We start from the raw sequence: 57,671 nt of genomic DNA, 5'->3' as shown, positions 1-57,671 counted from the left end.
GTAGTATCCTACACCACCTGTGCGCATAGATAACGCGGCTTTGCGAACATTGCTTAACGAAATGCCTTCAATATGAAAATCCATGGCCTGGCCTTTAGTGTGGTAGCTGTGTTTTGCCACACCCCGGCTACGCGCGCGAAGCTCATTATTGGTATCAACAGAACGATAACCGGAAATAAGCTGGACAGGCTTGTTGGTACCAAGTAATCCCTGCAAACGATAGAGTTGATCGAACAAACCGGGATCGATGGACTTAATCTTATTCGCGCGATAATCACGGAAAAAATGATTAAGTCTTGCTAATTCATCCTGAATATAGCCTCTGCCATCGAAAAACTCCGCCTTGAGTGATTCACCGGTATGCAGGTTGTTCAGCGTCAAAATACGCGGTCGGGGGGTCGAGAGGGTGGCAAATGCCGGCGCAGGCAGAATGGCAGCAGCACCGAGCGCCGCTCCACCTAACGCCAGCAGTTTGCGGCGATTAGCGTCAAATTTGTCCATGATAATCAGGTCTACAGGTAAATGAATCGTAATATACTTTTCCCGCAACGCGCCCGTTAGCCGCCAGCACGCACTCGCTCCCCTACGGCTAATAAATATCAGCTATGGAGAACGGGCTGCTTACTGCCACAGCGCCTTTGCAGGATTATATGTATATGCACTTCTGGCGCACGAAAGGCACCTTACCGGGCATTATTGCCAACGTCAAGGTAGCCTAACCCCAGTAAACTCGGGCCTTGCAGCGTGCAAGGCCCGTTTTCACACAGAGGTAGGACAACCAAATCCGTTGAACTACTTCATTTATCTGATTAATTGTTCAGCTTTAGGTAGAATTTGTGCGCTGGATCGCGCGGTGAGATCGTAATTGTAAATATCTGTTCGATATTGTGTACGCCCATCAGCGCCAACGAACGCGGTCAAATAATAGAGATTAACCGGGATATTCTGGCGAATATTAACGTAGCGGGTATTCCCCTGTTTTAGCGCATCTGAAATACGCGCATCATTCCAGCCAGCATCCTGAAGCAGCATATTGGCCAGTTCTGAGGCTTTATTCACGCGCACGCACCCGGAGCTCAGCGCGCGTCCATCCCGCTGGAACAGATTGTGATTGGGCGTATCGTGCAAATATATCGCATCTGAACTTGGCATATTGAATTTATAGCGCCCCAGCGAATTGCGCGCGCCGGGAGCCTGCTGGAAGCGGAACGGCAGATTCGATGCGGTTATCGTTTCCCAGTCCACCTGATACGGGTCGATAGTCTCTTTGCTATTCCAGCCGCGCATCATCGTATAGCCGTGCTGCTCAAGATAGCCTGGGTTATTGCGCACCTTCGGCAGAATATCGTTGCGCGCCAGCGTCGGCGGAACGTTCCACGGCGGGTTGACCACAACGTTGTTCAGCGCACTGCTCATCATAGGGGTTTTGCGATCCGGACGGCCAACGATAACCCGCGATGCCAGCACCTGGCTACCGTCCTGGTAATAGACCAGCGAAAAGGCGGGAATATTCACCATAATTCCGGTCGCCAGATTACCCGGCAGCAGGCGCAAACGCTGGATATTCAATGCCAGCACGCCGGCGCGCTGCGCAGGAGAAACGTTGAGCCAGTCGCGGGTCGCCTGACCAATCACGCCGTCTGCGCCCAGTCCCTGCCACGCCTGGAAGCGCTTAACGCCCTCCACTAACTGGCGATCGTAAACGCCACGGCCGCTGCTTTTGGCCTTTTTCCCGGCGGACGGACTCACCACCTCATCACCGGGCAACGCAATTTTTGCCGCGTCATCCAGCATACCGGTGCGCTGTAAAATTTCGCGCAGCGCGCCGGCATCGTTGCTCCATTCCCCCGGGCGCAGCGACGTCTTACCGGTGAGCTGCGGCCAGGGACGGGAATCGGCAACCTGAGCTAATAGCGCCTGATGCATTGCGGCATACTGCGGATGCTGCGGAGCCAGACCCGCAATAAACTGCGGCAGCGAACCGTTATCCAGCGCCACCTGCCACTGGTTAATCACCGACAGAGGCGGCGTCGACATGGCATACGGTTTCGTGCCATACAGCCAGCGGTTGCCCTGAGTCGGAATACCGCTAATAAAATGCAGATAGCCCATCATGGCGTCAGACAGAACGACATCCCGCGCCAGACCGTTCACTGCCGGGTCGGTCAACAGCTCAACCCAGGTGGTGAACTGCGGCTGAAAACCGGCGATAGCGACCTCAGCCAGCTGCTGTTGAAACGCCTGCACCGCCTCGCGGTTATCCCACATCGGTTTCATATCCCTGGCCGCATACAGCGATACCAGCGGATTCATAAATACGGGTTGATAACCGGACGGCAGTATCGCCTGAATCCCGGCGCGGCTCTTCGCTGCCGCATCGGCAGAAAGCGCCTGCTCGCCGGCCATTTGGGCGACCGCCGCGGATTGGTTTGCGCTTTGGCTTAGCGCGGAAGAGAGCTCGCTGATGGTGGCAGAGCTATCCGATGGTACCACTTCAGGCTCTTCAGCCTGGACATTGAACAGTGGAGCAAATGCAAATGCCAGGCTCAGGCTGAGCGCAGACAATTGACGACCATACCGTTTCTTTAGCAACATCCCTTGCCCCCTGTTAACACATTGCTGCCCGCTAAAATGGGGCTTACTTTCAGTATATGAAGACGAAAACGCTTTTGCCTTCCCAAATGTAAAGAAGTTAAAAGATTATACAATCCTAAAGTACAGGAACGGATAACAAAAAGGGCGACATCGCGTCGCCCTTTGGCTGGTTATTGTACCATCCTATGAAGCATTTGCCGTTCCCGGCAGCGTTTCGGGCAGCTGCGGTGCGAAGCCACGCAGCCCGACGACGTGCACGTGCTCGTGATTATTCACGACCTTACGCACCAGCTTATAGGTGGTACCTTTTTCCGGGCTGATATTTTCCGGCGCCGCAATAATCAGCTGCATCTCCAGACGATCGCAGAGCTCGAACAGCGTCGCGATAGAGCGAGCATCCAGACGCGCCGCTTCATCAAGGAACAGCAGACGACACGGCGAAATGTCCTTACCGCGCAGGCGCATGGATTCATCTTCCCAGCTCTGTACTACCATCACCAGAATCGACATCCCGGTACCGATAGCCTCACCGGTCGATAGCGCACCGGATTCCGCGCGCAGCCAGCCGTCGGAACCACGGTTAACTTCCACTTCCATCTCCAGATAGTTGCGGTAGTCCAGCAGCTCTTCACCGATGGTCTGCGGCGTACGCTGCCCCATATCAATCTGCGGATTGAGGCGCTGATACAGCTTCGCCAGCGCTTCCGAGAAGGTCAGACGATTGCTGTTAAACAGGTCCTGATGCTGTTCATGCTGTTCTGACAGCACGTCCAGCAGCATCGAGTGGGTTTCCCGCACGTTGACGTTCAGACGCACGCTGTTGACCTGGCCGAAGGAGACGCTCTGCAGCCCCTGGTTGAGCATACGAATACGGTTTTGCTCGCGCTGGATAGTCTTGCGGATAATATTGGCCACGCTGCGGGAGCTGATGGCCAGCTTCTGCTCGCGGTTGGTCAGCTCTTCCGTCAGACGGCTGAGTTCGATCTCCATCTGCTCAATCGCTTCCACCGGATCGTCGGTGCGGATGATATCCTGGCGAATACGCTCGCGCAGATGCTGATAAACGGCGACAAAGAACTGGATTTTACGCTCCGGACGTTTCGGATCTTCAGAAATACGCAGTACATCGCGCAGGTGTTCGTTATCCGAGACCGCCAGACGCAGCGCGCCGAGCGCCTTATCCGACATCGAGCGCAGTTCATCTGCCGAAAGGTAGGCCAGCTCGCGACGATGCAGGCGACGCTCCACGCCGTTGTCTTTCACCAGGCGCATGACCGCACACCAGCCGGCTTTAGCGCTGACCACCTGTTCGCGCATTTCGCAATAATCGCGCTCCAGCTTGCGCAGCCTGCGGGTCAGGTTATCCATTTCCGCTTCGCAGAAGGTCAATGCTTTTTCGAGCTGGTTCCGCCGCGCGCGGTTGTTGCTGAGCTGAGCATGAAGCTCATCGCGGCGCAGACGAGCGCGCTCTTCGGCGCCGGCGTCGGCGCGCACGCCAATGTCCTGAAGCTCTTTATGCAGGTCGTTGAGCAGCTCTTTCTTGGTGTCGTAGGAGCTTTTCAGCGATGCCAGCACCTGGTTGTACTGGTTGAGCTGCGCGGCGTGGGTACGCAGCGCTTCGCGAGTACGGGCGCGCTCCGCCTCAGCCTGCTCCAGACGCTGGCGCAGCTTCTCGTTCAGATCGCTATTACCGCTCAGCATCTCTGCGGAATCGGAGTAGCTAAAGTGGGCGCGACGCTGCACCACTTCGGTCAGCGCAAATGCCTGCTGACGCGCGTCGCGCTGAGTCTGCTGCGAATAGGCGTAATCTTCTTTCAGCTGTTCAAACTGCTCCGGGTCGCTTTGAAGCACGGAAACGATCGGCTCCAGTTTTGCCAGCTGATTCCCATGCTGCTGGACGAAGCGCGCGGCTTCCTGCGCTTCGTCCAGGCGTTCCTGGATCTCATCCACGCGATCGGCCAGCGAGTCATCGGCCAGCAAATTCAGACGCGGCAGCAGGCGGTTGAGTGCGGATACGCCCTCTTTTGCCTGCTCATACTGCACCCGGTTCTGCTGGTTATCGCTCTCATGGGCGGTCAGCGCCCGCTCCAGTTCGCCGCGACGCGTATTCAGTTTACGGATTTCTTCTTCCGGGTCGTCCTCAAAGGCTACCGCAAGATGGTTACCGATAAAGCGGCTGAACGCCTGATGGAGGCGCTGGGTTTTCTGCACATCAAACGACAGGGTCGCAAAGCGCTCGGACAGGCTTTCGCGCTCGGCGTGCAGCGTTTCAACGCGGCTTTCACGCGCGGCGCGGCCAAACAGCGGCAGCGTCGGGAAGCGTGAATAGCGCCACTGACGATCGGCAATCTTAACGACCACCGCCTTTTCCAGCTCATCGACGCTGAATACGCTGTCATCGAACGACTGCGGATCGCCCTCGATCAGGTAGAGATCTTCGGGACAATCTTCGAGACCTTCCAGCTGATCGGCAATCAGCGACAGATCCGGTACCACAATGGCGTGGCGGGAAGGACCGTAGAGCGCGGAGTAATACGGCGCATCATCGAGACTCACGTCATCGTAGATTTCCGACAGCAGTACGCCGCCAAAACGTTCCGCCAGCGCGTTCAGGCGCTGATCTTCCGAACCGCCCGGCTGGCTAAGACGCTCAATTTCATCGTCGATAGCGCGCTTGCGGGCCCCGACTTCATCGCGCTCCACGATAGCTTCGCGTTCACGCTCCAGCAGCTGCTGGAGATATTCGGTGACGTCCTGGCTTGACTCAAACTGCTCGCCGCTCTGCTCGCACAGCTGATTGAGGCTGTTCTGCGCCGCCAGCCAGATGGGCGCGCGGCGCATCAGCGTTTGCGTCCGCGACTGTAGCTGTTCCAGCTCCTGACGCAGGGTCATCCGCCGTTCGCTGGCGGTGGAAACGCTGTCGGCAAGGGATGCGATGCGGGCTTCCAGCTCCTGGTGCAGGGCTTCCAGCTCGTCGATATCGTAGCGTTTGCCCTGGCGCTTACAGAACTCATTGAGCTGGCGTTCGGCATCCTGCTGTTCACGCAGACGCTGTTCAAGCTCCGTCAGACGACTGCGCAGCCCGTGCGCCTGTTCGGCCTGATGACGTTGATTAACGCCTTCGCGCAGCAGCTCGCGCGCCACGTTCCAGGCTTCATTACGCGCCAGCGGGCCGTTGATCTCCGCCACCAGCTGGTAAGCCTGTTCAAACTGGCTGTGCGCGGTTTGCGCCACGCTCATCTTCTGTTCCAGCGACAGCATTTTCTCCGTCGCTTCCTGCTCTTTCGCCTGGAAAGTTTCCAGCCACTCGTCGGCGCTCTCCGGCGTTAAATCCGGCAGATGGCAGAGGGCTTTTGCCCGCTCCAGCGCCTGCAGCGCCTGGGTGTACTGAATCGCGCGAGTCTGCTGCACGTCCAGCGCCTGCTGGTAGTCGGCAAGCTGGTTTTTCAGCTCATCCACTTCCAGCTCGGCGGCTTCGGCGCGGGCTTCGTTCTCTTCCTGCTGGTCAACCGCTTCCGCGACGACTTCATTTTGTTCTTCGAGGCGAATCTGCAGTTCATCAAGATCCGCTTCATAGCGCTCGATTTTTTCCTGCTGGCGCAGAGCGGTCTGCACCAAGTTCAGATGGTCGCTGGCGGCCTGATAATCGGCTTCCAGATCGCCTTCCGCGCCGTTATGTTCCTGCAGCTCGCGGGCCATATCGACGTGCTTATACTGTTCCGCCGCGAGCTGAGCGCGGGAGGTGAACAGATCGCGACGATACTCCAGCGCCTTGTCGAGATGAATGCGTCGCTCGTTAGCGTGACGCATATAGTCGGCGGCAACGTAGTTGGTGGCTTCGCTGATCAGATGCTTGAACAGGTCGCGGTCCGACTGCGTCACGCGGATAGCTTCCAGCGTCATGCGGTTTTCACGCAGCGCCGCTTCCATATCCTGGAACGCCTTACGCACGCCGCCGTTTTCCGGCAACAGGTAGTCGCGCAGCGAGCGGGTAATGGTGCTCGAAATACCGCCGTACAGCGAGGCTTCGATCAGGCGATAGTATTTGCTACGGTCCGAAGCCGAACGCAGGCGGCGAGCCACCACGCCCAGGTCGAACATCAGCGAGTGATACTCGGTAATAGAGTTAAACTGCTTGAACTGCACCCCTTCCATCGCTTCGAGCTTATCTTTCAGCTCGTTGAGCGTCACCACGCGCGCCTGGCGCTCGTTAAGGGTTTCGGTCAGCAGCTGAGTTGGCTGGATGGAGGTTGGCAGGCCCTGGATCGCAAAAGGCTTGATATCGACTTTACGATCGCGACCGGCGACCTGCTGTAGACGAACGCCGACCACCACGCGCTGGTGGCGGGAGTTGATCACGTCCAGCACGGAGTAGCAGACGCCAGCGCGCAGCTTACCGTGCAGGCCTTTATCGCGCGAGCCGCTGGTCGCCCCCGCTTCCGTGGTGTTACGAAAGTGCAGCAGCGTCAGGTCCGGGATCAGTGCGGTGACGAAGGCGGCCATGGTCGTGGATTTACCGGCACCGTTACCACCGGAAAGCGTGGTCACTAATTCATCGAGATCAAAAGTACGGGCAAAAAAACCGTTCCAGTTAACCAGCGTCAGCGAGCGAAACTTACCGCGTTCAATCATTACTCTTCCTCCCCGCTATCCGGCTGATTCTCTTCATTCTCATCATTAAGCTGCAGGCGATTTTCCAGCGCCATCGCTTCACCGTCGCGGATCATACGCAGCTGGGCTTCGCGCGGATCGTCACCGGCGCGCACGTCGGCGCCGAAGCGAAACACCGATTCGGTAATGCGGAATTTGCTGCTGTCATGGCCCATAAACCACACCATGCCGAGGCGGCGCAGGCGGTTGAGCGAAGCGCGCATTTTTTCCTGCAGCTTCTGGCGGTCAAGGTCGGACCCGGTAGAACGGTTATTGACCAGCTTGAGCAGCTTGGCTTCGTCTGCGAGGGTCAGCAGCTCGTCGTAAAGCTCCTGCTGAGTGAAGATGCCCTCGTTGGCCAGACGCTCCGGGCTGAGGTAGAGATAGCAGAGAATTTTACCCACCATCATATCCAGCTCGGAGAGCACCGAGCGCGGGATCAGCGTGGTCGACCGCGGGCGCAGATAGAAAAAACCCTCCGGCGCGCGAATCAGCTCGACGTTGTAGCGAGCATAAAACTCTTCCAGGTAATCCTGAAAATCCATTAAAAATGCGTGATTATCCAGCTCGTCAAGGCCGATATGACGGCCCGCGCGCAGGGCGCTATCCAGCGCCGGAAATAACGGATTAGCCAACGCTTGCGCCAGTTTAACCGGCATCACTTGTTCAATATTTGTCGATGACATGCGCCTGTACCTTGGCTCCGTAATCATTAATCGGCTGCCATTTTGCCGGCAGTCCGGTGAAATCTGCTTGCGCTACGCCCAAACGTACCGCCTGGTCGACCACAATACGCGCGACGTCAAAGTGGCGCGCGCGCGGATACTGCGACAGATATTCGCGTACCACCAGGCCAAGATCCAGCGGCAGTCCCTTCTCTTTATAGACCACCAGCTGTCCTTCAATCAGCGCCGCCAGCTGTTCGCGAATTTCGTTAAACTCTTCGTACTCCAGATCCGTTGGAAGTTCCCCGGTAACCTCTTCATCATGCAGCGCCATCTCTTCATCGCGCATATCAAGCAGACGATCGGCATTCGCATGGGTGAGCGCCCAGGGGGCGTCGAAGTAGGTTTGCACCGACTGACGCAAACGCTGTGCGAAGACGCGGTTTTTATCCATATCAATGGCGGTACGGATAAATTTATGCACGTGGCGATCGTAGCCGATCCACAGGTCAATCGCCTGCTGCCCCCAGCTGACGATACGGTCCAGCTTGCTTTGCAGATCGAACACCAGACGATCGATAAAATTCAGATCGTCGCGCGCCATGGTCGAATCCTGGATACGCAGCAGGTTTGCCTGCAGCTTATCGCCCGCCGCGTCCAGGGTATCCTGCAGTTCCCGCAGGGTGCCGGACGTTTCCGACAGCAGCAGCTCGCAGCTGGAGATCGCCGCCCGCCAGTCTTTGTTCAGCAGCTGGGCAATATCATCTTTCACCAGCTGCTGCTGCTCATCCATGATTCGCTGAGTCAGGTCGATGCTGTCAAAGATTTCCGCTACCGAGTACTTCAGCGGAGCGAAAACGTTACGATGCCAGTGGAACTCATCGCCGCCCTCTTCTGCCGAGTCGGCGGCGCGCTTGAGTTCGCTGGCAACGATGGAGAGCTGCATCGACAGTCGCAGGGTGGAGAACTCGCGCTGGCGAATATAGTAGTCGGTGATCCCAATGCCCAGCGGCGTCAGGCGATAAATAGCGTTACCCTCGGTGATTTCGCTGGTAAAGCGGTTCAGCAGACGCTGGCGCACCATATCGTTAATGGCATTATTGGCGCGCTGGCTGATGGTTTCGCTGGTCTGCTCAAACGCATCACTCACGTGGCGGAACGCATCCACCAGTTCTCCCTCGGTCATTTCCCCTTCCATCCGCTCGCCGTTCAGCGTGGCAATCGCCAGCAGAAAAGAGAGTCTGTCGACCGGCAGCGAAATAGAAAAATCATTTTTCCTGGCCCAGGCAACCAGTTCGGGGACTGTCTGGGAAAATTCACTCATAGTTTATCCTTGCATCTGCGGCTTAAGCGCGGTGACGTGAATATAACGGCCTAAGCTAATATACGGCTCCTGGCGACAGTAGCGCGTTTCCAGCTCCAGCAGCGCCGCAAATTTATCGTGCTGTTGGTGTTTTTCACGCAGATAATCATGAAACACCCGCACGCCGGTCTTGCCGGTAATCTGCCAGCCAATCTCTTCCAGCCAGCCGTAAACCTGCTGCGGATCGCGCGGATAGTCCGGCGACAGCGTGCGTTTTTTCTTTTTCGGCATGCCGATTTGCACATAGTCGAGATTTCCGGCGACCATATTGTGCATCAACAGACCGTTAGCATTGTAGAACATCAGCGACAACGCGCCGCCGGGGCGCAGCATCGACCACAGGGTACGCAACATCGCCTGTGGTTCGGCTATCCACTCCAGCACCGCATGAAACAGTATCAGATCGACCGGACTTTCCAAATGCTGCTCAATATCCTGAGCCGCGCATTGTACAAAATGCATGTTGTCGATCACACCTTTATCGGCAGCCGCCTGCCGGGCACGAGCCACCATTTCACCAGAGAGATCGCATAACGTGACGTGATGCCCCATTTCCGCCACTTTGATCGCCGTCTGCCCTTCGCCGCCGCCCGCGTCAAGAACTCGCAATGGCCCAGGCCCCAGCCGGTCCAGCAGCGGTTGCAGATCCTGCCAGAGGATCGCCTGCCGCAGCTGGCCTTTGGTGGTGCCGTATATATTGCGCGAAAACTTTTCAGCAATATCATCGAAATTACGATCCTGCACGGGTGACTCCACACGCCAACACAAAGCCGCTATTTTGTCATACCCGCGCGGAGAATGAAGCGATCTGTTGTAAGATCCGGGCATATCTTTGGTTATATGGTTAAAAAAGGAACCGTACGGCATGCTTTTTACGCTGAAAAAGGTTTTAGGCGGTATGATGCTGCCGCTTCCCCTGCTGCTGCTGCTCATTGCGCTCGGCATAGCCCTGCTGTGGTTTAGCCGTTTCCAGCGCACCGGCAAGCTCTGCGTCAGCCTCGGCTGGCTGCTGTTGCTGCTGTTGAGCCTGCAACCGGTCGCCGATAGCCTGCTCAAGCCAATTGAAGATAAGTACCCGACGTGGCGAGGTGAAAAGCGCGTGCAGTACGTGGTCGTGCTTGGCGGAGGCTACACCTGGAACCCGGACTGGGCGCCCAGTTCCAATCTCATCAATAATAGCCTGCCGCGGCTGACGGAGGGGATCCGCCTGTGGTATGAAAATCCGGGCTCGAAACTCATCTTTACCGGCGCAGCGGCAAAAACAAATCCGGTCAGTACGGCAGAAGCCGGGGCCAGAGTGGCAGAGAGCCTGGGCATACCGCGCAGCGAAATCCTTGTCCTGGATAAACCCAAAGATACCGAAGAGGAAGCCGCTGCGGTGAAGATGGCGATAGGCGATGCGCCGTTCCTGCTGGTCACCTCCGCCTCTCATCTGCCGCGGGCGATGATTTTCTTTCGCCGCGCCGGGCTAACTCCCCTGCCCGCGCCGGCCAACCAGCTGGCGATTGAGTCACCGCTTAACCCGTGGGAGCGGGCTATTCCTTCGCCCGTCTGGCTCATGCATAGCGATCGGGTGGGTTACGAAACGTTAGGCCGCATCTGGCAGTGGCTAAAAGGTTCTTCAGGCGAGCCAGGGCAGGATTGACTTTGCCGCCAGGTCAAACCGGACGCGGTCAAAGCGTCCGGTATTCACCAGATTATCCACTTCGTCCCACAGCAGATACAGCCAGCGCCGCCAGAGAAACGCTTCCGCCACCGGCGCCCGGCGCAGATAGTGCCACAGCAGCTCCTCTTCCTGACCGCTCTCGGCCAGACGGAAAAGCTCGTATTCCCGCGGCGCCCAGAGCATCATGCCCGGCCCCACCATCGCCAGCAGCTGATCGCTGCGCGGATCCTTAAGCATGCTGCGCAGCGTGAAGCTACCGTGTACCAGCACGCAGTTATCATTGAAACCTTTAAACAAATCCATAAGGCATTCGCGCGTGCGGAACAGGATGCGTTTGTCCTGCATCGTCAGGCCGGTATCCTGATAAAGATTCAGCGTACTCCATAGCACCTCCACGCGCTGGCGGTACCAGTACGGCCAGAGATTTTCCTGAGTGCTATCGACCATCCCGACGCAGCCGCCGCTATCCTGACGATGCCAGGCCAGCAGCGCTTCCACGATCTGCTCCTGCAGCTGCTCCCAGCGCTCCGGCGTGCGGGCGGGGGCTTCAACCGAGACGCCGCGCAGTCGTTCAATCAGCAGTACATCGGGACCCGGATGCTCGTCGTGCGTCATCACGCCGTAGACAACCGGCATACGGACGGTGCCGCTTCGCGCCAGGGTTGATATCTTCCACGCCAGCTGACGCGCCACGCCCGGCGTCGTAAAGCTGCGCGCCAGCAGCGGCATTGGGTTTCCCTGCGCATCATATAGCGACCACAGCGCCGACGACGGTTTCTCGCTGACGCACTCCACGCGGCTTAGTTTTTCACCCAGCAGGTGGCTCAGCTCGGTACGCAACTGTTCCATTTCTGATTACCCCTATGAATACTACCGGTTTCATAATGAGCGCCTGGGCCGGGGTTGTCATCGGGTGAGATCAAAATTGACGTAAAAAAGTATGGAATAACGGCCTGGGGATATCCCCTCCTGGCGGAGGGGATGGGGGGGATTAACGCAGCTCCGCGCGAACGCGCTCCAGATCTTCCGGCGTATCGACACCTGTACCGGGAACCACTTCCGCCACCGCGACATGGATTTTCTCGCCATACCACAGCACGCGCAGCTGCTCGAGCATCTCTATTTGCTCCAGCGGGCTCGGCGCCCAGCTCACATAGCGACGAATAAAACCGGCGCGATAGCCATAAATACCGATATGACGCAGCAGCGAATCACCGATAGACTCGCGGGATTTAGCGAAACGATCGCGATCCCACGGAATGGTGGCGCGGGAAAAATAGAGCGCGTAGCCCTCAGCATCCATGACGACCTTCACCGCATTCGGATTAAACGCCTCTTCCGCATCGTGGATTGGCACCGCTAAGGTTGCCATACCACTGGTGCTGGCAGCCAGATTCTCGGCTACCTGGCGCACGATCGCGGGCGGGATCATCGGCTCATCGCCCTGAATATTCACAATGATGGTGTCATCGCTGAAGGCGCATTTTTCAACCACCTCGGCCAGGCGTTCGGTGCCTGACTGATGATCTTCACGGGTCATGCAGACTTCACCGCCGGCGGCTTCCACCGCGCGGGCCACGTCCGGATGGTCGGTAGCAACGATAATCCGCTCGGCCCCGGATTCGCGAGCGCGTTCCAGAACATGGACAATCATCGGCTTGCCGTTGATATCCTGGAGCGGTTTCCCTGGCAGGCGGGTAGAAGCGAAGCGCGCGGGGATAATAACCACGAAACTCATGACTGGCTCTCTTCTACAGGAAGCGGGCGGGCTTCGGTTTCCAGTAGTACGGGAATGCCTTCACGCAGCGGAAAAGCCAGGCGATCAAGTTTGCAGATCAGTTCTTGCTTATCCTGGCTGTAATACAGCTTACCGTTACAAACCGGACAGGCGATAATTTCAAGTAAACGGTGATCCATGATTCCTCCAGATGGACCGAATAGATTCTTCAGCAGCATATCACACGTGGGCTCAGGCAGCGTCAATTTCCCAACCCTGTTGCCGCCCGGCAAAAAGTTCCGCCGGCAGCTTCCCGCAGCTCACCCGCGTGGCGTCCTGCCAGAGGGCAAAATCATCAATGGCGCGTTTTAGCCCGCTCTCCAGACCCGACGTCACCTTGACGCCCTCCTCCAGCCACAGGGCGATAATTTCCAGAACGCCGGTTTTGCGGTGCATTTTGCTATCCATTCTGCCAACCAGTCTCCCCTGGTGCAGCAGCGGTAATACGAAATAGCCATACTGCCGTTTCGGCGCGGGCGTGTAGCACTCCAGGCGATAGGTAAAGTTAAACAGCTGTTCCGCTCGTTTGCGATCCCAGACTACCGGATCGAAAGGCGAAAGCACCGCGCTGCGGCTGGCGGCGAGCCTACCGCCGGGTGAAGATTCCAGCAGCGCCAGTGCATCACGGTGGAGCCACATTTCGCCCAGCGCTTCAACGTTAACCGGCACCACCAGCCCCTCCTCCTGCCAGCTCGCCAGCAGTAGCGGCAGCGGGGGCTGACGCAGACGATAATAATCCGCCAGCCACTGCGCGCGAAAAATCCCCAGGCTGCGAGCACTATTACGTAACATCATGGCTTCAGCCTGCTCCTGAGAGAGCCCATCGCGCTCATCGTCCCAGTCCGGCATGACCCGCTGCGTCAGATCGTAAACGCGCTGAAAATTACGCCGCTCGATAACCATCACTTCACCGGCTGTGAATAAGCCTTCAAGATGGCGCTTATGCGGTTTCCACTCCCACCATCCGCTGGCGCCTTTGCGCGGATGCTCGAAGTCGGCCGAGCGAACCGGGCCATTTTCGGCTATATGCGCCAACAGCGCCTGAATGCCCTCGGCGTGTTCGGTCATCCACGCTTTGTGATATTTCCAGCCCATTTTATCCGGCGTCAGCATGCGGTGACGTACCAGTGAAAAGTCGCTGCGCGGTAAAAAGCAGGCTTCGTGCGCCCAGTACTCCATCAGCTCGCCGGCGCGGAGCGCCTCGTCCAGCCAGCGCTGCGGATAGTGGCCGAGGCGGCTGAACAGCACCAGATAAGGACTGCGCGCAACAACATTGATGGTATCGATTTGCAGCAGGGACATCTGCTTAATGGTCTGCAGAATATCCCCGGGCTTTGCGCGGCGACGGGGCTTTTTTAGCAGCCCCTGAGCGGCAAGGTGAAGATGGCGGGCTTCTTTAAGCGAGAGGGACAATACCGGCATGCAGCTTCTCCGTTAAGGGTTCCGGCGCAAGCGGTGATACGACGATTAGCGTTGCGCCAGGGTAACTAAGTCCGTGAGCAACCGCTGCGCGCGTTGGTCAGTCATTATCGCGTCGACCGGAAGATACCACCAGTTTGCCTGAGCAAATTCGCGGCACTTCACCGCATCTTTTTCGGTCATCAGCAGGGTTTGCTGCGGCGTCGCCAGCGCGGCGACTGCGCTCTGCGCCAATGCCTGATGATCGGCTAAGGCGACGGTTTTTACCGGACTGACGCCGCAGCTTTCAAGGGTGGCGAAGAAGCGCGGCGGGTGGCCGATTCCGGCCATCGCCACCACGTTGTCCAACGCCGCCGCATCCCGGCGTTCACCGGTCAGCAGATTTACCGCCTGCCCGGGGCGAAGCTGCATCGGGATCTCTCCCGGACGGGCGAGACCGCCGTTAACGATAACCGCATCCACGCTGCGTAAACGCGAAGCGCGCTCGCGCATGGGGCCGGCAGGCAGCCACCAGCCGTTGCCAAAACGGCGCACGCCGTCAATCACCACAATTTCTTTGTCGCGCGCCAGCTTATAGTGCTGCAGGCCATCGTCTGTGACGATAAGCTGAAGATCGTGGGCGGCGAGCAGGGCCTGTACCGCATCGCTGCGTACCGGCGAGACGGCAACCGGCGCGCCGGTACGCTGGTAAATCAGCACCGGCTCATCGCCCGCTTCCGCTGTGGGGGTAGCCGTATTGAGCAGCAGCGGATAGCTCGCTGCTTTACCGCCGTAGCCGCGTGAAACGACGCCAACGCGAATACCGCGCTGCTGGAGCTGTTCCACCAGCCAGACGACAACCGGCGTTTTACCATTACCGCCCGCGGTCAGATTACCCACCACTACCACCGGCACCGGCGCTCGCCAGGCTTTTTGCCAACCGAGTTTATAGCTCAGCCGTATCAACCCGCTCACCAGGCCATAGAGCCAGGAGAGCGGAAGCAGCAGCCGCCATAATGGCGACTCACCGGACCAGATGCGTGCAATCATGCGCCGAACTGCATCTTATGCAGCTGGGCGTAAACGCCCCTGTGCTCAAGCAGGTCGGTATGGCTGCCGCGTTCAACGATCTGGCCATCTTCCACCACCACGATCTCGTCGGCCTGCTCAATCGTCGACAGACGGTGGGCAATCACCAGCGAGGTGCGGTTTTTCTGCAGTTCGTCCAGCGCCGCCTGAATAGCGCGTTCCGATTCGGTATCCAGCGCCGACGTGGCTTCGTCGAGGATCAGTATCGGGCTGTTACGCAGCAGGGCGCGAGCGATAGCGATACGCTGGCGCTGACCGCCGGAAAGCATAACGCCGTTTTCCCCGATAATCGTATCCAGGCCATTGTCCATTTTGTTGATAAAGTCCATGGCATAAGCCATACGAGCAGCTTCTTCTATCTGCTCGCGGCTGTACTCTTCAGTACGCGCGTAGGCGATGTTATTCGCTACGGTATCGTTAAAGAGATGAACGTTTTGCGACACCAGCGCAACCTGATCGCGCAGGGAGCTCAGGGTGTATTCACGCAGGTCGTGGCCGTCCAGTAAGATCTGCCCATCATCAACATCGTAGAAACGCGTAATCAGGCTGGCGATGGTCGATTTACCCGAACCCGAGCGCCCTACCAGCGCCACGGTTTTTCCTTCCGGAATATTCAGGTCTATATTGCGCAGCGCGGCGACTTCGCGTCCCGGGTATCTGAAGGTGACGTTTTTAAATTCGAGGTTGCCCTTCGCGCGTTCGATAACCCGCGTGCCTTCATCTTTCTCCTGCTCGGAGTCAAGGATAGCGAAAAGCGTCTGGCAAGCGGCCATCCCGCGCTGGAACTGCGCGTTGACGTTAGTCAGTGATTTCAGCGGACGCATCAGCGCGATCATTGAAGAGAAGACAACGGTGATGGTACCCGCCGTCAGCGTCTCCATTACGCTCGGGAAGCTGGCAGCATAGAGCACGAAAGCCAGGGCCAGAGAGGCGATCAGCTGAATAATCGGGTCAGAAATTGACGACGCGGAGACCATTTTCATCCCCTGCAGGCGCATTTTATTGCTGACTTTATCAAAACGTTTGGTTTCGACGGCCTGACCGCCAAACATCAGCACTTCTTTATGCCCTTTCAGCATCTGCTCTGCGCTGGTCGTCACCTGGCCCATGGTGTTCTGCATATTCTTGCTGATATTACGAAAACGCTTCGAGACCACGCGAATCGCAATAGACACGATCGGCGCCAGCACGATCAGAATCAATGACAGCTGCCAGCTGTAATAAAACATCATCGCGAAGAGGCCAATAATCGACGCGCCTTCGCGCACGACGGTAATCAGCGCGCTGGAGGAAGAAGACGCGACCTGCTCGGAATCATAGGTAATACGCGATAGCAGCGTCCCGGTGGACTGTTTGTCAAAGAAGGCAACCGGCATCCCCATCATGTGGCTGAATAAACGACGGCGCATCGTCATCACGACCTTGCCGGAAACCCAGGAGATACAGTAGCTCGAAACGTAGCTGGTAATGCCGCGCAGAACCATCAACCCGATCACCACCAGCGGCATCCATATCAGCACCGAGCGATCCGTTTTACCAAAACCATCATCCAATAACGGTTTAAGAAGCGATAGCATGAAGGTATCACTAGCCGCGTTAAGCACTAACGCTACCGCTGCCACGATTAGCCCGGGTTTAAACGGCGCTATAATCGGCCAGAGTCGGCGGAAGGTCTGCCACGTGGAGAGATCTTTATCGTTCTGCATTCAATAAACCAGCTTGTGTTGAAATAGCCGCATATTCTACCCGTTCTACGCCTTCCCGCCAAACCACTGATGATACCATCGCGGTAAAACTTGATCCCGTAAGCCATGGATTTGCCAGCTATCCGGAGAAAAAACCACCGTAATTTGCCCCTGATGCGGCGTGTCGAACCACTGATAACTCTGTTTTCGGTAGCGCTGAATCACTTTGGTTGATGGCATGCGCCACGCGTTATAGCGCGAAGCGGAAGCCAGCGCAGCTTCTCCGCCAACGCTACGCAGCAGGGCGATTCCCGACGAGGTATTACTGCCGTGGTGGGGGACCTGGATAAGTGTAGACGTAAGATGCTGCCAGTAGCGGCTAATCATCGCCCGTTCCGCAGGCGTTTCGATATCCCCGGTCAGCAGAATACTGTGTTTACCGTCATCAATACGCACCACGCACGAGCGATTATTCCCCTGCGCTGTCGCTCCAGGCAGCGGCCATAGCGCGCGAAAGGTTAAACCCCGCCACTGCCAGGTTTCTCCGCGCTGGCAGGCTAAATGACCCGCCCAGCCTAAAGGGCTTCGCACCCATATCCGGGGCCACGCCTTTAACACCGAATTTAGCCCGCCGCGGTGATCGAGATGCTCGTGGCTGAGAACGACGCCTTCAAGCTGCAAATGATGCCAGCGTAGCCAGGGAATAATGATCTGCTGACCGCTGTCTCCCTCGGGCCAGGCCAGGCCGGTATCATAGAGAAGCGCCGCGCCCTCGCGTTCAATCACCATTGCCAGCCCCTGCCCGACATCCAGCATGGTGACTCGCCATTCGTTAGCAGCCGTGCTCCGCCAGAAGGGCCAGCTCAATAGCCCGAGAAATGCTAAACAAAACGCGGGCAACGTGCGCCACGCATGAAAACGCCAGACGATTAACGCCAGCCACGGCAGCAAGCTTATCCCAAGCCAGCGCGCATCCAGCGCCAGCCAGCCGGGCGGTAGCTGTCGTAAGAACCAGAATAGCGCGGCCAGAACACGGTCCGCCGATTGCCAGACCGCCATCTCAATGATAAACGGCGCGCAGAGGTGTAAAAACATCGCGGTCAGAATTAGCGGGACAACGACAAAGGTCACCAGCGGCACGGCAATCAAGTTGGCCAGCACGGACGTCAGGCTGATGCCGTGAAAAAGTGCGATCTGTAGAGGAGCAAGTAAAAACATTAAACCGATCTGCAGATGACATAACGCGAGGCTTTGACGCAGTAGCCCGCTCCTTTTGCCGCCCGGCATCGGCGCCAGCTGATACCAGAAGATAAGCGCCGCAACGGCAAACGCGGAAAGCCAGAGGCTTTCGGACAACACCGCCAGCGGATCGGCAAACAGTATTGCGCCAATGCAGCAGACCCATAGCTGCCATGGCGACCAGCGTTTTCCGGATAGCCGCAGCGTGCAGCCGGCGGCCAGCGCGACGCAGGTGCGCAACGCGGGTGGCTGCATACCGGTCAGCCCGGCGTAAAAAATCGCGCTCGCCAGGCCAACGAGCAGCGGCGCCCGCCAGCCAAGCCAGCGGCACGGGAGAAAAAACTGCACACCTCTGAGCAGCAACCAGCCCAATGAAGCCCCTAGCGCGATATGTAAGCCAGAAATCGCCATCAGGTGCGATGTCCCGGTTTCCTGCATCAGGGTCTTTATCTCGCGCGGTATCGCCAGACGCTCCCCCATGCCTAACCCTAGCATCACCGATTGCCACGGCAACGCGTTCAGCGTTTGATTCAGCGAAGCAAGATAACGCGCTCGCAAACTACAGGTCCGCACCCGAACGTCAGCGGTGATAAAGCGTCCGGTTAACGGACGATGCTGCGACAATGCATGACGCTGGCTATCAAACCCGCCATCGTTGAGCTGTCCGTGTACCGGACGCGCGCGCAGCGTCATTGCCCAAACCTGACCTGCGCAGGGCGTTTCTGGCAGGTAGCTGCCGTAGAGGCTAATCCCTGGCGCAGGAAACAGCCGTCGCCCATCCAGACGGATAATCTTCCCCTGATGCGTTGTCTGCCCGTCCGTTGCGGTTAGCTCAACGTCAACCTGGCGATTCCTGTCCGTTAACCTCTCCGTCGGCCACAGTACCTCGCCTGCGCTGAGGGCTCCCCAGACAAAAAACAGCGTTATCAATGCCGCATATTGCGCAGGTCTGCGTCGACATTGCGCAATGAGTAGCGCCAGGGCCATGAGCCCCCAGATAACCCACCGCCCGGGCAGTACTGGCAGCCAGAGCAGCGGCAGAATACCGAGAATCACACAGCCGGCAAGTTGTGGTAAACGCATTAGCACCTCCCTGTCAGAGGGAGTGTTACGCTAAACGGGGAGAGTGTCGCCAGGCAAGGAAAGGAACTGCGCCGCGCCATCCGCAAAATCTACTGCGTTAACGCAACAGAACCCGCGTTTTGCGAGGTCACTTCAAAGAGAGATTTAAAGGCATAAAAAAAGCACCCGAAGGTGCTTTTTTAACGTTTAAGTATGTTGTCGCCGATCGGCGAAACTTACTCTTCGTAAATATTGGCGCGGTCGCGTAATTCTTTGCCCGGCTTAAAGTGGGGAACGTATTTACCTTCCAGTTCAACTTTATCGCCAGTCTTTGGGTTACGCCCGGTGCGGGGTGCTCGATAATGCAGAGAGAAGCTGCCGAAACCGCGGATTTCAATGCGCTCGCCTTGAGCAAGCGTTGAGGCCATATGCTCCAGCATTTCTTTAACAGCATCTTCCACTGCTTTCGCAGGAATGTGAGATTGCTGGCTGGCAAGTCTTTCTATCAATTCTGACTTGGTCATTATTCCTCCGGTTTCCTTCAAGGCAAAATTAGCTAACAGCTTAAACAAGGGCGGCCGTAGCCGCCCTTTGTGCTTGATTACAGGACGAATCCTGCAATCTGTCAAGTAAACTCGTCGTAATTCAGGTTGTTGTAACCCGAAAGACTAAGATTACTCGCCTTTAGCTGCTTTGAAAGCTTCAGCCATTGCGTTGTTGGAGAAGTTTGCATCTTCCTGTTTGTTAACAGTTGCGATTGCATCTTTCTCGTCAGCTTCGTCTTTCGCACGAACAGACAGGCTGATTGCGCGGTTTTTACGATCAACGCCGGTGAATTTAGCTTCAACGTCGTCGCCAACGCTCAGAACCAGAGTTGCATCTTCAACGCGGTCACGGGAAGCTTCAGAAGCGCGCAGGTAACCTTCAACGCCGTCAGCCAGCTCTACGGTTGCGCCTTTAGCGTCAACTGCAGTGACTTTACCGTTTACGATTGCGCCTTTCTTGTTCAGTGCAACCCAGTTGTTGAACGGATCTTCTGCGAGCTGTTTAACGCCCAGAGAGATACGCTCGCGCTCTGCGTCAACCTGCAGAACAACTGCTGCGATTTCGTCGCCTTTTTTGTATTCACGAACTGCTTCTTCGCCTGCAACGTTCCAGGAGATGTCAGACAGGTGAACCAGGCCATCGATGCCGCCGTCCAGGCCGATGAAGATACCGAAGTCAGTGATAGACTTGATTTTACCTTCAACACGGTCGCCCTTGTTGTGGGTTTCCGCGAACTGCTGCCATGGGTTGTTTTTGCACTGCTTCAGGCCCAGGGAGATACGGCGACGTTCTTCGTCGATATCCAGAACCATAACTTCCACTACATCGCCAACGTTAACAACTTTGGACGGGTGGATGTTTTTGTTGGTCCAGTCCATTTCGGAAACGTGAACCAGGCCTTCAACGCCTTCTTCGATTTCAACGAAGCAGCCGTAGTCGGTCAGGTTGGTCACGCGACCGGTCAGTTTGGTACCTTCCGGATAACGCTTAGCGATAGCTACCCACGGATCTTCGCCCAGCTGTTTCAGGCCAAGAGATACACGAGTACGTTCGCGGTCGAACTTCAGCACTTTAACAGTGATTTCGTCGCCAACGTTTACGATTTCGCTCGGATGCTTAACGCGTTTCCATGCCATATCGGTAATGTGCAGCAGGCCGTCAACGCCGCCCAGATCAACGAATGCACCGTAGTCAGTGAGGTTCTTAACGATACCTTTAACTTCCATGCCTTCCTGCAGGTTTTCCAGCAGCTGATCGCGCTCTGCGCTGTTTTCGGATTCGATAACGGCACGACGAGAAACAACAACGTTGTTACGTTTCTGGTCCAGCTTGATGACTTTGAATTCAAGCTCTTTGCCTTCCAGGTGCAGCGTATCGCGCACCGGACGAACGTCTACCAGGGAGCCCGGCAGGAACGCACGAATACCATTCAGCTCAACAGTGAAGCCACCTTTAACTTTGCCGTTGATAATACCGACTACAGTTTCAGCGTCTTCGTAAGCTTTTTCCAGCGTGATCCAAGCTTCGTGACGTTTAGCTTTCTCACGGGACAGCAGGGTTTCACCGAAGCCGTCTTCTACTGCATCCAGAGCAACGTCAACTTCGTCACCAACCTGGATTTCCAGCTCGCCCTGGGCGTTTTTGAACTGCTCTGCCGGAATGGCAGACTCAGATTTCAGACCGGCGTCAACCAGTACTACGTCTTTGTCGATAGCAACAACAACACCACGAACGATGGAACCCGGACGGGTTTCGATTGTTTTTAAGGATTCTTCAAATAGTTGAGCAAAAGATTCAGTCATGTTTAATCTTCAGGTTTCATATTTAACGTCCACCTGGCTCCATGCCGGATGGGGTTGTTTAACATACCCGCTAACACTCCATTGCTGCGGGGGTACTGCTATAATTCGGAGGCTGTTGTGCTTTATCGATAAGACGATTAAGCGGAAGCCAGTTTTTCGCGCGCATAGTGTAGCGCTTTTTCAATCACTTGCTCAATGTTTAGTTCTGTTGAATCAAGAACTAAAGCATCGGCAGCCGGGATCAGCGGCGCGACTGTACGATTGCGATCGCGATCGTCGCGCTCTTTTATCTCGGATAAAAGGCGATCAAAGTTAACACTAAAGCCCTTCTCCTGCAACTGAAGCATGCGGCGATGAGCACGTTCCTCCGCGGAGGCGTCAAGGAAAATTTTCACCTGCGCATCAGGGAATACGACGGTGCCCATATCGCGTCCGTCGGCGATCAGGCCTGGCAATTCGCGAAAGGCCCGCTGGCGGCGCAGCAACGCTTCACGCACGCGGGGAAAAGCCGCCACTTTAGAGGCCGTGTTGGCAACATCCTGAGTGCGAATCTCAGCGCTAACGTCCTCCCCCTCCAGCACCACTTCCAGGCTACCGTTAGTGGAGACAAAACGAACATCCAGGTGCGCAGCCAGCGGCACCAGCGCCTCTTCGGATTCAACATCCACATGATGATGTAGCGCAGCAAGAGCAAGCACGCGATAAATCGCCCCAGAGTCGAGCAGATGCCAGCCCAGCGTTTCTGCCATTGCCTTGCATAAGGTGCCTTTGCCCGCACCGCCAGGCCCATCAATGGTGATTACCGGAACTGTTGCCGTCATCTTTTTCTCCTTCAGCAAGGCGCATCAATATATAAACGCCGCGCATTATACGCATCTCTTCGACGGAAAGTGAGCATTGCTTGTAAATTACGGATAACAGGAAATCTCCTGTGGAAGAATTGTGCAATTATAGCGGGCTGACAGAGCAACAGCCCGGAAGATGATGCCGTTTTACCGTTAATCTGCGGCGATGCCAGCGCGAACGTACTGCGCCAGGGCTTGCCGATTTAACTCGCGGGCATAAAAAAACGCCGACACGATGGCCGGCGTTTTTACCTTAAACGCGCGTTATTCAGGCCAGCGTACTGATTCGCGCCAGCTGCTCGAAGTAGTCCGGGAACGTTTTCGCCGTACACTTCGGATCAAGGATGGTGACCGGCGTATCGGAAAGCGCCACCAGCGAGAAGCACATTGCCATACGGTGGTCGTTATAGGTGCCGATCTCAGCAAACTGGAGCTTCGCGGGCGGAGTAATGCGGATGTAATCCTCCCCCTCTTCCACCTCTGCCCCCACTTTACGCAGCTCCGTGGCCATCGCAAACAGACGATCGGTCTCTTTGACACGCCAGTTATAGATGTTGCGCAGCGTCGTGGTGCCCTTAGCGAACAGGGCCGCCGTGGCGATGGTCATCGCCGCATCCGGAATATGATTCATATCCATATCGATGGCGTTCAGTTCACCATGGGTGCAGGCAATGAAGTCATCGCCCCAGGTGATGGTTGCGCCCATTTTTTCCAGCACATCGGCAAAACGGATATCGCCCTGGACGCTGTTGCGGCCGATACCGGTGACTTTCACCGTTCCGCCCTTAATCGCGCCGGCGGCGAGGAAGTAGGATGCCGAGGAGGCATCGCCTTCAACCAGGTAGTCGCCCGGCGAGCGGTAGTGTTGATTGCCGCGTACGATAAAACGCTGGTAAGACTGATTTTCAACCTCAACGCCAAAGGTTTTCATCAGGTGTAGCGTAATATCAATATAAGGTTTGGAAACCAGATCGCCTTTAATCGCGATGACGGTATCCTGAGGCGCCAGCGGGGCGGTCATCAGGAGCGCGGTCAGAAACTGGCTGGAAACGCTGCCGTCCACTTCAACCTGGCCGCCGCTGAAACCGCCGCGCAGGCGCAGCGGCGGGTAGTTTTCCTGCTCCAGGTAATCAATCTGCGCCCCGCCCTGACGCAGCGCGTCAACCAGGTGGCCAATCGGCCGCTCTTTCATTCGCGGCTCGCCGGTCAGCACAATATCGTTACGGCCTAAACATAACGCCGCCGCCAGCGGACGCATCGCCGTTCCGGCATTACCGAGGAACAGTTCTAATGCTTCAGCCGCCTGCAGAGGGCCGCCGTTGCCGGTGACTTCACAGCGGGTACGATCGGAAGACAGGGTGTAATGAACTCCCAGCGCGCTCAGGGCATTCAGCATGTGGCGTACATCGTCGCTATCCAGCAGGTTGGTCAGCACCGTCGTGCCGCGGGCCAAAGCCGCCAGCAGCAAGGCACGGTTAGAGACACTCTTGGACCCGGGCAGGTTAATCGTGCCATCTACGCGTGCGATGGGTTGTAACGTCAGGGATTCCATTAAACTCAACTCTCAAACAAACAGAATAAAAACCCCGCAGACCGGCTGCGGGGATGAAAAAACGCGGCGGCGATTAACCGTGACGGCGTTCGAAGTCCTGCATAAAGTCGGTCAGCGCCTTCACGCCCGCCAGCGGCATGGCGTTATAAATGGAAGCACGCATGCCGCCCACGACGCGGTGGCCCTTCAGCGCATGCAAACCTGCGGCAAAGGACTCTTCGAGGAACAGTTTATCAAGCGCGCTGTCCGCCAGCTGGAACGGCACGTTCATGCGCGAGCGGTTCGCCGCAGCGACATCGTTGCGATAGAAACCGCTGTTATCGATGGTGCTATAAAGCAGGTCGGCTTTCTGCTGGTTGATTTTATCCATAGCGGCAACGCCGCCCTGCTCTTTCAGCCATTTAAACACCAGACCTGACAGGTACCAGGCAAACGTCGGCGGCGTGTTAAACATGGAGTCATTGGCGGACAGGATGGAGTAATCAAGAATCGACGGGCAGGCTACGCTGGCTTTACCCAGCAGATCTTCGCGCACAATAATCAGCGTCAGACCTGCGGGACCGATGTTTTTCTGCGCGCCCGCGTAGATCACGCCATAGCGGCTGACGTCAATTTCACGGGATAAAATCGTCGATGACAAATCCGCCGTGACGACCACATCGTCGCCAAAGTTTGGCGCTTCTTCAATGGCAATACCGTCAATGGTTTCGTTCGGGCAGTAGTGCAGATAGGCCGCGCCAGGGGTCAGCTGCCATTCGCTCATCGGCTTAACCGCGCGCAGGCCGTCAACGGTGATTTTGGCGTCGATCACGTTCGGCGTGCAGTATTTATGCGCTTCTTTTACCGCGCTGGCCGCCCAGTAGCCGGCATCGACGTAGTCGGCAACGGTTTTATCGCCAAGCAGGTTCAGCGGGATACCGGCAAACTGTCCGCGACCGCCGCCGTGGCAGAATAAAACTTTATAGTTGGAAGGAATATTGAGCAGGGAGCGAAAATCCTGTTCCGCTTCTTCAGCCACCTTAATGAACTCTTTACCACGGTGGCTGATTTCCATCACCGACGTCCCCAAACCGTTCCAGTCGCACAGTTCCTTTTGTGCCAGTTTGAGTACTTCCGCCGGCAGCATTGCCGGGCCTGAACTGAAGTTATAGACCTGAGCCATTTCCCCTCACCACTTGCTATGTTATTTACCCGCGAACCGTCGCGGGCATAAGTTATTCCTGTGGCTATCGGTTTTATCATTCAGTGACACGCACCGCAATGGCTAAAACTGAGCGTCGGGGAAATGCGGCCTCGCTCACACAAAAGAATCTGCCAGCTTGACGTCATAAAACCGACATAATTGCTGTCAGGTGACTCTTTTTGCCCGGCTGACCTTCGACCATTCTGCATTTGCGCAGCGAGGGCATAATTGTTTATCCCCGGCTCGTAGCGTAAGGATTGCGCTACAGCGAACGCAGGCATACTCGTCGTCCCGGGGTATCGTGGTAAAACGATCGGTAAAGCGGGAAGGAAGAATGGAGAGTCCGGCTTTAACATCGTCATCCTCATAGAAATAGAGGCTGATCTGCCCGTTGGTTTCCAGAATAGCCAGCCGCACCTGCCCCAGTTGCTCAACCCCGCTGATTCGCAGCTCCATAAAAAACTCAAATTCGGTCATGTTTTCCGCCTGCAGTTTCTCCCAGGCCAGCTCGCCGTTTTCCACAACAATAATCGGCTTACCCTCCAGCAGATCCTCCAGTTTTTCGCTATGCCCCATCAGCCACATAATCAATCGGTACAGCAGGGCCAGAGTGATAAAAACCGCCAGTACCGGCAGCATCGGAACGTCATCATAGAATGCGACGTCGCCCGCGGCCGAACCGAGGGTCAAAATGATGAGCACTTCGAACAGTGACATCTGACGAACGCCCCGCCGCCCGGTTATCTTGAGAAAAATAAATACCAGTACGAAGGTGTAGAGGCTCCGTAATGCCACCTCGGCCAGAAATTCCACGGGCACTTTATCCAGTGCCATACGATGCCAGTCAAATGTCTTCATGATTAACGCCTGAACAGTTATTGAGTGACATAAGCATAGCCAGACGATGGAGATAGCACCCGTCATCTAAAACCCGTATCATTGCGCGCTTTACGTACGATAAAAGTGACTGCCATGACTCAAACATTTATTCCCGGCAAAGATGCCGCCCTGGAAGATTCCATCGCTCGCTTCCAGCAGAAGTTGCACGACCTCGGATTCGATATTGAAGAGGCCTCATGGCTCAACCCGGTTCCGCACGTCTGGTCAGTGCATATCCGCGATAAAGAGTGCGCCCTGTGCTTCACCAACGGCAAAGGCGCCACCAAAAAAGCCGCGCTGGCCTCCGCGCTCGGAGAGTACTTTGAGCGTCTCTCGACCAACTATTTCTTTGCCGACTTCTGGCTGGGCGAGACTATCGCCAACGGTCCCTTCGTTCACTATCCGAATGAAAAATGGTTCCCGTTAACCGACGATGACGAAGTACCGGAAGGCCTGCTGGATACCCGCCTGCGCGCGTTCTACGATCCTGACGATCAGTTAACCGCCAGCATGCTGGTCGATCTGCAGTCAGGGAATGACGATCGCGGCGTCTGCGGTCTGCCGTTCACCCGCCAGTCTGATGGTGAAACGGTCTATATTCCGATGAATATTGTCGGCAACCTGTACGTTTCTAACGGGATGTCCGCGGGCAACACCCGCAACGAAGCCCGCGTTCAGGGCCTCTCAGAAGTGTTCGAACGGCATATTAAAAACCGCATTATCGCCGAAAGCATCAGCCTGCCGGAGATCCCGGCGGAGGTAATGGCACGCTATCCGGGCGTAGTCGAATCGATCAATAAGCTGGAGGCCGAAGGTTTCCCGATTTTCGCTTATGACGGTTCGCTCGGCGGCAAATATCCGGTTATCTGCGTCGTGCTGTTTAACCCGGCTAACGGCACCTGTTTCGCCTCTTTCGGCGCGCATCCCGATTTCGGCGTGGCGCTGGAACGTACCGTTACCGAACTGCTCCAGGGTCGCAGCCTGAAAGATCTCGACGTCTTCACGCCGCCAACCTTCGATGATGAAGAAGTCGCTGAACATGCGAACCTTGAAACGCACTTTATCGATTCCAGCGGCCTGATCTCCTGGGATATGTTTAAGCAGGATGCCGACTACCCGTTCGTGGACTGGAGCTTCTCCGGAACCACGGAGGAAGAGTTCGCCACCCTGATGGCTATCTTTAAACAAGAAGATAAAGAAGTTTACATCGCCGATTACGAACACCTGAGCGTCTACGCCTGCCGAATCATTGTCCCGGGCATGTCTGATATTTATCCGGCGGAAGACCTCTGGCTGGCGAATAACAGCATGGGCGCGCCTCTGCGGGAAACGATTCTTTCCCTGCCGGAAAGCGAGTGGGAAAAAGAAGATTATCTGGCGCTTATCGAACAAATGGATGATGAAGGCCTTGATGACTTCACCCGCGTGCGCGAACTGCTGGGTCTGGCGACCGGCAAAGACAACGGCTGGTATACGCTGCGCATTGGCGAGCTGAAAGCTATGCTCGCGCTGGCGGGCGGCGATCTCGAGCAGGCGCTAATCTGGACCGAGTGGACCATGGAGTTCAACGCCTCCATCTTTAGCGCCGAGCGCGCTAATTACTACCGCTGCCTGCAAACCCTGCTGCTGCTGAGCCAGGAAGAGGAGCGCCAGCCGCTGCAGTATCTGAACGCTTTTGTACGCATGTACGGCGCCGATGCCGTAGAAGCCGCCAGCGCCGCGCTGAGCGGAGAAGCGCCTTTCTACGGCCTGCAGGCAGTAGACAGCGACCTGCTCGCGTTCCCGGCTCATCAGTCGCTGCTGAAAGCCTACGAAAAGCTGCAGCGCGCAAAAGCAGCATTCTGGGGTAAATAAGCGCGCTTTACTGCCTGAATAACCCTATTATGGGGGCCGGCGAAGGCCCCCATTTTTATGTTTTCCGCAACCCCAAAGCCCGATTGTAGCCATAAAGTTAATTAGTGGTGAGAAATAATAAAATCCCACCGCAAATATTGTTAATTTTAATAAAAATACCCCATTTTAATTAACCGAAAAACGGGGGTAAAATGAAAATAATCAACATTATTTGTAAATTTTAAAATTTATTTTTTCATTAAAAAACAACAAATTAAGTCAACATTAAGGCAAATCCACACACTCAAAAGGCCTATAGTTCCGGTAGGATATGATCTACATCAAATTCCCTTCTATAATGCTTTGTTAGTATCTCACCGCCAACTTACATAAAGAGAGAGTTAGTGTGAAAGCTGACAACCCTTTTGATCTTTTACTCCCTGCTGCCATGGCGAAAGTCGCCGAAGAAGCGGGTGTCTATAAAGCGACAAAACATCCGATAAAGACGTTTTATCTGGCGATCACCGCAGGTGTCTTCATCTCTATCGCTTTTGTTTTCTATATTACCGCGACAACCGGCACAGCCGGGATGCCATTCGGGGTTGCCAAACTGATTGGAGGCATCTGCTTCTCACTAGGTTTGATTCTCTGCGTTATTTGCGGTGCCGACCTGTTTACCTCAACCGTTCTTATCGTTGTCGCGAAAGCCAGCGGAAGAATCACATGGGGTCAACTGGCGAAAAACTGGCTCAACGTCTATGTTGGTAACCTGATTGGTTGCTTACTCTTTGTATTGCTGATGTGGCTTTCAGGCGAATATATGACTGCCAACGGTCAATGGGGACTTAACGTTCTGCAAACCGCCGACCACAAAATGCACCATACTTTTGTTGAAGCCGTGTGCCTGGGTATCCTGGCAAACCTGATGGTCTGCCTTGCGGTATGGATGAGCTACTCCGGCCGCAGCCTGATGGATAAAGCCATGATTATGGTTTTACCGGTGGCAATGTTTGTTGCCAGCGGGTTTGAGCATAGTATCGCGAACATGTTTATGATCCCGCTGGGTATCGTTATCCGCGACTTTGCAAGCCCGGAATTCTGGACCGCTGTCGGTTCAACTCCGGAAAGTTTCTCTCACCTGACCGTCATGAACTTCATCACTGATAACCTGATTCCGGTAACTATCGGGAACATCATCGGCGGTGGTCTGCTGGTTGGGTTGACATACTGGGTCATTTACCTGCGTGGCGACGACCATCACTAAGGGTTGTTTCAGGCAGTAAATAAAAAATCCACTTAAGAAGGTAGGTGTTACATGTCCGAGCTTAATGAAAAGTTAGCCACAGCCTGGGAAGGTTTTGCGAAAGGTGACTGGCAGAACGAAGTCAACGTCCGCGACTTCATCCAGAAAAACTATACCCCGTACGAAGGTGACGAGTCCTTCCTGGCTGGCGCAACTGACGCGACCACCAAGCTGTGGGACACCGTAATGGAAGGCGTTAAACAGGAAAACCGCACTCACGCGCCTGTTGATTTTGATACTTCCCTTGCATCCACCATCACTTCTCATGACGCTGGCTACATCGAGAAAGGTCTCGAGAAAATCGTTGGTCTGCAGACTGAAGCTCCGCTGAAACGCGCGATTATCCCGTTCGGCGGCATCAAAATGGTAGAAGGTTCCTGCAAAGCGTACAATCGCGAACTGGACCCGATGCTGAAGAAAATCTTCACTGAATACCGCAAAACTCACAACCAGGGCGTGTTTGACGTTTACACCAAAGACATCCTGAACTGCCGTAAATCTGGCGTTCTGACCGGTCTGCCGGATGCCTATGGCCGTGGTCGTATCATCGGTGACTACCGTCGCGTTGCGCTGTACGGTATCGACTTCCTGATGAAAGACAAATACGCTCAGTTCGTCTCTCTGCAAGAGAAACTGGAAAACGGCGAAGATCTGGAAGGAACTATTCGTCTGCGCGAAGAAATCTCTGAACAGCACCGTGCGCTGGGTCAGATCAAAGAAATGGCGGCAAAATACGGCTGCGATATCTCTGGTCCGGCAACCACCGCTCAGGAAGCTATCCAGTGGACCTACTTCGGCTACCTGGCTGCCGTTAAATCTCAGAACGGCGCGGCAATGTCCTTCGGTCGTACCTCCAGCTTCCTGGATATCTTCATCGAACGTGACCTGAAAGCCGGTAAAATCACCGAGCAAGACGCACAGGAAATGATTGACCACCTGGTCATGAAACTGCGTATGGTTCGTTTCCTGCGTACCCCTGAATATGATGAACTGTTCTCTGGCGACCCGATTTGGGCAACCGAATCTATCGGCGGTATGGGCGTTGACGGCCGTACTCTGGTCACCAAAAACAGCTTCCGTTTTCTGAACACCCTGTACACCATGGGGCCGTCTCCGGAGCCGAACATCACCATTCTGTGGTCTGAAAAACTGCCGCTGAGCTTCAAAAAATACGCCGCGAAAGTGTCCATCGATACCTCTTCTCTGCAGTACGAGAACGATGACCTGATGCGTCCTGACTTCAACAACGATGACTACGCTATCGCTTGCTGCGTAAGCCCGATGGTTGTTGGTAAGCAAATGCAGTTCTTCGGCGCGCGTGCTAACCTGGCGAAAACCATGCTGTACGCAATCAACGGCGGCGTTGATGAAAAACTGAAAATGCAGGTTGGTCCTAAATCTGAACCGATCAAAGGCGACGTTCTGAACTTCGACGAAGTGATGGACCGCATGGATCACTTCATGGACTGGCTGGCTAAACAGTACGTCACTGCGCTGAACATCATCCACTACATGCACGACAAGTACAGCTACGAAGCTTCCCTGATGGCGCTGCACGACCGTGATGTTATCCGCACCATGGCATGTGGTATCGCAGGTCTGTCCGTTGCGGCTGACTCCCTGTCTGCAATCAAATATGCGAAAGTTAAACCGATTCGTGACGAAAACGGTCTGGCTGTCGACTTCGAAATCGAAGGCGAATACCCGCAGTTTGGTAACAACGACTCTCGCGTCGATGATATGGCCGTTGACCTGGTTGAACGTTTCATGAAGAAAATTCAGAAACTGCACACCTACCGCAACGCTATCCCGACTCAGTCCGTTCTGACCATCACCTCTAACGTTGTGTATGGTAAGAAAACCGGTAACACCCCTGACGGTCGTCGCGCTGGCGCTCCGTTCGGACCAGGTGCTAACCCGATGCACGGCCGTGACCAGAAAGGTGCTGTTGCCTCTCTGACCTCCGTTGCGAAACTGCCGTTTGCTTACGCGAAAGATGGTATTTCTTACACCTTCTCTATCGTGCCGAACGCGCTGGGTAAAGACGACGAAGTTCGTAAAACTAACCTCGCCGGCCTGATGGATGGTTACTTCCACCACGAAGCGTCCATCGAAGGCGGTCAGCATCTGAACGTCAACGTTATGAACCGCGAAATGCTGCTCGACGCGATGGAAAACCCGGAAAAATATCCGCAGCTGACCATCCGCGTATCCGGCTACGCAGTACGTTTTAACTCCCTGACGAAAGAGCAGCAGCAGGACGTTATTACTCGTACCTTCACTCAGACCATGTAATGGTATTGACTGAAATCGTACAGTAAAAAGCGTACAATAAAGGCTCCACGCAAGTGGGGCCTTTTTAGCAATATCATCCTGCCCCAGCCTCTTTTGTCTGCTGTCTATACTTTATGGATAACAGCCAAAACAGACTCGACATAGCCTTTGAGCTGTGCATCTACATAGGCCCCGGATGGGCCAAATTCGGAGATATCACCGCAATGTCAACAATTGGTCGCATTCACTCCTTTGAATCCTGTGGCACCGTCGATGGCCCGGGGATCCGCTTTATCACCTTCTTCCAGGGCTGCCTGATGCGCTGCCTCTATTGCCACAACCGCGATACCTGGGATACCCACGGCGGCAAAGAGATTACCGTTGAAGAGCTGATGAAAGAGGTGGTGACCTATCGCCACTTTATGAACGCTTCCGGCGGCGGCGTGACGGCATCCGGCGGCGAGGCTATCCTGCAGGCCGAATTTGTTCGCGACTGGTTCCGCGCCTGTAAGAAAGAAGGTATTCATACCTGTCTCGATACCAACGGCTTTGTGCGCCGCTACGACCCGGTTATTGATGAACTGCTGGAAGTCACCGATCTGGTGATGCTCGATCTCAAGCAAATGAATGATGAAATTCACCAGAATCTGGTAGGCGTCTCTAACCATCGGACGCTGGAGTTTGCCCGTTACCTGTCAAACAAAAACATCAACGTCTGGATCCGCTACGTTGTGGTTCCGGGCTGGTCCGACGATGATGATTCCGCGCATCGCCTGGGTGAGTTTACTCGTGACATGGGCAACGTTGAGAAAATCGAACTGCTGCCGTACCACGAGCTGGGCAAGCACAAATGGGTAGCCATGGGCGAAGAGTACAAGCTGGACGGCGTCCATCCGCCAAAGAAAGAGACCATGGAACGCGTGAAGGGCATTCTGGAACAGTACGGTCATAAGGTGATGTACTAAAATCCCCACCCGGTAGAGATTGCGCTACCGGGTGTTTCCCCAACAAAATCAGCGTCAGGACATAAAATATTCCGACAGCTTATTCGCCACGCTCTCAATCGAGAAAATGCGCTTCTGATGCGCTTTTCGGTATTCCGCATAGCGTTCATCCTGCTCTTCCAGCGCGCTGAGGATCCGGTCGGCCACCATCATTGCGCCGGCGATTTCCGCAAACCCCGACTCCCCTTCCCCCTGTAAAGCTACCGCCGCCTGAAGATTCCAGTCAGATAAACGGGCCAGCGGCGCAAACGTCCCGCGGGTCAGCGATAAAATTTTAACGCCCTGCTGCTTTGCCAGCGACAGGGCCTGCATCATATCCGCCGATGCCTGTTCGCTGTGAACGACGATGATGCCGGTTTTTTGACTGTCAGCCAGCAGCGGCATCGCCGCCGGATAGGAGCGATCGATAAAGCTGGCCGCCTTACCCATATTGATTAAATTCATCTGCAGGAACAACGCCACCGGCACCGCCGTGCCCACGGCATAAATAGCAATGCTGTTCAGGGTGTTAAGCCAGTCGGCCGCGGCTTTCAGCTCCTGGTTATCGACAATGGCATTACTGTCGCGAATGCTCGCCAGCACCGGCGCAATCTCTTCGCTCTCGTTGATACCGTGGTCTTCCGAGCGCGCGGCGCCCTGCTCCATCGCCAGCGCGGTTCTGAAATCCGAGAAACCTTTAAAACCAAAGGCCCGACAAAAACGGGTGATACTCCCCTCACTGGTATCAATGGAGTCGGCCAGTTCTGAAATCGTGTGACGCATCACAAAGTCAGGATTTTCCGTAATAAAACGGCCAACTTTCTCCAGTATCGGGCTTAGCCCTGAAGCTCCGTTTCTTATGCTTATCAACAAGTTATTGTCTATCTGGCTCATGTTTTGCCTTATTTGCTCAAAATGCAAACACAGTCACATCTTTCGTCCTGCCGCAAAGATAATAATTATTATCTCATACAAATAAATAAAAATAATTATTTTTACAAACAGGAGAACATCGAATGAAAGGTCTCATAGTCTGTCGTACCGGTATGGGCAGCTCCTTAATGCTCAAAATCAAAGCACAAAAAATCATCGACAAGCACGGCTGGAATATCGAGCTGGAGCACGACGTCCTCTCAGGGTTACGCACCTGGCGAGATATTGATTTTGTCATCACTATGCGCGATCTCACCGACGAAGTCGAAGCCGCCGGATTCAGAGCGGTCGGCATCACCGACCTGATGAACAGTGAAGAGATGGAGTCTGCGCTCACCGACATCGTTCAAAGCAACTAACCTCTCCCGGAGGCAATATGGATTTCCTCAGATTTATTGTATTCGACATTCTGGGCGTAACCCCACTTTTAGTTGGCTTTATTGCATTAATCGGCCTGTTAATCCAACGCAAGCCGATTGAAAAAGTCCTTTCCGGCACCTTCAAAACCATCGTCGGCTTTCTGGTTTTTGCCGGCGGCGCCGGTCTGGCAGTCACTTCCCTGGGTAACTTTCAGACCTTATTCAGCGATGGCTTTGGCCTGAAGGGCGTCATGCCGCTGGCAGAAGCGCTAACCGGACTGGCGCAAACCAAATTCGCCATGTGCGTGTCGCTGATCATGGTGATTGGTTTTGGCTGGAACCTGTTTTTTGCCCGCGTGACGCCGTTTAAATATATCTTTCTTACCGGGCAACATAATCTTTATCTCTCCGCGCTGCTTACCGTAACGCTGAAAGCGCTGGGCTACAGCGACATGACGACCATCATTGTCGGCTCCGTGCTGCTGGGTCTCGCCGCCTGCCTCTATCCGGCCATTGCGCAACCGTGGATGCGAAAAATTACCGGTAATGATGAGATCGCGATGGGGCACTACGTCACCCTGGCCTACGCCGCCTCCGGCTGGATTGGCGCAAAGGTCGGCGATCCGAAACAATCCACCGAAAAGCTGAATCTTCCCGGCTGGCTGGGGATCTTTAAAGATTACATCGTCTCGGTGTCGATCTCGGTGAGCATCTTCTACTACATCGCCGCGCTCGCTGCCGGAAAAGCCGCGGTCACCGCAGCGGCAGGCGGGATGCACTGGCTGGTTTACCCGCTCTTTCAGTCTCTGACCTTTACCGCTTCGCTGTACATCATCATTACCGGCGTACGCCTGCTGCTGTCAGAAATTGTTCCGGCCTTCCTCGGCATCTCGGAGAAGTTTATTCCTAACGCCAAACCCGCGCTCGACTGCCCGGTGGTCTTCCCCTACGCCCCGACCGCCACGGTGCTGGGGTTTATCTCTTCGTTTGTCGGCGGGCTGGTGGTGATGGGCTTTCTGGCGATCCTTGGCCAAACCGTGATTATCCCGGTAGCCATTCCCTACTTCTTCATTGGCGCGACCGCAGCGGTATTTGGTAATGCCTCCGGCGGCTGGAAAGGCGCGATTGCCGGAAGCTTTATCACCGGGATCCTGATCGGCATCGGCCCGGCGCTGATTTACCCGATTATGGAATCCGTCGGTCTTTCAGGCACCAGCTTCCCGGAAACCGACTTCGTCGCTCTGGGTCTGGTCGTGTACTACATCGGTAAAATGCTGCCCTAAGAAGGAATGAACATGAACATTGATGAACTGAAATCCCACGCGCTTGCCGCCCGCCGCGAGATCGTCACCATGATTTACGAGTCCGGAATTGGCCATCCGGGCGGGGCGCTGTCAATAATCGACGTGCTTACCTGGCTCTATTACCAGGAAGTCGATCTGGCCGCCTCCCCCCGCTCGCGCGTGGTGATGAGTAAAGGCCACGCCGTCGCCGCGCAGTACGCCATGCTGTATCAACAAGGCAAGATCGAGCGCAGCGAGTTCAATACGTTCCGACAGATCAACTCGCGCCTGCAGGGGCACCCGAGCATTAAGTCGCTGCCGGAAGTCGATGCGACAACCGGACTGCTGGGTCAGGGGCTGTCGATTGCTTTTGGTATGGCGGCCGCCAAAAAGCGGCGCAACGATCCGCACCGGGTATTTGCCATCGTTGGCGATGGCGAAATGCATGAAGGCCAAATCTGGGAAACCTTACAGCAGGCCGGGCATATGAAAATGGATAATCTGGTCGCCATCATCGATTACAACGGCTTCTCTTCCCACGATCCGGTCAATGACGTCGTTAATCTCGAGCCGCTGGCGGACAAAATCCGCAGCTTTGGCTGGCATGTACTGGAACTGCACAACGGCAATGATATGCATCAGGTTGCCGATACCCTGATGCTATCCCGTCACCTGAAAGGTAAACCTGTCGCCATCGTGGCGCGCACCACCAAAGGTTCCGGCGTCAGCTATATGGAAAACAACGGCGACTGGCACTCAAAAACCCCGAGCAAAGAACAATTTCAGCAGGCGATGGAGGAGTTACAGTGATGAAAGCACCCCGTGATGAGATCGGGCATGCCCTGATTGCGCTAAAAGAAAAGGGCTATCCCGTTGTTGTTATCGACAGCGATTTAGCCAGCTCTACCCGTACCGACCAGTTTCAGGCCGTCTATCCGGAGGCCTTTTTCGAAATGGGCATTGCGGAAGGTTCCGCCATGAGCTTCGCGGCCGGCCAGGCGCTGGAAGGCTTTATGCCCTTCTATGTTAACTTTGCGATGTTCGTCACCGGCACCGCCTGGACCCAGCTGCGGCAGGCGTGCTATGCCAAAGCCAACATCAAACTCGTCGGTAGCCACCCCGGTATGGATGATGGCCCGGACGGCGCTTCACACCATGCGCTGGAGGATTTAGCGCTGACCCGCGTCCTTCCGGGGTTAACCGTCCTGACCCCGGCAGATGCGGAAGAAATCGCCGAGGCCTTCGAGCAGGCGGCAAAAATAAAGGGACCCGTTTATATTCGCGTGGCGCGCGAGCCGATGCCGGTTCGCGACAAAAGCGTCGTTCCGCGGGTCAGCGATATCGCCGCCATCGCCGACAGCGGCGCGGATTTTGCGATTCTGTTTGAAGGAACGGTACTGGAACAGGCTACCGACGGCTATGAAAAGCTGCTCGCCAGCGGCAAAAAGGGCAAGCTTATTCACGTTGCAACCGTCAAACCCTTCAACCAGCAGGCATTTTATCGGCTGGTCGAAGGCTGCCCGCTTATCGCTACGCTTGAAAATCACACCGTCAACGGCGGCCTCGGCGGCCTGATCGCGGAAACCCTGGCGCAAAAGGCACATCCGGCGCGCCTTACGCGTCTGGGAACGCAGGACACATTTACCGAATCGGGTAATAGCAGGCAGCTAAAAGCGAAATATGGCATCTCGGGAGACGCGCTGTTTAACGCGCTACGCTAACCACCAGGCGAGCCGATCAGTTGGCGGTCGGCTCGCGCGTAAAGGGAACGTTTATGGAAGAGAGGCTATTTTCCGCCTGTCAGTTCACCAGCGACTGCCTGAGCTGGCGCAGCGCCGTTCATCTCGCCTGCCGCCCGCTTGAGGAGCAGGGAAAAATCACCGGGGGCTATGCCAGGGCTATTATCAGCGCCACGGAGCAGGATGGCCCCTGGTATATATTGAGCCCGGCGTTTGCGCTACCGCACGCGCGTCCGGAAGCCGGCGTGCTGAGCAGAAACAGCGCGCTTTCGCTGCTTTGCTGTAGCGAGGCCGTTGATTTTCCGGAGCATCCCGGCATTCGGCTGATAGTCGTACTGGCGGCGGCCGATAGTGAACAGCATATCCAGACCATCCAGCGGTTAGTCTGCTGGCTGGATGAGGGGGAGAGACTTCAGCGATACAGCATGGTGCAAAACCGGGCACAGTTTATTGCGCTTCTTGCGTCGCATTAATCCATAGCCAGGGACATGCCCTGGCTATGTTCTGAAAAATCAGGCGTGCGCCACCGGCGTAGGATGGTGCCCCGCTTTGCGCAGCAGCGTCAGCAGGTAGATGAATGACACGCTGGCAATCATGATAAACAACAGATTGTCAGAGAAGTTCTGCATCAGCATGGCGGTCAGCGTCGGCCCAAGCAGGCTGCCCACGGTATAGCTCATTAACAGCGCCTGGTTCATCGCCACCAGCTGATGACGCTCAACTTTTTCGCAGGCCCAGGCCATAGCCACCGGATAGAGCGTGAAGCCGGAAGCGCCCAGCACGAACAGCGCGGGCGCCATTGCGGCCTGGCTTAACATCGCCAGACAGCCGAGAATCACCACAAATACCTGAACGCGCAGGACCAGCAGACGGCCGTAGCGATCGGCGAGCCGGCCAATCGGCCACTGCCCCACGATACCTGCGCTCACCATCACCGCCATCCAGAAGCCGATGCCGGAATCGCTAACGCCCTGGTGGTTGAGCCACAGCGGCATCAGGCCATACAGCGAACCGAGCACAATGCCGGAAATAATGCAGCCGTTGACGCCATGGCGGGCCTGACGCAGCCTTAACATTGGCCAGATACGCGCCGGTTCGTGCGGCTCATCGGCCTGAGTCGCCACGCGAGCAAACAGCAGCGGCAGAATGGCCGCCAGCGCCAGCGCCGTCACCCACGGCAGAACGCTCATCAGATCCGTCGGCAGCTTGCTGACCATTAACTGGCCCAGCACCGTGCCGACGTAATAAATCATCATATACGCCGCCAGCAGGCGACCCCGGCTCCGCGAAGTGCCGCTACAGACCAGCGCGCTCTCCACCACCACCCAAATCATCGCGCAGCCGACGCCGGCGATAAAGCGCCAGCTGAACCAGCTCCAGAAGCCCAGCGTAATACCAAGACCCACGCAGCCCACGGCAAAAATAACCGATGCCAGGTAATAGCTGCGGTTAAAGCCCAGACGCTTAATTACCCATCCGGCAAGCAATGTTCCCACCAGATTACCGGTAAAATAGGACGAGCCCACCATCCCGACCTGCCAGGTCGGCATATTTTCATGGGCGAGCCAAAGCGGGACGAGCGTATTTAAAACAGCTATCGCCAGGGTCAACAAAAGCAGGCCACAGAGCAGCATTTGCACTGGCCGGGTGTAGATGGTCATGGATATAAACCGTGATGGAGTTCAGATTTCGTGCGCATCATGCCACTGCTGCAAACATTGTCAATCCGCCTGAAATCAGGCGTGACGCGGTTTGCGGGGGAACGATAGAAGTTTTTTATCCAGCGGATCGACAACAGAATAGTTATTTATATTATTCCATTGTTTTTATTAATTTATTGGAAAATAGCGGTGGGAATATCGGTAGAAATATTTCATGAATCGACCGCACTTTTTATCGCGCCAGAATAAGGGTTTCTGGCGCGATAAAGGGCGATTAGCTGGCGATTGCCATTCCAACGGTCATATGCAGGCCGTAGAAGACGCCGCGGCCGATCGTCTCGCCGATCAGCACCAGCACAAAAGCCAGCCCCAGCATCGGCAGCGCAGGCTGGTAGCCTTTGAGCTGGGGAGCAATCCAGCAGATCAGCGCCAACGCCAGCGCAACCAGGCGCCACGCCATCAGCGAGCCGTAGGCCGGCACCAGCGCCGAGGCCTGCTGAATAGAGCTATGGATTGTCGCCAGCTCGCTGCCTTGCATCAGCACCACGATGGCGCTAATCACCAGCGCCAGCAGGGTCACCGCCGGCAGCAGGCGCATCGCCCAGCCGTTGACATCGGCAACGCGCAGCAGCAGATATCCCAGCAGCGGACCGCCGATAAACATCGTCAGGAAGAAGCTAAGCGGCGTCCAGACCGTATACCAGGTGGGTACCGTATCAATAGTGTTATAGACGCGGACCATCATCCAGACGAAGATAATCCCCAGCACCATGGTAATGACCAGCCAGAGATGACGCAGCCCCGCCGGTAGCTTATTGACCACCGCCAGCAGCCAGCCAATGCCGCCGACGGCGAAGAAAAGCGCCCCGCTGGCGATTTCGTTACTGAGCGACGAGGCGCCTACGCGATTGAGCGAGTTAAACGCGCGCATAGGCGACCCAAGATGCAGGGTTGAGGCAATAAAGCCCACGCCCATCAGCACCCACAGGCCAAACATGCTCCACACGACGCGCTGCTGCTGTTCACGCGATAAGTCGCCTTTCATTAGCGCCAGAGCCAGCACAATGAAGCCGCCCACCACGCACTGACCAAAGACCGTGAAAATAATCAGCGGCCATTCATGCCATCCACTCCCCATCTCACACCTCCTTTGGGTTGGCCAGGTAGCCGGTGGTATCTCCACACGGTCGGCTGTTGGCGTTAGGTTTAATCACGATACTCGGTTTAGTGAAGTGGGCCGAAGGCAGCGGCGCAACGGCGGCCAGCTGGCCGTGTTTTTGGCGCAGCTCTTCAATCGGGCCGAAATCTAACGCGCGCAGCGGGCAAGATTCCACGCAAATCGGCTTTTTGCCGTCGGCGACGCGCTCGTGGCAGCCGTCGCATTTGGTCATATGACCTTTTGTCGCATTGTACTGCGGCGCGCCGTATGGGCAGGCCATATGGCAATAGCGACAGCCGATACAGACATCTTCATCGACAACGACAAAGCCATCTTCACGTTTATGCATCGCCCCGCTCGGGCAAACTTTGGTGCAGGCCGGATCCTCACAATGGTTGCAGGCAATAGAGAGGTAATAGGCAAAGACGTTTTGCTGCCAGACGCCGTTATCCTCCTGCCAGTCGCCGCCGGCGTATTCGTAGATACGACGGAAGCTCACTTCCGGCGTGAGGTTTTTATAGTCTTTACAAGCCAGTTCGCAGGTTTTGCAACCGGTGCAACGGGCGGAATCAATAAAAAATCCATATTGAGTTGTCATCGGTTACTCCTTACAGCTTTTCAACCTGGACGAGGTTGCTATGCGATGGATTGCCTTTCGCCAGCGGCGACGGGCGTTGGGTGGTCAGCACGTTAATGCAGCCAGCCTGATCCACGCGGCCTGCGTCCGGGTTATACCAGGCCCCCTCACCCAGCGCGACCACGCCCGGTATCATGCGCGGGGTCACTTTGGCCTCGATATGCACTTCACCGCGATCGTTAAAAATGCGGATCCGATCGCCATTGGCGATACCGCGCTTCTGTGCATCAAGCGGGTTGATCCACATCTCCTGACGGCAGGCGGCTTTCAGTACGTCAACGTTGCCGTAGGTGGAGTGCGTGCGGGCTTTATAGTGAAAACCGGTCAGCTGCAGCGGATACTTTTTCGCCAGCGGATCGTCATAGTTTTCAAACCCAGGGCTGTATATCGGCAGCGGATCGATAACATCCTCTTCTTTCAGCTCCCAGGTCGCGGCAATTTCCGCCAGCTGCGCAGAGTAGATTTCAATTTTCCCTGACGGCGTCGTGAGCGGATTGGCGACGGGATCTTCGCGGAAAGCTTTATAGGCAACGTGGTGGCCTTCCGGATCGCGCTGTTTGAAGATTCCCTGCTTGCGGAATTCATCAAACGGCAGCAGCGCCGGGATCGCTTTACGGGATTGCTCATAGAGGTGACGCAGCCACTCTTCCTGAGTGCGGCCTTCGGTGAAACGTTGCTCAACGCCCATGCGCTTCGCCAGCTCCGTGGTCATCTCATAGATGGTTTTGCATTCAAAGCGCGGCTTGATGGCCCGATCGGCAAAAATCACGTATGACATGTTGCCGCAGGAGGCATCGAGGGCAAAATCCATCTGCTCCGAAGCCGTACAGTCCGGCAGCAGAATATCGGCATATTTCGCCGAGGAGGTCATATGGCAATCAATGACCACAATCATCTCGCACTTCTTGTCATCCTGAAGGATGTCATGGGTACGGTTAATCTCTGAATGCTGGTTGACCAGGCAGTTACCGGCATAGTTCCAGACCATTTTAATAGGCACGTCGAGCTTATCTTTGCCGCGCACGCCGTCGCGCAGCGCGGTCATTTCCGTCCCGCGATCAATCGCATCGGTCCACATAAACATGGAAATACTGGTTTCCACCGGATTATCCAGCGTCGGCATACGTTCAAAAGGCAGGGAGTAAGAACCTTCACGTGCGCCGGTATTGCCGCCGTTAATCCCGACGTTGCCGGTTAAGATTGCCAGCATGGAAATCGCGCGGGAAACCAGCTCACCGTTGGCATGACGCTGTGGGCCCCAGCCCTGAGAAATATAGGCAGGTTTAGCGCTGGCGATTTCGCGCGCCAGCTGCACGATACGCGCCTGGGGAATGCCGGTAATCGTCGACGCCCACTCAGGGGTCTTCGCGATACCGTCTTTGCCCTGACCGAGAATATAGGCCTTATAGTGGCCATTGGCCGGCGCCCCTTCCGGCAGCGTTTTCTCGTCATAGCCTACGCAGTACTTGTCGAGGAAAGGCTGGTCAACGAGGTTCTCGTTAATCATCACCCACGCCAACGCGGAGACAAGCGCAGCATCGGTTCCCGGGCGGATAGGGATCCACTCGTCTTCGCGTCCGGCGCCGGTGTCGGTATAGCGTGGATCGATAATAATCAGCCTGGCGTTGGATTTCTCCCGCGCCTGTTCCAGGTAGTAGGTCACTCCGCCGCCGCTCATGCGGGTTTCCCCGGGGTTATTGCCAAACAGCACCACCAGCTTGCTGTTTTCGATATCCGACGGGCTATTGCCATCGGCCCAGCCGCCGTAGGTGTAGTTCAGTCCCGCGGCAATTTGCGCGGTGGAGTAGTCGCCATAATGGTTGAGATAGCCGCCGCAGCAGTTCATCAGGCGGGCAATCAGGGTTTTCCCCGGTGGCCATGAGCGAGTCAAGGTTCCGCCGAGGGTTCCCGTTCCGTAGTTCAGATAGATGGACTCATTACCGTACTCTTTTATCAGGCGCTGCATATTGCTGGCGATAGTATCAAACGCTTCTTCCCAGCTGATTTGCTCGAATTTGCCCTCGCCGCGTTTACCCACGCGCTTCATCGGATATTTCAGGCGGTCCGGGTTGTAGACGCGTCGACGCATCGAGCGGCCGCGCAGACAGGCGCGAACCTGATGCAGACCGTCGTAGCTATCGTCGCCGGTATTGTCCGTTTCAACATATTTTATCTCACCACCCACCACATGCATCCGCAGCGGGCAGCGGCTGCCGCAGTTCACCGTACAGGCGCTCCAGGTGACCGTTTCGCTGGCGGGATTGAGGTTATCTGCGGCTTGGGCAATGCGCGTGAAGGGTAAGGTAAAAGCGCTGCTGGCCATCGCCAGCCCGCCAATCGCCGTGGTTTTCATTAAACCACGCCGGCTCACCTCAGCAGCCAGTAAAGCATCGGAGGTTTTGGTTTTCATAGATACTCGCTTTGGTTGCTCACAATTAACTTAATGCCGTTATATAGTTATATATACAACGAAATTAACCTTTATTAGTTTTTTATCCTGTTTAATCCAAAGGGAGTATCTTCGTAATCGCGAAGGCGATTATTGCCCGGTATCAAGAAGGGGGTAAAAAAAAAGCGCCCGCAGGCGCTTTTGAGAAGAGCGTTGAAAAATCAGCCGATAAATTCAAGGCCGCGCATATACGGGCGCAGAACTTCCGGGATCTCGATGCGACCATCCGCCTGCTGATAGTTTTCCATCACCGCGACCAGCGTACGTCCGACCGCCAGGCCAGAACCGTTCAGCGTGTGTACGAGGCGAGTTTTCTTGTCAGATTTGCTGCGGCAGCGTGCCTGCATGCGACGCGCCTGGAAATCCCAGACGTTGGAGCAGGAAGAGATCTCACGATAGGTATTCTGCGCCGGCACCCACACTTCCAGATCGTAGGTTTTGCATGCGCTGAAGCCCATATCGCCCGTGCACAGAGCCACTTTACGATACGGCAGACCCAGCAGCTGCAGCACTTTCTCGGCGTGGCCGGTCATCTCTTCCAGCGCCGCCATGGAATCTTCCGGACGTACAATCTGCACCATCTCGACTTTGTCGAACTGGTGCATACGGATCAGACCGCGGGTATCGCGGCCGTAAGATCCGGCTTCAGAGCGGAAGCACGGCGTATGCGCGGTCATTTTGATCGGCAGATCGTCTTCATCAATGATTTCATCGCGAACCAGGTTGGTCAGCGGAACTTCCGCCGTCGGGATCAGCGCGTAGTTGCTGCTGTCGGCTTCTTCTTCCAGCGGACGAGTATGGAACAGGTCGCCGGCGAATTTCGGCAGCTGACCGGTACCGTACAGCGTGTCCTGGTTAACCAGATACGGGACGTAGTTTTCGCTGTAGCCGTGCTGTTCGGTATGCAGATCCAGCATAAACTGCGCCAGCGCGCGATGCAGGCGTGCCAGCTGGCCCTTCATGACCACAAAGCGAGAACCGGTCAGCTTCACGGCGGCGGCAAAATCCAGCCCTCCATGCATTTCGCCCAGCGTGACGTGATCGCGAACGTCAAAATCGAACTCACGCGGGGTTCCCCAGCGGCTGACTTCAACGTTGTCGTTTTCGTCGCGACCGGCCGGAACGTCGTCGTGCGGGATATTAGGGATAGCCAGCGCGATATCGCGGATCTCCGCCAGCAGCGCGTCCAGCTCGGTCTTAGCGGCATCAAGCTGCTCGCCGAGTTTGTTCACTTCCAGGCGTAATGGCTCAATATCTTCCCCGCGCGCTTTCGCCTGGCCAATGGATTTCGATCGGGAGTTGCGCTCCGCCTGCAGGTTTTCAGTTTGAACCTGCAGAACTTTACGACGCTCTTCCAGAGCGCGAAGTTTATCTACATCCAGCTTAAAGCCCCGGCGTGCCAGTTTTTCTGCGACTGCGTCTGGCTCGGTACGCAGCAGATTGGGATCGAGCATGCTTATCCTGTGCTTATCGAATTAATAAAAGAAAAATGGCCGCAGAGCGCGACCACGGAAATAGTGTGACAACCTTACCGCAACGCCTCAATTATCGGTAGCGTTTTATCGGGCTATTTTGATCCTGTTCGGTTAACCAGGCGAGCTTTTCGCCTATTTTGCCCTCCAGCCCCCGGTTTGTCGGCTTATAATAGCGCGTTTGCGCCATTTCCTGCGGGAAGTACTGCTCCCCGGCGGCATAAGCATTCGGTTCATCGTGAGCATAGCGATACTCTTGCCCGTAGCCCATCTCTTTCATCAGCTTCGTTGGGGCATTGCGCAAATGAACCGGGACGTCGTAATCGGGACGTTCGCGGGCGTCGGCCATTGCCGCTTTAAACGCGGTGTAAACCGCGTTGCTTTTGGGCGCACAGGCAAGATAAACAATGGCCTGTGCAATCGCCCGTTCGCCTTCCGCCGGTCCGACACGGGTAAAGCAGTCCCATGCGGAGATCGCAACCTGCATCGCGCGCGGATCGGCGTTGCCGACATCTTCCGAGGCAATCGCCAGGCAGCGGCGGGCAACGTAGAGCGGATCGCCGCCGGCGGTAATAATCCGCGCGTACCAGTAGAGGGCGGCGTCCGGGGCGCTGCCGCGAACCGATTTGTGCAGCGCGGAGATTAAATCGTAAAAGCGATCGCCTTTGTTGTCGAAACGCGCGCTGCGCTCACCGGCAATTTCAGTCAGCAGCTCAACTTTCAGCACGCGATTGCCGGAGGCGTCGGCTTCGGCCATATCGGCCATCATTTCCAGCGTATTCAGCGCCCGGCGCGCATCGCCGTTGACAAGGTCGGCGATGGCCTTGCGCGTCTCGTCCGGCAGGACGATATTTTGCCCGCCGTAGCCGCGCGTTTTGTCGCTCATCGCCTGGTTGAGCACCTGCTCGATGTCGTCGCTGGTCAGCGACTTGAGCAGATAAACGCGCGCGCGGGATAACAGCGCGGAATTGAGTTCAAAGGAGGGATTTTCCGTCGTCGCGCCGATAAAGGTGATGGTCCCGTCTTCAATATGCGGCAGAAAGGCGTCCTGCTGGCTTTTATTGAAACGGTGCACTTCGTCGACAAACAGGATCGTGCGGCGACCCGCGTTGCGGTTTTGGCGCGCGCGTTCAATGGCCTCGCGGATCTCTTTCACCCCGGAGGTCACCGCTGAGATACGTTCAACGTCGGCGCTGGCATAGCGCGCAATCACTTCGGCCAGGGTGGTTTTTCCTGTCCCGGGCGGCCCCCAGAGGATCATCGAGTGTAGATGCCCGGCCTCAATCGCCCTCGGTAAGGGTTTACCCGGCGCCAGCAGGTGCTGCTGGCCAATGTACTGCGCTAAATTTTCTGGCCGCATACGTGCGGCCAGAGGTTGAAACGCGTTATCGGAAAAATCGAGCGACAGGTTGCTCACGTTCGCCTCTATTTACGTTGATCGTCCACCGTAACCCCTTGCGGCGGCGTGAAGGTGAACTTAGATGCATCCACGGCACCATTTTGTTGCGATTTCAGCTGATAGCTGCTGCGTTGATCGTCCTGTTCCACGGCGCTGAACTGATGAATCGTACCGTCGCGACCCACGTTGATGGTGAACTGCTTCAGATTACCGCTGCCGTTTTTCGGCGTCAGAACAAAATCGTCACCGTTCTGCTTAATGTTGTAGTTCTGCCAGTCGCTGGCCTGATTGCGGGCAATCAGCATAAACGGCGTGTTGCTGGTCGCATCTTTCAGCCAGGTAGCGGTAGCCTGCTCAACAAACGGGTTGTAAAACCACAGCGTTTTGCCGTCGGACACCAGCACGCTTTCATCCGGCTGGGTCATATGCCAGTTGAACAGATTAGGCCGCTTGACCCACAGGTCCCCCTGCCCGTCCTGCACGGCATTACCGCTGCCGTCGGTGACCTTCTGGGTAAAGCTGGAGTGGAAGCTGCTCACTTTATCAAGGCGGCTTTTTAAATCGCTGGCGGCATCCGCCCATACCTGACTGACGACAAAACTGGACAGTAATGCACAGGTGATTGCGAGTTTTTTCATTGTTATTCCTTAATGTGCGTCACTCCCGACGCGGGAGCCTGGTCTGCTGCTAATGTAGAACGGCCAATGACCGTAAAACAGCAGAACAGGCTGATTTTCACTTATTTACCCAACTTTGCGGTTACTCAAAAGGCGGCGGCGCCAGCACTTCACGGTTACCGTTATGCCCCTGCTCGCTCACGATCCCCTGAGCTTCCATTTGCTCAATGATACGCGCGGCGCGGTTATAGCCAATGCGGAACTGACGCTGTACCCCGGATATGGAGGCTTTGCGTTTTTCCGTGACAAAGTTGACGGCCTGATCGAACAGCGGATCGAGCTCTTCACCGCCCTCGTAGCCACCGCCGCCGCCTTCGCTTTCGCTATCGGAGGTAATGCCATCGACATACTGCGGACGCCCGCGCGCCTTCCAGTCCTGAACGACGGCGTGAACTTCCTCGTCGCGTACAAAAGCGCCGTGGACGCGCACAGGGATCGTCGAGTTAGGCGCGGAGTAGAGCATATCGCCCATTCCCAGCAGAGATTCCGCACCGCCCTGGTCAAGGATAGTACGCGAGTCAATTTTACTCGATACGGTAAAGGCGATACGCGTCGGGATGTTGGCTTTAATCAGGCCGGTGATAACGTCAACCGACGGTCGCTGGGTCGCCAGCACCAGGTGGATCCCCGCGGCGCGCGCTTTCTGCGCCAGGCGCGCAATCAGCTCTTCCACTTTCTTGCCGACGGTCATCATCAGGTCGGCAAACTCATCCACCAGCACCACGATGTAAGGCTCTTTTTTCAGTACCGGATGCGTCGCATCCATACTGTCGCCAGGCTTCCAGTAAGGATCCGGAATGGGCCGTCCCATACGTGCAGCTTCAGCAATCTTCTCGTTATAACCCGCGAGATTACGTACGCCCAGCGCAGACATCAGTTTATACCGACGCTCCATCTCGTTAACGCTCCAGCGCAAAGCATTGGCCGCGTCTTTCATATCCGTCACGACTTCCGTTAACAGATGCGGTATTCCCTCATAGACCGACAGCTCGAGCATTTTCGGGTCAATCATGATGAATTTCACGTCTTCCGGCTGCGCTTTATAGAGCATGCTGAGGATCATGGCGTTGACCCCAACGGATTTACCGGAACCGGTGGTACCCGCCACCAGCAGGTGCGGCATCTTCGCCAGATCGGCGGTGACAGGTTCGCCCGCAATGTCTTTCCCGAGGACCACCGTGAGCGGTGAAGGATTATCGCGGAATTTCGCATTATCCAGCACTTCGCGCAGGTAAACGGTCTGGCGCTTTTTGTTAGGCAGCTCCAGGCCAACGTAGGGTTTACCCGGAATCACTTCCACCACGCGAACCGCCGCAGTGGACAGAGAACGGGCCAGATCGCGCGACAGGTTGGAAATGCGCGCCGCTTTCACGCCCGGAGCCAGATTAAGCTCAAAGCGGGTAATGACCGGGCCAGGTGAGTAGTTCACCACATCGGCTTTAATGCGGAAATCGGCCAGACGAGCTTCAACCAGACGCGCCATTTGCTCAAGCGCAAAGGTATCGATCGGCTCAACTTCAGCCGGTGGCGGCGTGAGCAGGTCAAGCGAGGGCAGCAGCGTCGTCGGCTTCTGTAACGGGCGACTGTCGCCATTGCGCATCAGCAGCGGGTGAATGAGACTTTCCTGCGGCTGCGGGATCGGCTGCTGCGGAGCCTGCTGCTGCGGATAGCTGCCAGGAGCCTGCTGCGGCATCGGCTGATGGTGAACCGGCTGCTGCTGCGCGGGTTGATAAGCCTGCTGCTGCGCATGTTGCGGCGGCTGAGGCATCTGCTGGTGCGGCATCGGCTGCTGTACGGGCTGCGAATGCTGGGCCGGCTGCTGATACTGCGGGGCAGGCTGCTGTACTTCCGGCAACGGCGTGAAGACAGGCTCGCTCGGTGTGTCATCAACTAACGTTTTCATTGGCGAGAATTCATAATCCGCCGCAGAGAACGGATGCGATCCCGGCGGCTGCTCGCTGGCGTAGCGCTGCTGCTGGGAAGCGGCAAACTGACGGGCAAGTTCGGCTTCAGCGGCAGAATCCTCGTCTACATCAGCCTCTTCCGCAGCGTAGCTCTCGCCATAGCGCTGATTTTGCGCAGCCGCGAACTGACGCGCCAGCTCACCCTGCTCAAGCTCTGCAACTTCCTCGTCCGTCAGCGCATCGTCATCATAGTGCTGATGCTCTGCCTGACGCGCACGTTCTTCAGCCAACCGCTGCGAAGGCAGCTTAATGCCATAGGAAGCCAGCTCACGGCGCGTGGGCACGCGAACGCGGTTTGGACGCGGCAATTTCGGGCCTATACCCTCTTTTACCTGCGCACGCGGGCCGCCCGACGCCGGGCTAAATAGCGGCGCGGCGCTGGATGCGGCAGATGCGACGGAGGCCGCCGCGGCGCTAGCAGAGGCCGCCCCGGTGGCCTGATGGACGCCAGCCGCCAGCGCGCTCACCGCGGCAACATCAGCCGCCGGAGCAGGCGGAGGCGAGATCGGCTTTGTCGCAACCGGACTGACCGGCTCCGGAATCGGCTGATACCATGCGGCAAGCTGCTCGCGTTCACGCGCGCGTTTCTCTTCCACTTCTTCGAAGTAGTACATCGGCGGACGCTGAGGCTTCACCTCCTCTTGCGGAGGCTCAGGCTCAACGGAGGCGGCGTAAGGCTCAGGCTGCTGTACCGGGGCCTGTTCCGGCTGGTACGCGTGCTGCGGCTGGTAAGCCGGTTCCGGCTGGTACGCATGCTGCGGCTGGTAAGCCGGTTCCGGCTGATACGCTGGCTGCTGTACCGGCGCCTGTTCCGGCTGGTACGCATGCTGCGGCGGGTAAGCCGGTTCCGGCTGATACGCTGGCTGCTGTACCGGGGCCTGCTCCGGCTGATACGCATGCTGCGGCTGGTAAGCCGGTTCCGGCTGATATGCTGGCTGCTGTACCGGCGCCTGTTCCGGCTGGTAAGCATGCTGCGGCTGGTAAGTCGGTTCCGGCTGATACGCTGACTGCTGTACCGGCGCCTGCTCTGGCTGGTACGCATGCTGCGGCTGGTAAGCCGGTTCTGGCTGATATGCTGGCTGCTGTACCGGTGCCTGTTCCGGATGATAGACCGGCTGAGCCTCATACCCTGGCAGCGGTTCAGACCATGCCTGCGGCGCAGCGGTATCCTGCGCGGCCAAAGCTACCGGATCGGCAATGCTATGACCGTTTAACAGAGGATCGTAGGGGTCAAAATCGCCGGGACGTGCCGCACTGACGCCGGAGAACAGAACATCATCAGCATTTGCCGGACGCGCTGCGCTGGAGCCAGAAAAAAGGACATCGTCAGCGGCAACAGGCGCACCGCCGGCGCTGTACTGAACCTCGTCTTCGGCGTCATCCATCCGTTTACCCGAGAACAGCGCCGCATCGGTCTTACGTCCCATCGGATTAGAGAACTTCTCAGCCAGACGCTGGCGGCGAGCTAAGGCGCTGCGTAAAATTCGCGCCCGTCGAGAACCCTGCGGCTTCGCGGGTTCATCATCTTCATATTCTTCTTCATCATCTTCATATTCCCCTTCATCAACCCAGGTATCGTCACGACGAGTACGGTTGCTGGCAAACGTGAGAATAGAAAGAATCGCACCGCCGAGTTTTTCAGCAATGCTAACCCAGGACCAGCCGGTAAATAGCGTCAGTCCTGCCGCCCAGATGCAGAGCAGCGCGATTGTGCCGCCGCTGCTGTGCAGCAGCGGTTGCAGGGTGGTGCTCAGCAGGCTGCCGATCACGCCGCCGGAGGCGAAATACCAGATATCATCAGCGTTGATTGCCGCCAGACCGCAGGAAGTGAGGATCAGCGCCAGCGCGCCAATTAAACGCAGCGAGACGGCGAAATAGTCGATGTACTCGTCGTTTTCCTGATGACGCCAGGCAAACCAGCAGCCGCCGATAATGATGACCGGAATGGTATAGGCCATTACGCCAAAAATAAAAAATAGCGTATCGGCAAGCCAGGCTCCCGGCGTCCCACCTATGTTGTGAATAGGCTCATGCCACGCCGTTTGCGACCAGCTAGGATCCGAGGGATTAAAGCTGAGTAAGGCCGCCATCAACCAGATGGCAAAAAGGGAGCAAAGAATGAGTAACGCCTCAAGGAGCCGGCGTCCGCTACTCAGCTTTGTGAATTTGACTTCTTTGTCTTCAGTGTATTCCTGGCTCAAGAAAGGCTCTCCAGGTATCAGGCTGTTTCCTGCCTTCGGCTAAAACGGACAACAGTGCCGGGTCTCCCCGGCACTGTTGCTGTATGGATTAACAGGAGTGTAATCAAACTACATCGATTTTGCACCTGTTCCGTGTTAGCGCGTCTTGATTACCAGACGATTACTCTGCTTGACTTCTTCCATTACCACATAGGTACGGGTGTCATTTACGCCCGGCAGGCGCAGCAAGGTCTCGCCCAGTAATTTACGATACGCTGACATATCCGGTACGCGGGTTTTCAACAGGTAGTCAAAATCCCCGGAAACCAGATGACACTCTTGAATTTCTTCAAGTTTTTGCACAGCGGAGTTAAATTGCTCAAACACATCCGGCGCGCCACGATTCAGAGTAATCTCAACAAATACCAGAAGTGATGCATCCAGATAGTGCGGGTTGAGCAGCGCTGTATAGCCCTGAATAAAACCCTGTCTTTCCAGTCGACGCACGCGCTCAAGGCAAGGCGTCGGAGAAAGTCCCACCCGTTTAGAAAGCTCGACGTTGGAAATACGCCCGTCTTTTTGCAATTCATTCAATATATTACGATCAATGCGGTCGAGATCTTTGCCAGGGCGCTTCTTGCTATCTACCATTATTATTGTCTCTCTGTATTCCTTCCCTACTCCTGTTCCGACTCTGAGCCTTCACTGCCAGAGTCCATCCTGTTATCACCCGTACGACGTTGGGTAACCCAGGGGTACGTGAGAAGCCCGTTGCCTGACGGCAGTCACCGACATCACGCATGGCGTCTGTCCACACCATGCGTAGATTTCGCTAACCCGGATAAAAATGGCATTTGCGTGCATGAAAATTCGCCACACGCGAAACACTGCTTTTCTTCTTCCATGAATGTTTTCGCAAAAGCACAGGGGATTGTCAAAGCAAAACATCGATTTTTAGTACAAGATGCCAGATATTCATAATCCTCCCCGGTTGATTCTCATGTTTTCCTCTTATAATTGTCTCGCTAACAGTAGAATTAGTTATATTCTTCGTTCGTTAAATCGCCGATTAATCGGCAGCTTCTATTGCACATATCGTTAACAAAACCGCCGCGCTCTTTTTTTACGTCCACAAATTCCCTACAATCCAGCCCATGTATGCCAATAAATTATGAGGATCTCATGGGCACGGCCAAACACAGTAAACTGCTTATCCTTGGTTCTGGACCTGCGGGATACACCGCTGCGGTCTACGCAGCGCGCGCAAATCTGCAGCCGGTACTGATTACCGGAATGGAAAAAGGCGGTCAGCTGACCACCACCACGGAAGTGGAAAACTGGCCAGGCGATCCTAACGATCTGACCGGACCGCTGCTGATGGAGCGCATGCATGAACATGCCACCAAATTTGAAACCGAAATTATTTTCGATCATATCAACAGCGTTGACCTGCAAAACCGTCCGTTCCGTCTGGTCGGCGACAGCGGCGAATACACCTGCGATGCCCTGATTATTGCCACCGGCGCTTCAGCACGCTATCTGGGTCTTCCCTCGGAAGAAGCGTTTAAGGGCCGCGGCGTGTCTGCCTGCGCGACCTGCGACGGTTTCTTCTATCGTAACCAAAAGGTTGCCGTCATCGGCGGCGGCAATACGGCCGTCGAAGAAGCGCTCTACCTGTCTAACATTGCTTCCGAAGTGCATTTGATCCACCGTCGTGACGGCTTCCGCGCGGAAAAAATCCTTATTAAACGCCTGATGGACAAAGTGGAGAGCGGCAATATCGTGCTGCACACCCACCGTACGCTGGAAGAAGTGACCGGCGACCAGATGGGCGTAAGCGGCTTGCGTCTGCGCGATACCCAGAATGCGGACAACGTTGAATCCCTCGAGGTTGCTGGGCTGTTCGTGGCTATCGGCCACAGCCCGAACACGGCAATTTTCGCCGGTCAGCTGGAGCTGGAAAACGGCTACATTAAAGTCCAGTCCGGCATCCACGGCAACGCTACCCAGACCAGCATCCCGGGCGTCTTCGCCGCCGGCGACGTGATGGATCATATCTACCGTCAGGCGATTACTTCTGCGGGTACCGGCTGCATGGCGGCGCTGGACGCGGAGCGCTATCTGGATGGTTTAGCCGACGCTTGCAAATAATCTTTACAAGTCAGTAACAAAGGTAAAGAAGGCGACGAAAAGTCGCCTTTATTTTTGCCTCGTTGTAACATTGCCGTGCCCAAAAAACTCATAACTACACCTGCTAAGCGCGCAATGAATAAAACCCGTCAACAAGAGTTAACCCGTTGGTTAAAAGATCAAAGCATTATCTCCCGTCGCTGGTTGATGATTTCCCGCGTATTGGGCGTCGTTAGCGGCCTGTTGATCGTCGCCCAGGCCTGGTTCCTGGCGAGGATCCTCCATCGCATGATTATGGAAAATATCCCCGCAACGGCGCTGCTGCTGCCCTTTACGCTACTGGTGCTGGTCTTTGTGCTGCGCGCCTGGGTGGTCTGGCTGCGTGAAAGAGTGGGTTTTCAGGCCGGTCAACATATCCGCCTTGAGATCCGCCGTCAGGTTCTGGATCGTTTACAGCAGGCGGGACCGGCGTGGATACAGGGCAAACCTGCGGGTAGCTGGGCCACGCTGATCCTTGAGCAGATCGACGATATGCATGACTACTATGCTCGCTATTTGCCGCAGATGACGCTGGCCGCCTCTGTACCGTTGCTGATTGTTATTACGATTTTCCCCATCAACTGGGCCGCGGCGCTGATTCTGCTGGGTACCGCACCGCTTATTCCGCTGTTTATGGCGCTGGTGGGAATGGGCGCGGCTGATGCCAACCGCCGCAACTTTCTCGCTCTGGCGCGTTTAAGCGGCCATTTTCTCGATCGCCTGCGCGGTATGGAAACGCTGCGTATTTTTCATCGCGGCGAAGCGGAGACGGACAACATACGCGAGGCCTCGCAGGATTTCCGCCAGCGAACAATGGAAGTGCTGCGCCTGGCGTTTCTCTCCTCCGGTGTCCTGGAGTTTTTCACCTCGCTGTCGATTGCGCTGGTCGCCGTTTACTTTGGTTTTTCCTATCTGGGAGAGCTCAACTTTGGCCATTACGGCGCCGGGGTGACGTTGATGTCCGGTTTCCTCGCCCTGATTCTGGCTCCTGAGTTTTTCCAGCCACTGCGCGATTTAGGTACCTTTTATCATGCGAAAGCGCAGGCGATTGGCGCCGCCGATAGCCTGAAGACCTTTATGGAAGCGCCGCTAGCGCAGGCAGAGCGTGGGGAAAAGGCATTAAAAGATGATGAAACGGTAAGCCTTGAAGCTCGCGACCTGCTGATTAAGTCTCCCGAAGGGAAAGTGCTGGCCGGGCCGCTGAATTTTTCCCTGCGCGCCGGTGAACGCGTGGTGCTGGTTGGGCAAAGCGGCTCGGGCAAAAGCTCGCTACTGAATACGTTAACGGGTTTTCTTCCCTATGACGGCTCGCTCAAGGTCAATGGCGTCGAGTTAAAGAGTCTGGATGCCGACCGCTGGCGTCGTCTCCTGAGCTGGGTCGGGCAAAATCCACAGCTGCCCGCGGCGACGCTGCGCGAAAACGTCCTGCTCTCCTGCCCTGAAGCCACCGAAGCGCAGCTGCAGCTTGCGCTGGATAAAGCCTGGGTTAGCGAGTTCGTCTCTCTTCTGCCGCAGGGTATTAATACGCCTGTTGGCGATCAGGCCGGCCGGCTGTCGGTCGGGCAGGCTCAGCGCGTCGCCGTCGCACGAGCGCTGCTGGTGCCCTGTCGTCTGCTGCTGCTTGATGAGCCTGCCGCCAGCCTTGACGCGCATAGCGAACAGCGCGTGATGCAGGCGCTGACCAATGCATCAACGCAGCAAACCACGTTAATGGTTACCCATCAGCTGGAAGGACTGGCGAACTGGGATGCGATCTGGGTTATGCAGGATGGTCGAATTGTTGAGCAAGGCAGCTATTCGCAGCTGGCGGCCGCTGGCGGCCCCTTCGCGACCCTGCTCGCTCATCGTCAGGAGGAGATTTAAATGCGCGCATTATGGCCTTACCTGGCGCTGTACAAACGACACAAATGGCTGTTGCTGCTCGGTATCGTGCTGGCGATCGTGACGCTGCTGGCCAGCATTGGCTTATTAACGCTATCCGGCTGGTTCCTGTCGGCATCAGCCGTCGTTGGCGTGGCGGGCATCTACAGCTTTAACTATATGCTGCCAGCCGCGGGCGTGCGCGGCGCGGCAATTATTCGCACCGCGGGCCGCTACTTTGAGCGTCTGGTCAGCCATGACGCCACCTTCCGCGTTCTGCAACACCTGCGGGTCTTTACCTTCAGTAAGCTGCTGCCGCTCTCCCCCGCCGGACTGGCGCGTTTTCGTCAGGGTGAGCTGCTTAACCGGGTGGTTGCAGATGTCGATACCCTGGATCATCTCTATTTGCGCGTCATATCACCGCTGGTAGGCGCGCTGGTGGTGATCCTGGTCGTCACCGTAGGGTTGAGCGTGCTGGACGTCACTCTGGCCCTGACCCTCGGTGGTATTATGCTGCTCACCCTGCTGGTGATGCCGCCGCTGTTCTATCGCGCAGGTAAACCCGCAGGTGAAAGCATAACCCGGCTTCGCGGGCAATATCGCCAGCATCTGACCTCATGGCTCCAGGGACAGGCGGAACTCATGCTGTTCAACGCCAGCGACCGCTACCGGCAGCAAATGGAAAAAACGGAAGCGCGCTGGCTGGATGCGCAGCGTCGCCAGGCTGAGCTCACCGCGCTCTCTCAGGCGCTGATGCTGCTGATTGGCGGAATTGCGGTTATCGCTATGCTGTGGCTCGCCTCCGCGGGCGTTGGCGGCGATACTCAGCCAGGGGCGCTGATTGCGCTGTTTGTCTTCTGCGCGCTGGCGGCGTTTGAAGCGCTGGCGCCGGTAACCGGCGCATTTCAGCATTTAGGGCAGGTGATCGCCTCCGCAAAGCGCATCACGCAAATTACCGAGCAAGAGCCGGAAGTGGCCTTCCCTCAGGGCGAAGGCCAGACGCTGGATCGCGTCTCGTTACGCTTACATCAGGTCACCTTCAGCTATCCGCAGCAGCCCTCCCCCGCGCTGGAGAAAGTGTCATTGCAGATCGAGGCCGGAGAGCATATCGCCATCCTCGGACGAACAGGCTGCGGTAAATCGACCCTGTTGCAGCTGCTGACCCGTGCCTGGGATCCGGCTGAAGGGGAAATATTACTCAACAATCAGCCGCTGGGGCAGTTTAATGAGGCGACGCTGCGCCGGGCGATGAGCGTCGTGCCGCAGCGCGTGCATCTGTTCAGCGCTACGCTGCGCGACAACCTGCTGCTGGCTTCTCCCGGAGCCAGCGATGCCCGGCTTGCCCAAACGCTTGAACGCGTCGGCTTAGCGAAATTACTGGAAGATAGCGGTCTGAACAGCTGGCTGGGTGAAGGCGGTCGTCAGCTTTCCGGCGGCGAGCTGCGCAGGCTGGCTATCGCCCGCGCCCTGCTTCACGATGCGCCTCTCATGCTGCTTGATGAGCCCACTGAAGGCCTCGATGCGACGACCGAAAGTCAAATCCTTGATTTACTGGCGGAAGTGATGCGTGAAAAAACCGTGTTAATGGTAACCCATCGTCTGCGCGGACTGGCGCGTTTTAATCAGATAATAGTCATGGACAACGGGAAGATTATTGAGCAAGGTAGTCACGCAGAACTGCTGGCTGAACAGGGGCGTTACTACCAGTTTAAGCAGCGCCTGTAGGCTACTATTGAATCATTGCCTGATGCGTTGAGGTAAAAATGCGGCTGGTTCAGCTCTCTCATCATTCCATCGCCTTCCCCTCCCCGGAAGGCGCTTTACGCGAACCTAATGGCCTGCTAGCGCTGGGCGGCGATCTTAGCCCGGCGCGTTTACTGATGGCCTATCAGCGCGGTATTTTTCCGTGGTTTTCGCCCGGCGACCCTATTTTGTGGTGGTCCCCCGATCCGCGAGCAGTGCTGTGGCCAGAGAAATTTCATCTCAGCCGCAGTATGAAGCGTTTCCATCAGCGCTCGCCTTATCGCGTCACGCTGAATCATGCCTTTGGTCAGGTTATCGAGGGCTGCGCCGACCATCGCGATGAGGGAACATGGATAACGCCGGGGATCGTTCAGGCATACCACCAGCTGCATGAGCTGGGACATGCTCATTCTGTTGAAGTATGGCAGGGAAAGGAATTAGTCGGCGGGATGTACGGCGTCGCGCAGGGCGCGCTGTTTTGCGGAGAGTCGATGTTCAGCCGTGCCGAAAACGCCTCTAAAACCGCGCTGCTGGTCTTTAGCCAGATATTTTCGCAGGATGGCGGAAAATTAATCGATTGTCAGGTGCTGAATAAGCATACGGCGTCGCTGGGCGCAGTGGAAATTCCCCGCCGCGATTACCTCGACTATCTTTCCGTGCTGCGGACGTATCGTCTGCCGGAGCGATTCTGGGTACCAAGGGTGCTATTTGCAGGAGAAGCATAAATGTTTTCAGCACATTTTTTGTTGGGATGTTATAATTGCGCGGTAGAGTAGCTTCTGCCCGTTGCCCCGCCGCCGTTTGGGAATAATAAGAGTCAGATAACACCCATTGTTCTGTCACTCCCCCTTTACGTTTGCGCCTGTCACCCGGTTTATCCGCGTGAATTACGGGTAATGCGCCAAAACTACTTCGGCGATTTGACGTAAAACTTTACATACTTGCTGAACTTCGGCATTATCTTGCCGGTTCAAAACTACGGTAGTGATACCCCAGAGGACTAGATGGCCAAAGAAGACAATATTGAAATGCAGGGCACCGTACTTGATACGCTGCCTAACACTATGTTCCGCGTAGAACTGGAAAACGGTCACGTGGTAACTGCGCATATTTCCGGTAAAATGCGTAAAAACTACATCCGCATTCTGACGGGCGACAAAGTGACTGTTGAGCTGACCCCGTACGACCTGAGCAAAGGCCGCATTGTCTTCCGTAGTCGCTGATCGTTTTCGCGCTTAGCGCGCCAGATGCTGAAGGCCGGGATAATTCCCGGTCTTTTCATTTTATATTCCTGCCTGATACCATTATTTAGTTATAAACTCACGCTATTCATGACCGTAGCTCTCTGTGAGAGCAAGCTTCGAATTATCTTTCTATAACCATATGCTTAATCCACCATAAGCTGCCTGTACGGCAGTGAAGTAGAGCCATAACCTGTCGCATTGGCTGTCCAGTTTCTAAGCTGCCTGCACGGCAGTGAACTGAAACCAAAACAACGTAAAAGATTGATTTAAAATCAAAAAAAACCTCACTCTCATCAACACCCTTTTCCGCCCCTTATATAACTAGCTTGTAAAATCAACAAGATAGCCTCATCA

44 protein-coding genes (1 of these 44 running past the window's edge) are annotated in these 57,671 nt (G+C 55.9%); 15 read left to right on the top strand and 29 right to left on the bottom strand.

Annotated elements, in window-relative coordinates; all coding sequences use genetic code 11:
- The 6 genes from FQK12_RS21160 to cmoM all read right to left on the bottom strand — a co-directional run.
- Positions 1–501 carry the 5' portion of a YcbK family protein gene (locus FQK12_RS21160; protein WP_004130967.1) on the bottom strand. 51 nt of this gene lie to the left of the window's left edge, so only the first 501 of its 552 coding nucleotides appear in the window; its start codon is at positions 499–501; its stop codon lies off the left edge, out of view.
- Positions 502–801: 300 nt separating this feature from the next.
- On the bottom strand, positions 802–2,595 hold the full coding sequence (ldtD, locus tag FQK12_RS21155) for a L,D-transpeptidase (protein WP_038423243.1): 1,794 nt from the start codon (positions 2,593–2,595) through the stop codon (positions 802–804).
- 183 nt (positions 2,596–2,778) lie between these two features.
- Complete coding sequence (mukB, locus tag FQK12_RS21150) at positions 2,779–7,227, bottom strand: chromosome partition protein MukB (RefSeq protein ID WP_014228649.1); 4,449 nt, start codon at positions 7,225–7,227, stop codon at positions 2,779–2,781.
- Positions 7,227–7,931, bottom strand: coding sequence for a chromosome partition protein MukE (gene mukE, locus FQK12_RS21145; protein ID WP_004100725.1), 705 nt, complete (start codon positions 7,929–7,931; stop codon positions 7,227–7,229). The genes mukB and mukE overlap by 1 nt, the downstream gene beginning before the upstream one ends.
- Positions 7,912–9,234, bottom strand: a complete 1,323-nt coding sequence (mukF, locus tag FQK12_RS21140) for a chromosome partition protein MukF (protein WP_014228648.1) — start codon at positions 9,232–9,234, stop codon at positions 7,912–7,914. Before mukF ends, mukE begins: the two co-directional genes overlap by 20 nt.
- 3 nt (positions 9,235–9,237) lie before the next feature.
- Positions 9,238–10,017 carry a tRNA uridine 5-oxyacetic acid(34) methyltransferase CmoM gene (gene cmoM / locus FQK12_RS21135; protein ID WP_004849490.1) on the bottom strand — a complete coding sequence of 260 codons (780 nt, stop codon included), beginning with the start codon at positions 10,015–10,017 and terminating at the stop codon, positions 9,238–9,240.
- Between the two features lie 121 nt (positions 10,018–10,138).
- On the opposite strand from cmoM, the gene elyC reads away from it, so the two are divergent.
- Positions 10,139–10,918, top strand: coding sequence for an envelope biogenesis factor ElyC (gene elyC, locus FQK12_RS21130; protein WP_014228647.1), 780 nt, complete (start codon positions 10,139–10,141; stop codon positions 10,916–10,918).
- Here the strand turns inward: elyC and FQK12_RS21125 are convergent.
- The 13 genes from FQK12_RS21125 to FQK12_RS21065 form a co-directional block, all read right to left on the bottom strand.
- Positions 10,895–11,788, bottom strand: a complete 894-nt coding sequence (locus tag FQK12_RS21125) for a YcbJ family phosphotransferase (RefSeq protein ID WP_014228646.1) — start codon at positions 11,786–11,788, stop codon at positions 10,895–10,897. The genes elyC and FQK12_RS21125 overlap by 24 nt on opposite strands.
- 142 nt (positions 11,789–11,930) lie before the next feature.
- Positions 11,931–12,677 (bottom strand): 3-deoxy-manno-octulosonate cytidylyltransferase, encoded by a 747-nt coding sequence (gene kdsB / locus FQK12_RS21120; RefSeq protein WP_014228645.1) that lies wholly within the window; start codon positions 12,675–12,677, stop codon positions 11,931–11,933.
- Positions 12,674–12,856 (bottom strand): protein YcaR, encoded by a 183-nt coding sequence (gene ycaR, locus FQK12_RS21115; protein ID WP_004130952.1) that lies wholly within the window; start codon positions 12,854–12,856, stop codon positions 12,674–12,676. The genes kdsB and ycaR overlap by 4 nt, the downstream gene beginning before the upstream one ends.
- A gap of 52 nt (positions 12,857–12,908) precedes the next feature.
- Positions 12,909–14,138: a winged helix-turn-helix domain-containing protein gene (locus FQK12_RS21110; RefSeq protein WP_014228644.1), complete on the bottom strand. Its 1,230-nt coding sequence runs from the start codon at positions 14,136–14,138 to the stop codon at positions 12,909–12,911.
- 45 nt (positions 14,139–14,183) lie between these two features.
- Positions 14,184–15,164: a tetraacyldisaccharide 4'-kinase gene (gene lpxK / locus FQK12_RS21105; protein ID WP_014228643.1), complete on the bottom strand. Its 981-nt coding sequence runs from the start codon at positions 15,162–15,164 to the stop codon at positions 14,184–14,186.
- Positions 15,161–16,909, bottom strand: coding sequence for a lipid A ABC transporter ATP-binding protein/permease MsbA (msbA, locus tag FQK12_RS21100; RefSeq protein ID WP_014228642.1), 1,749 nt, complete (start codon positions 16,907–16,909; stop codon positions 15,161–15,163). Before msbA ends, lpxK begins: the two co-directional genes overlap by 4 nt.
- A 45-nt stretch (positions 16,910–16,954) precedes the next feature.
- A complete protein-coding gene (locus FQK12_RS21095; protein ID WP_041165276.1) occupies positions 16,955–19,210 on the bottom strand; it encodes a ComEC family protein in 2,256 nt (751 codons plus the stop codon).
- Positions 19,211–19,425: 215 nt separating this feature from the next.
- A complete protein-coding gene (gene ihfB, locus FQK12_RS21090) occupies positions 19,426–19,713 on the bottom strand; it encodes an integration host factor subunit beta (protein ID WP_004100704.1) in 288 nt (95 codons plus the stop codon).
- 150 nt (positions 19,714–19,863) lie between these two features.
- On the bottom strand, positions 19,864–21,537 hold the full coding sequence (gene rpsA, locus FQK12_RS21085; protein WP_004100702.1) for a 30S ribosomal protein S1: 1,674 nt from the start codon (positions 21,535–21,537) through the stop codon (positions 19,864–19,866).
- A 137-nt stretch (positions 21,538–21,674) separates the two neighbouring features.
- Positions 21,675–22,358: a (d)CMP kinase gene (gene cmk / locus FQK12_RS21080; protein WP_004849475.1), complete on the bottom strand. Its 684-nt coding sequence runs from the start codon at positions 22,356–22,358 to the stop codon at positions 21,675–21,677.
- 292 nt (positions 22,359–22,650) lie between these two features.
- Positions 22,651–23,934, bottom strand: coding sequence for a 3-phosphoshikimate 1-carboxyvinyltransferase (aroA, locus tag FQK12_RS21075; protein ID WP_014228640.1), 1,284 nt, complete (start codon positions 23,932–23,934; stop codon positions 22,651–22,653).
- Between the two features lie 73 nt (positions 23,935–24,007).
- Positions 24,008–25,096 (bottom strand): 3-phosphoserine/phosphohydroxythreonine transaminase, encoded by a 1,089-nt coding sequence (serC, locus tag FQK12_RS21070; RefSeq protein ID WP_004849472.1) that lies wholly within the window; start codon positions 25,094–25,096, stop codon positions 24,008–24,010.
- 186 nt (positions 25,097–25,282) lie between these two features.
- Positions 25,283–25,975, bottom strand: coding sequence for a DUF421 domain-containing protein (locus FQK12_RS21065; protein ID WP_014228639.1), 693 nt, complete (start codon positions 25,973–25,975; stop codon positions 25,283–25,285).
- A 114-nt stretch (positions 25,976–26,089) separates the two neighbouring features.
- Here FQK12_RS21065 and ycaO point away from each other — a divergent pair, with 114 nt between their 5' ends.
- The 4 genes from ycaO to pflA all read left to right on the top strand — a co-directional run bounded on the left by ycaO (position 26,090) and on the right by pflA (position 32,371).
- A complete protein-coding gene (ycaO, locus tag FQK12_RS21060) occupies positions 26,090–27,850 on the top strand; it encodes a 30S ribosomal protein S12 methylthiotransferase accessory factor YcaO (protein ID WP_014228638.1) in 1,761 nt (586 codons plus the stop codon).
- Positions 27,851–28,235: 385 nt separating this feature from the next.
- Positions 28,236–29,093, top strand: coding sequence for a formate transporter FocA (gene focA / locus FQK12_RS21055; RefSeq protein WP_004849465.1), 858 nt, complete (start codon positions 28,236–28,238; stop codon positions 29,091–29,093).
- Between the two features lie 51 nt (positions 29,094–29,144).
- Positions 29,145–31,427 (top strand): formate C-acetyltransferase, encoded by a 2,283-nt coding sequence (gene pflB / locus FQK12_RS21050; RefSeq protein WP_014228637.1) that lies wholly within the window; start codon positions 29,145–29,147, stop codon positions 31,425–31,427.
- A gap of 203 nt (positions 31,428–31,630) precedes the next feature.
- A complete protein-coding gene (gene pflA, locus FQK12_RS21045; RefSeq protein ID WP_004871674.1) occupies positions 31,631–32,371 on the top strand; it encodes a pyruvate formate lyase 1-activating protein in 741 nt (246 codons plus the stop codon).
- 54 nt (positions 32,372–32,425) lie between these two features.
- Here the strand turns inward: pflA and FQK12_RS21040 are convergent, their stop codons facing one another.
- Positions 32,426–33,283: a MurR/RpiR family transcriptional regulator gene (locus FQK12_RS21040; protein WP_014837957.1), complete on the bottom strand. Its 858-nt coding sequence runs from the start codon at positions 33,281–33,283 to the stop codon at positions 32,426–32,428.
- A gap of 122 nt (positions 33,284–33,405) precedes the next feature.
- On the opposite strand from FQK12_RS21040, the gene FQK12_RS21035 reads away from it, so the two are divergent.
- Genes FQK12_RS21035 through FQK12_RS21015 form a run of 5 tightly spaced genes read left to right on the top strand, consistent with a single transcriptional unit; the run spans position 33,406 to position 37,176 of the window.
- Positions 33,406–33,681 carry a PTS sugar transporter subunit IIB gene (locus FQK12_RS21035; RefSeq protein ID WP_014228635.1) on the top strand — a complete coding sequence of 92 codons (276 nt, stop codon included), beginning with the start codon at positions 33,406–33,408 and terminating at the stop codon, positions 33,679–33,681.
- 17 nt (positions 33,682–33,698) lie between these two features.
- Positions 33,699–34,964 carry a PTS ascorbate transporter subunit IIC gene (locus FQK12_RS21030; RefSeq protein WP_014228634.1) on the top strand — a complete coding sequence of 422 codons (1,266 nt, stop codon included), beginning with the start codon at positions 33,699–33,701 and terminating at the stop codon, positions 34,962–34,964.
- A 12-nt stretch (positions 34,965–34,976) separates the two neighbouring features.
- On the top strand, positions 34,977–35,774 hold the full coding sequence (locus tag FQK12_RS21025) for a transketolase (RefSeq protein ID WP_014228633.1): 798 nt from the start codon (positions 34,977–34,979) through the stop codon (positions 35,772–35,774).
- Positions 35,774–36,685, top strand: coding sequence for a transketolase family protein (locus FQK12_RS21020; RefSeq protein ID WP_014228632.1), 912 nt, complete (start codon positions 35,774–35,776; stop codon positions 36,683–36,685). Before FQK12_RS21025 ends, FQK12_RS21020 begins: the two co-directional genes overlap by 1 nt.
- Before the next feature lie 53 nt (positions 36,686–36,738).
- Complete coding sequence (locus FQK12_RS21015) at positions 36,739–37,176, top strand: PTS sugar transporter subunit IIA (protein WP_014228631.1); 438 nt, start codon at positions 36,739–36,741, stop codon at positions 37,174–37,176.
- Between the two features lie 39 nt (positions 37,177–37,215).
- On the opposite strand, the gene FQK12_RS21010 is transcribed toward FQK12_RS21015, so the two are convergent.
- The 9 genes from FQK12_RS21010 to lrp form a co-directional block, all read right to left on the bottom strand.
- Positions 37,216–38,364 (bottom strand): MFS transporter, encoded by a 1,149-nt coding sequence (locus tag FQK12_RS21010; protein ID WP_009653261.1) that lies wholly within the window; start codon positions 38,362–38,364, stop codon positions 37,216–37,218.
- A 274-nt stretch (positions 38,365–38,638) separates the two neighbouring features.
- Positions 38,639–39,502 (bottom strand): dimethyl sulfoxide reductase anchor subunit family protein, encoded by an 864-nt coding sequence (locus tag FQK12_RS21005; RefSeq protein WP_014228630.1) that lies wholly within the window; start codon positions 39,500–39,502, stop codon positions 38,639–38,641.
- Position 39,503: 1 nt separating this feature from the next.
- Positions 39,504–40,121, bottom strand: coding sequence for a DMSO/selenate family reductase complex B subunit (locus FQK12_RS21000; protein WP_009653301.1), 618 nt, complete (start codon positions 40,119–40,121; stop codon positions 39,504–39,506).
- Between the two features lie 10 nt (positions 40,122–40,131).
- On the bottom strand, positions 40,132–42,570 hold the full coding sequence (gene dmsA, locus FQK12_RS20995) for a dimethylsulfoxide reductase subunit A (RefSeq protein WP_014228629.1): 2,439 nt from the start codon (positions 42,568–42,570) through the stop codon (positions 40,132–40,134).
- Between the two features lie 200 nt (positions 42,571–42,770).
- The gene (gene serS, locus FQK12_RS20990) at positions 42,771–44,063 is read right to left on the bottom strand and encodes a serine--tRNA ligase (RefSeq protein ID WP_009653254.1); all 1,293 of its coding nucleotides are present in this window, start codon (positions 44,061–44,063) and stop codon (positions 42,771–42,773) included.
- Between the two features lie 91 nt (positions 44,064–44,154).
- Entirely contained in the window at positions 44,155–45,498 is a 1,344-nt protein-coding gene (gene rarA, locus FQK12_RS20985) for a replication-associated recombination protein RarA (RefSeq protein ID WP_004849446.1), read from the bottom strand.
- Positions 45,499–45,506: 8 nt separating this feature from the next.
- Entirely contained in the window at positions 45,507–46,118 is a 612-nt protein-coding gene (gene lolA, locus FQK12_RS20980) for an outer membrane lipoprotein chaperone LolA (RefSeq protein ID WP_004130911.1), read from the bottom strand.
- A gap of 121 nt (positions 46,119–46,239) precedes the next feature.
- Positions 46,240–50,322 (bottom strand): DNA translocase FtsK, encoded by a 4,083-nt coding sequence (gene ftsK, locus FQK12_RS20975; RefSeq protein ID WP_064387495.1) that lies wholly within the window; start codon positions 50,320–50,322, stop codon positions 46,240–46,242.
- Between the two features lie 135 nt (positions 50,323–50,457).
- Complete coding sequence (lrp, locus tag FQK12_RS20970; protein WP_002439523.1) at positions 50,458–50,952, bottom strand: leucine-responsive transcriptional regulator Lrp; 495 nt, start codon at positions 50,950–50,952, stop codon at positions 50,458–50,460.
- Between the two features lie 531 nt (positions 50,953–51,483).
- On the opposite strand from lrp, the gene trxB reads away from it, so the two are divergent.
- From trxB to infA, 5 genes are all read left to right on the top strand, one after another.
- Positions 51,484–52,452, top strand: coding sequence for a thioredoxin-disulfide reductase (gene trxB, locus FQK12_RS20965; RefSeq protein ID WP_004849433.1), 969 nt, complete (start codon positions 51,484–51,486; stop codon positions 52,450–52,452).
- A 114-nt stretch (positions 52,453–52,566) separates the two neighbouring features.
- Positions 52,567–54,333, top strand: a complete 1,767-nt coding sequence (gene cydD / locus FQK12_RS20960; RefSeq protein WP_014228628.1) for a heme ABC transporter permease/ATP-binding protein CydD — start codon at positions 52,567–52,569, stop codon at positions 54,331–54,333.
- Complete coding sequence (cydC, locus tag FQK12_RS20955; RefSeq protein ID WP_014228627.1) at positions 54,334–56,055, top strand: heme ABC transporter ATP-binding protein/permease CydC; 1,722 nt, start codon at positions 54,334–54,336, stop codon at positions 56,053–56,055. It abuts the gene before it with no gap.
- Between the two features lie 38 nt (positions 56,056–56,093).
- Complete coding sequence (gene aat / locus FQK12_RS20950) at positions 56,094–56,798, top strand: leucyl/phenylalanyl-tRNA--protein transferase (RefSeq protein WP_009653303.1); 705 nt, start codon at positions 56,094–56,096, stop codon at positions 56,796–56,798.
- A gap of 279 nt (positions 56,799–57,077) precedes the next feature.
- On the top strand, positions 57,078–57,296 hold the full coding sequence (gene infA, locus FQK12_RS20940) for a translation initiation factor IF-1 (protein WP_002211347.1): 219 nt from the start codon (positions 57,078–57,080) through the stop codon (positions 57,294–57,296).
- The last annotated feature ends 375 nt before the right edge of the window (positions 57,297–57,671 follow it).

It is taken from the genome of Klebsiella sp. ME-303, from assembly GCF_007910085.1.
GTDB classification, from domain to species: domain Bacteria; phylum Pseudomonadota; class Gammaproteobacteria; order Enterobacterales; family Enterobacteriaceae; genus Klebsiella; species Klebsiella michiganensis.
This window is presented reverse-complemented; position numbering and strand designations above follow the sequence as displayed.

Bases quoted from the DNA above. Each gene is read 5' to 3' on its own strand.
- ldtD (WP_038423243.1), bottom strand. From the start codon at position 2,595: ATGTTGCTAAAGAAACGGTATGGTCGTCAATTGTCTGCGCTCAGCCTG.
- mukB (WP_014228649.1), bottom strand. From the start codon at position 7,227: ATGATTGAACGCGGTAAGTTTCGCTCGCTGACGCTGGTTAACTGGAAC.
- mukE (WP_004100725.1), bottom strand. From the start codon at position 7,931: ATGTCATCGACAAATATTGAACAAGTGATGCCGGTTAAACTGGCGCAA.
- mukF (WP_014228648.1), bottom strand. From the start codon at position 9,234: ATGAGTGAATTTTCCCAGACAGTCCCCGAACTGGTTGCCTGGGCCAGG.
- elyC (WP_014228647.1), top strand. From the start codon at position 10,139: ATGCTTTTTACGCTGAAAAAGGTTTTAGGCGGTATGATGCTGCCGCTT.
- FQK12_RS21125 (WP_014228646.1), bottom strand. From the start codon at position 11,788: ATGGAACAGTTGCGTACCGAGCTGAGCCACCTGCTGGGTGAAAAACTA.
- kdsB (WP_014228645.1), bottom strand. From the start codon at position 12,677: ATGAGTTTCGTGGTTATTATCCCCGCGCGCTTCGCTTCTACCCGCCTG.
- ycaR (WP_004130952.1), bottom strand. From the start codon at position 12,856: ATGGATCACCGTTTACTTGAAATTATCGCCTGTCCGGTTTGTAACGGT.
- FQK12_RS21110 (WP_014228644.1), bottom strand. From the start codon at position 14,138: ATGCCGGTATTGTCCCTCTCGCTTAAAGAAGCCCGCCATCTTCACCTT.
- lpxK (WP_014228643.1), bottom strand. From the start codon at position 15,164: ATGATTGCACGCATCTGGTCCGGTGAGTCGCCATTATGGCGGCTGCTG.
- msbA (WP_014228642.1), bottom strand. From the start codon at position 16,909: ATGCAGAACGATAAAGATCTCTCCACGTGGCAGACCTTCCGCCGACTC.
- FQK12_RS21095 (WP_041165276.1), bottom strand. From the start codon at position 19,210: ATGCGTTTACCACAACTTGCCGGCTGTGTGATTCTCGGTATTCTGCCG.
- ihfB (WP_004100704.1), bottom strand. From the start codon at position 19,713: ATGACCAAGTCAGAATTGATAGAAAGACTTGCCAGCCAGCAATCTCAC.
- rpsA (WP_004100702.1), bottom strand. From the start codon at position 21,537: ATGACTGAATCTTTTGCTCAACTATTTGAAGAATCCTTAAAAACAATC.
- cmk (WP_004849475.1), bottom strand. From the start codon at position 22,358: ATGACGGCAACAGTTCCGGTAATCACCATTGATGGGCCTGGCGGTGCG.
- aroA (WP_014228640.1), bottom strand. From the start codon at position 23,934: ATGGAATCCCTGACGTTACAACCCATCGCACGCGTAGATGGCACGATT.
- serC (WP_004849472.1), bottom strand. From the start codon at position 25,096: ATGGCTCAGGTCTATAACTTCAGTTCAGGCCCGGCAATGCTGCCGGCG.
- FQK12_RS21065 (WP_014228639.1), bottom strand. From the start codon at position 25,975: ATGAAGACATTTGACTGGCATCGTATGGCACTGGATAAAGTGCCCGTG.
- ycaO (WP_014228638.1), top strand. From the start codon at position 26,090: ATGACTCAAACATTTATTCCCGGCAAAGATGCCGCCCTGGAAGATTCC.
- pflB (WP_014228637.1), top strand. From the start codon at position 29,145: ATGTCCGAGCTTAATGAAAAGTTAGCCACAGCCTGGGAAGGTTTTGCG.
- pflA (WP_004871674.1), top strand. From the start codon at position 31,631: ATGTCAACAATTGGTCGCATTCACTCCTTTGAATCCTGTGGCACCGTC.
- FQK12_RS21040 (WP_014837957.1), bottom strand. From the start codon at position 33,283: ATGAGCCAGATAGACAATAACTTGTTGATAAGCATAAGAAACGGAGCT.
- FQK12_RS21035 (WP_014228635.1), top strand. From the start codon at position 33,406: ATGAAAGGTCTCATAGTCTGTCGTACCGGTATGGGCAGCTCCTTAATG.
- FQK12_RS21030 (WP_014228634.1), top strand. From the start codon at position 33,699: ATGGATTTCCTCAGATTTATTGTATTCGACATTCTGGGCGTAACCCCA.
- FQK12_RS21025 (WP_014228633.1), top strand. From the start codon at position 34,977: ATGAACATTGATGAACTGAAATCCCACGCGCTTGCCGCCCGCCGCGAG.
- FQK12_RS21020 (WP_014228632.1), top strand. From the start codon at position 35,774: ATGAAAGCACCCCGTGATGAGATCGGGCATGCCCTGATTGCGCTAAAA.
- FQK12_RS21015 (WP_014228631.1), top strand. From the start codon at position 36,739: ATGGAAGAGAGGCTATTTTCCGCCTGTCAGTTCACCAGCGACTGCCTG.
- FQK12_RS21010 (WP_009653261.1), bottom strand. From the start codon at position 38,364: ATGACCATCTACACCCGGCCAGTGCAAATGCTGCTCTGTGGCCTGCTT.
- FQK12_RS21005 (WP_014228630.1), bottom strand. From the start codon at position 39,502: ATGGGGAGTGGATGGCATGAATGGCCGCTGATTATTTTCACGGTCTTT.
- FQK12_RS21000 (WP_009653301.1), bottom strand. From the start codon at position 40,121: ATGACAACTCAATATGGATTTTTTATTGATTCCGCCCGTTGCACCGGT.
- dmsA (WP_014228629.1), bottom strand. From the start codon at position 42,570: ATGAAAACCAAAACCTCCGATGCTTTACTGGCTGCTGAGGTGAGCCGG.
- serS (WP_009653254.1), bottom strand. From the start codon at position 44,063: ATGCTCGATCCCAATCTGCTGCGTACCGAGCCAGACGCAGTCGCAGAA.
- lolA (WP_004130911.1), bottom strand. From the start codon at position 46,118: ATGAAAAAACTCGCAATCACCTGTGCATTACTGTCCAGTTTTGTCGTC.
- lrp (WP_002439523.1), bottom strand. From the start codon at position 50,952: ATGGTAGATAGCAAGAAGCGCCCTGGCAAAGATCTCGACCGCATTGAT.
- trxB (WP_004849433.1), top strand. From the start codon at position 51,484: ATGGGCACGGCCAAACACAGTAAACTGCTTATCCTTGGTTCTGGACCT.
- cydD (WP_014228628.1), top strand. From the start codon at position 52,567: ATGAATAAAACCCGTCAACAAGAGTTAACCCGTTGGTTAAAAGATCAA.
- cydC (WP_014228627.1), top strand. From the start codon at position 54,334: ATGCGCGCATTATGGCCTTACCTGGCGCTGTACAAACGACACAAATGG.
- aat (WP_009653303.1), top strand. From the start codon at position 56,094: ATGCGGCTGGTTCAGCTCTCTCATCATTCCATCGCCTTCCCCTCCCCG.
- infA (WP_002211347.1), top strand. From the start codon at position 57,078: ATGGCCAAAGAAGACAATATTGAAATGCAGGGCACCGTACTTGATACG.